This window comes from Streptomyces sp. NPDC091416 (assembly GCF_044756845.1).
In the GTDB taxonomy this organism is placed as follows: Bacteria; Actinomycetota; Actinomycetes; order Streptomycetales; family Streptomycetaceae; genus Streptomyces.
Map to the genome: position 1 here is coordinate 56975 of NZ_JBIVTU010000005.1, position 57671 is coordinate 114645.

The 57671-nt window shown below is 70.3% G+C and carries 47 protein-coding genes and 1 pseudogene (2 of these 48 running past the window's edge); 15 read left to right on the forward strand and 33 right to left on the reverse strand.

Annotation, left to right across the window (positions count from 1 at the left end; all coding sequences use genetic code 11):
• From ACIQMX_RS16565 to ACIQMX_RS16575, 3 genes are all read left to right on the forward strand, one after another.
• A protein-coding gene (locus ACIQMX_RS16565) for an alpha/beta hydrolase (RefSeq protein ID WP_402479397.1) crosses the window boundary here: on the forward strand, positions 1–836 show its 3' portion. It extends 85 nt beyond the left edge of the window; the window shows 836 of its 921 coding nt (coding positions 86–921); the start codon falls outside the window, past its left edge; its stop codon occupies positions 834–836.
• The gene (locus ACIQMX_RS16570; protein ID WP_402478593.1) at positions 833–2113 is read left to right on the forward strand and encodes an MFS transporter; all 1281 of its coding nucleotides are present in this window, start codon (positions 833–835) and stop codon (positions 2111–2113) included. The genes ACIQMX_RS16565 and ACIQMX_RS16570 overlap by 4 nt, the downstream gene beginning before the upstream one ends.
• A 288-nt stretch (positions 2114–2401) precedes the next feature.
• The gene (locus tag ACIQMX_RS16575) at positions 2402–2830 is read left to right on the forward strand and encodes a DUF6234 family protein (protein WP_363074149.1); all 429 of its coding nucleotides are present in this window, start codon (positions 2402–2404) and stop codon (positions 2828–2830) included.
• A gap of 109 nt (positions 2831–2939) precedes the next feature.
• Here the strand turns inward: ACIQMX_RS16575 and ACIQMX_RS16580 are convergent, their stop codons facing one another.
• From ACIQMX_RS16580 to ACIQMX_RS16595, 4 genes are all read right to left on the reverse strand, one after another.
• Positions 2940–3731 carry an ABC transporter permease gene (locus tag ACIQMX_RS16580; protein WP_402478597.1) on the reverse strand — a complete coding sequence of 264 codons (792 nt, stop codon included), beginning with the start codon at positions 3729–3731 and terminating at the stop codon, positions 2940–2942.
• Positions 3728–4720 (reverse strand): ATP-binding cassette domain-containing protein, encoded by a 993-nt coding sequence (locus tag ACIQMX_RS16585; RefSeq protein ID WP_402478599.1) that lies wholly within the window; start codon positions 4718–4720, stop codon positions 3728–3730. The genes ACIQMX_RS16580 and ACIQMX_RS16585 overlap by 4 nt, the downstream gene beginning before the upstream one ends.
• An 81-nt stretch (positions 4721–4801) precedes the next feature.
• On the reverse strand, positions 4802–5647 hold the full coding sequence (locus ACIQMX_RS16590; RefSeq protein WP_363074155.1) for a DUF4097 family beta strand repeat-containing protein: 846 nt from the start codon (positions 5645–5647) through the stop codon (positions 4802–4804).
• Positions 5648–5730: 83 nt separating this feature from the next.
• A complete protein-coding gene (locus tag ACIQMX_RS16595; protein WP_363074157.1) occupies positions 5731–6249 on the reverse strand; it encodes a hypothetical protein in 519 nt (172 codons plus the stop codon).
• A 408-nt stretch (positions 6250–6657) separates the two neighbouring features.
• Here ACIQMX_RS16595 and ACIQMX_RS16600 point away from each other — a divergent pair, with 408 nt between their 5' ends.
• Together ACIQMX_RS16600 and lysA are read left to right on the forward strand one after the other, a co-directional pair.
• Positions 6658–7059 carry an SAV_915 family protein gene (locus tag ACIQMX_RS16600; RefSeq protein WP_402478604.1) on the forward strand — a complete coding sequence of 134 codons (402 nt, stop codon included), beginning with the start codon at positions 6658–6660 and terminating at the stop codon, positions 7057–7059.
• Positions 7060–7112: 53 nt separating this feature from the next.
• On the forward strand, positions 7113–8444 hold the full coding sequence (lysA, locus tag ACIQMX_RS16605; protein WP_402479400.1) for a diaminopimelate decarboxylase: 1332 nt from the start codon (positions 7113–7115) through the stop codon (positions 8442–8444).
• A 93-nt stretch (positions 8445–8537) separates the two neighbouring features.
• Here the strand turns inward: lysA and ACIQMX_RS16610 are convergent, their stop codons facing one another.
• The 4 genes from ACIQMX_RS16610 to modA form a co-directional block, all read right to left on the reverse strand.
• Positions 8538–9182, reverse strand: coding sequence for a LysE family translocator (locus ACIQMX_RS16610; protein ID WP_402478606.1), 645 nt, complete (start codon positions 9180–9182; stop codon positions 8538–8540).
• A 184-nt stretch (positions 9183–9366) separates the two neighbouring features.
• Positions 9367–10455 carry an ABC transporter ATP-binding protein gene (locus ACIQMX_RS16615; protein WP_402478609.1) on the reverse strand — a complete coding sequence of 363 codons (1089 nt, stop codon included), beginning with the start codon at positions 10453–10455 and terminating at the stop codon, positions 9367–9369.
• Positions 10452–11312 carry a molybdate ABC transporter permease subunit gene (modB, locus tag ACIQMX_RS16620; RefSeq protein WP_402478612.1) on the reverse strand — a complete coding sequence of 287 codons (861 nt, stop codon included), beginning with the start codon at positions 11310–11312 and terminating at the stop codon, positions 10452–10454. The genes ACIQMX_RS16615 and modB overlap by 4 nt, the downstream gene beginning before the upstream one ends.
• A complete protein-coding gene (gene modA, locus ACIQMX_RS16625) occupies positions 11309–12124 on the reverse strand; it encodes a molybdate ABC transporter substrate-binding protein (protein ID WP_402478615.1) in 816 nt (271 codons plus the stop codon). The genes modB and modA overlap by 4 nt, the downstream gene beginning before the upstream one ends.
• Positions 12125–12494: 370 nt before the next feature.
• Here modA and ACIQMX_RS16630 point away from each other — a divergent pair, with 370 nt between their 5' ends.
• Together ACIQMX_RS16630 and ACIQMX_RS16635 are read left to right on the forward strand one after the other, a co-directional pair.
• Positions 12495–12977, forward strand: a complete 483-nt coding sequence (locus ACIQMX_RS16630) for a hypothetical protein (RefSeq protein ID WP_363074169.1) — start codon at positions 12495–12497, stop codon at positions 12975–12977.
• Positions 12978–13225: 248 nt separating this feature from the next.
• Entirely contained in the window at positions 13226–14284 is a 1059-nt protein-coding gene (locus tag ACIQMX_RS16635; RefSeq protein WP_363074171.1) for a hypothetical protein, read from the forward strand.
• A gap of 377 nt (positions 14285–14661) precedes the next feature.
• On the opposite strand, the gene ACIQMX_RS16640 is transcribed toward ACIQMX_RS16635, so the two are convergent.
• Positions 14662–15363 (reverse strand): NUDIX domain-containing protein, encoded by a 702-nt coding sequence (locus ACIQMX_RS16640; RefSeq protein WP_363074173.1) that lies wholly within the window; start codon positions 15361–15363, stop codon positions 14662–14664.
• Complete coding sequence (locus ACIQMX_RS16645) at positions 15360–15743, reverse strand: DUF4406 domain-containing protein (RefSeq protein ID WP_363074175.1); 384 nt, start codon at positions 15741–15743, stop codon at positions 15360–15362. The genes ACIQMX_RS16640 and ACIQMX_RS16645 overlap by 4 nt, the downstream gene beginning before the upstream one ends.
• Positions 15744–15791: 48 nt before the next feature.
• On the opposite strand from ACIQMX_RS16645, the gene ACIQMX_RS16650 reads away from it, so the two are divergent.
• Entirely contained in the window at positions 15792–16550 is a 759-nt protein-coding gene (locus tag ACIQMX_RS16650; protein WP_363074177.1) for a DeoR/GlpR family DNA-binding transcription regulator, read from the forward strand.
• A 186-nt stretch (positions 16551–16736) separates the two neighbouring features.
• On the opposite strand, the gene ACIQMX_RS16655 is transcribed toward ACIQMX_RS16650, so the two are convergent.
• The 4 genes and pseudogenes from ACIQMX_RS16655 to ACIQMX_RS16670 form a co-directional block, all read right to left on the reverse strand.
• Positions 16737–17060: a hypothetical protein gene (locus ACIQMX_RS16655; RefSeq protein WP_402478620.1), complete on the reverse strand. Its 324-nt coding sequence runs from the start codon at positions 17058–17060 to the stop codon at positions 16737–16739.
• A gap of 351 nt (positions 17061–17411) precedes the next feature.
• Positions 17412–17579, reverse strand: a pseudogene (locus tag ACIQMX_RS16660) (IS701 family transposase); the annotation flags it as partial.
• 3 nt (positions 17580–17582) lie between these two features.
• The gene (locus ACIQMX_RS16665) at positions 17583–18158 is read right to left on the reverse strand and encodes a hypothetical protein (RefSeq protein WP_402478623.1); all 576 of its coding nucleotides are present in this window, start codon (positions 18156–18158) and stop codon (positions 17583–17585) included.
• A 202-nt stretch (positions 18159–18360) separates the two neighbouring features.
• On the reverse strand, positions 18361–21291 hold the full coding sequence (locus tag ACIQMX_RS16670; RefSeq protein ID WP_402478626.1) for an NACHT domain-containing protein: 2931 nt from the start codon (positions 21289–21291) through the stop codon (positions 18361–18363).
• Positions 21292–22252: 961 nt separating this feature from the next.
• Between ACIQMX_RS16670 and ACIQMX_RS16675 the strand changes: the two genes are divergently transcribed.
• Positions 22253–22570 carry a hypothetical protein gene (locus tag ACIQMX_RS16675; RefSeq protein WP_402478628.1) on the forward strand — a complete coding sequence of 106 codons (318 nt, stop codon included), beginning with the start codon at positions 22253–22255 and terminating at the stop codon, positions 22568–22570.
• Positions 22571–22712: 142 nt separating this feature from the next.
• Here ACIQMX_RS16675 and ACIQMX_RS16680 read toward each other — a convergent pair whose 3' ends face one another.
• The 11 genes from ACIQMX_RS16680 to ACIQMX_RS16730 form a co-directional block, all read right to left on the reverse strand.
• Positions 22713–24242, reverse strand: a complete 1530-nt coding sequence (locus ACIQMX_RS16680; protein WP_363074178.1) for a UDP-N-acetylglucosamine 1-carboxyvinyltransferase — start codon at positions 24240–24242, stop codon at positions 22713–22715.
• 180 nt (positions 24243–24422) lie between these two features.
• Positions 24423–24932 carry a GNAT family N-acetyltransferase gene (locus ACIQMX_RS16685; RefSeq protein WP_402478631.1) on the reverse strand — a complete coding sequence of 170 codons (510 nt, stop codon included), beginning with the start codon at positions 24930–24932 and terminating at the stop codon, positions 24423–24425.
• Positions 24929–25540, reverse strand: coding sequence for a suppressor of fused domain protein (locus ACIQMX_RS16690; protein ID WP_402478634.1), 612 nt, complete (start codon positions 25538–25540; stop codon positions 24929–24931). Before ACIQMX_RS16690 ends, ACIQMX_RS16685 begins: the two co-directional genes overlap by 4 nt.
• Positions 25537–26787, reverse strand: a complete 1251-nt coding sequence (locus tag ACIQMX_RS16695; RefSeq protein ID WP_402478637.1) for a hypothetical protein — start codon at positions 26785–26787, stop codon at positions 25537–25539. Before ACIQMX_RS16695 ends, ACIQMX_RS16690 begins: the two co-directional genes overlap by 4 nt.
• Positions 26784–28010, reverse strand: a complete 1227-nt coding sequence (locus tag ACIQMX_RS16700) for a hypothetical protein (protein WP_402478640.1) — start codon at positions 28008–28010, stop codon at positions 26784–26786. Before ACIQMX_RS16700 ends, ACIQMX_RS16695 begins: the two co-directional genes overlap by 4 nt.
• A gap of 4 nt (positions 28011–28014) precedes the next feature.
• Positions 28015–29292, reverse strand: coding sequence for an MFS transporter (locus ACIQMX_RS16705; protein ID WP_402478643.1), 1278 nt, complete (start codon positions 29290–29292; stop codon positions 28015–28017).
• A 31-nt stretch (positions 29293–29323) separates the two neighbouring features.
• Entirely contained in the window at positions 29324–31054 is a 1731-nt protein-coding gene (locus tag ACIQMX_RS16710; protein ID WP_402478646.1) for a B12-binding domain-containing radical SAM protein, read from the reverse strand.
• Entirely contained in the window at positions 31054–31272 is a 219-nt protein-coding gene (locus ACIQMX_RS16715) for a hypothetical protein (RefSeq protein WP_363074192.1), read from the reverse strand. The genes ACIQMX_RS16710 and ACIQMX_RS16715 overlap by 1 nt, the downstream gene beginning before the upstream one ends.
• Positions 31273–31370: 98 nt before the next feature.
• Positions 31371–31529, reverse strand: a complete 159-nt coding sequence (locus ACIQMX_RS16720) for a hypothetical protein (RefSeq protein WP_402478649.1) — start codon at positions 31527–31529, stop codon at positions 31371–31373.
• A 5-nt stretch (positions 31530–31534) separates the two neighbouring features.
• Complete coding sequence (locus ACIQMX_RS16725; protein ID WP_363074196.1) at positions 31535–33037, reverse strand: aKG-HExxH-type peptide beta-hydroxylase; 1503 nt, start codon at positions 33035–33037, stop codon at positions 31535–31537.
• Positions 33030–33242, reverse strand: a complete 213-nt coding sequence (locus ACIQMX_RS16730; protein WP_402478652.1) for a hypothetical protein — start codon at positions 33240–33242, stop codon at positions 33030–33032. Before ACIQMX_RS16730 ends, ACIQMX_RS16725 begins: the two co-directional genes overlap by 8 nt.
• 894 nt (positions 33243–34136) lie before the next feature.
• Here ACIQMX_RS16730 and acnA point away from each other — a divergent pair.
• A complete protein-coding gene (gene acnA / locus ACIQMX_RS16735; protein ID WP_363074200.1) occupies positions 34137–36851 on the forward strand; it encodes an aconitate hydratase AcnA in 2715 nt (904 codons plus the stop codon).
• Positions 36852–36939: 88 nt separating this feature from the next.
• On the opposite strand, the gene ACIQMX_RS16740 is transcribed toward acnA, so the two are convergent.
• The 3 genes from ACIQMX_RS16740 to ACIQMX_RS16750 all read right to left on the reverse strand — a co-directional run bounded on the left by ACIQMX_RS16740 (position 36940) and on the right by ACIQMX_RS16750 (position 41078).
• Positions 36940–37851 carry a VCBS repeat-containing protein gene (locus ACIQMX_RS16740; RefSeq protein ID WP_363074202.1) on the reverse strand — a complete coding sequence of 304 codons (912 nt, stop codon included), beginning with the start codon at positions 37849–37851 and terminating at the stop codon, positions 36940–36942.
• A gap of 114 nt (positions 37852–37965) precedes the next feature.
• Positions 37966–38817, reverse strand: a complete 852-nt coding sequence (locus ACIQMX_RS16745) for a VCBS repeat-containing protein (protein WP_363074204.1) — start codon at positions 38815–38817, stop codon at positions 37966–37968.
• A 170-nt stretch (positions 38818–38987) separates the two neighbouring features.
• Positions 38988–41078 carry an FUSC family protein gene (locus tag ACIQMX_RS16750; protein WP_402478656.1) on the reverse strand — a complete coding sequence of 697 codons (2091 nt, stop codon included), beginning with the start codon at positions 41076–41078 and terminating at the stop codon, positions 38988–38990.
• Positions 41079–41522: 444 nt separating this feature from the next.
• Here ACIQMX_RS16750 and ACIQMX_RS16755 point away from each other — a divergent pair, with 444 nt between their 5' ends.
• Entirely contained in the window at positions 41523–42752 is a 1230-nt protein-coding gene (locus ACIQMX_RS16755; protein WP_363074242.1) for an ROK family transcriptional regulator, read from the forward strand.
• A 69-nt stretch (positions 42753–42821) separates the two neighbouring features.
• On the opposite strand, the gene ACIQMX_RS16760 is transcribed toward ACIQMX_RS16755, so the two are convergent.
• The 5 genes from ACIQMX_RS16760 to xylA all read right to left on the reverse strand — a co-directional run bounded on the left by ACIQMX_RS16760 (position 42822) and on the right by xylA (position 48640).
• Positions 42822–44201, reverse strand: a complete 1380-nt coding sequence (locus tag ACIQMX_RS16760) for a GH1 family beta-glucosidase (RefSeq protein ID WP_363074208.1) — start codon at positions 44199–44201, stop codon at positions 42822–42824.
• A gap of 8 nt (positions 44202–44209) precedes the next feature.
• Positions 44210–45064 carry a carbohydrate ABC transporter permease gene (locus ACIQMX_RS16765; protein WP_363074210.1) on the reverse strand — a complete coding sequence of 285 codons (855 nt, stop codon included), beginning with the start codon at positions 45062–45064 and terminating at the stop codon, positions 44210–44212.
• Between the two features lie 5 nt (positions 45065–45069).
• Positions 45070–46041 carry a sugar ABC transporter permease gene (locus ACIQMX_RS16770; protein ID WP_363074212.1) on the reverse strand — a complete coding sequence of 324 codons (972 nt, stop codon included), beginning with the start codon at positions 46039–46041 and terminating at the stop codon, positions 45070–45072.
• A gap of 11 nt (positions 46042–46052) precedes the next feature.
• Positions 46053–47291 (reverse strand): sugar ABC transporter substrate-binding protein, encoded by a 1239-nt coding sequence (locus tag ACIQMX_RS16775; RefSeq protein ID WP_363074244.1) that lies wholly within the window; start codon positions 47289–47291, stop codon positions 46053–46055.
• 179 nt (positions 47292–47470) lie between these two features.
• On the reverse strand, positions 47471–48640 hold the full coding sequence (xylA, locus tag ACIQMX_RS16780; protein ID WP_363074214.1) for a xylose isomerase: 1170 nt from the start codon (positions 48638–48640) through the stop codon (positions 47471–47473).
• Between the two features lie 267 nt (positions 48641–48907).
• On the opposite strand from xylA, the gene xylB reads away from it, so the two are divergent.
• The 4 genes from xylB to ACIQMX_RS16800 all read left to right on the forward strand — a co-directional run.
• Positions 48908–50392, forward strand: a complete 1485-nt coding sequence (xylB, locus tag ACIQMX_RS16785; protein ID WP_363074216.1) for a xylulokinase — start codon at positions 48908–48910, stop codon at positions 50390–50392.
• Positions 50393–50442: 50 nt separating this feature from the next.
• Positions 50443–52698 carry an alpha-xylosidase gene (gene yicI / locus ACIQMX_RS16790; protein ID WP_402478662.1) on the forward strand — a complete coding sequence of 752 codons (2256 nt, stop codon included), beginning with the start codon at positions 50443–50445 and terminating at the stop codon, positions 52696–52698.
• 225 nt (positions 52699–52923) lie between these two features.
• Positions 52924–55140 carry a hypothetical protein gene (locus tag ACIQMX_RS16795; protein WP_402478665.1) on the forward strand — a complete coding sequence of 739 codons (2217 nt, stop codon included), beginning with the start codon at positions 52924–52926 and terminating at the stop codon, positions 55138–55140.
• 57 nt (positions 55141–55197) lie between these two features.
• Positions 55198–57671: the 5' portion of a hypothetical protein gene (locus ACIQMX_RS16800; RefSeq protein WP_402478667.1), read on the forward strand. Its footprint extends 1501 nt past the window's final position; the window shows 2474 of its 3975 coding nt (coding positions 1–2474); it begins with the start codon at positions 55198–55200; its stop codon lies off the right edge, out of view.

The window sequence follows — 57671 nt, forward strand, 5'->3', positions numbered from 1 at the left end:
CCGCCGGCGGGATCCCCCTGTCCGCGCTGCTGAGCGAACCCGACGACGGACGCCCGCCGCGTGCCACCGTCGTCGCCCTGCACGGCGGCGGGATGAGCGCCGGGTACTTCGACGGGCAGGCACACCCGGACGTCTCGCTGCTGACGCTCGGCGCCCGCCTCGGCTACGCCGTCCTCGCGCTCGACCGGCCCGGCTACGGCGCCTCGGCCCCGCACCTGCCCGCCGGGCAGCACGTCCTGGACCAGGCGGCGACGGTACGCTCCGCCCTCGCCGACGCACAGGCCCACCACGTCCGCGGCCCCCTGTTCCTGCTCGCCCACTCCTTCGGCGGCAAACTCGCCCTCGCCCTCGCCGCCGACACCCCGCCCGACGCCTTCCTCGGCCTGGACATCTCCGGCTGCGGACACCGGCCGGCCGTCTCCGCGACCCTCCTGAACCACGGGGCTCGCACCGGACTGCGGCAGCTCAACTGGGGCCCGCTGGGGCTGTACCCGGACGGGACCTTCCGCGAGGCCGGGGCAGTCGTCGCCCCGATGCCCGACCAGGAGATCGCGTCGGTTCAGGAGTGGAGCGCACTGTCCACCCGCCTGCTGCCGCGCGTAGGCGTGCCGGTCCGCTTCACCTTCGCCGAGCACGAGGCCTGGTGGTGCCAGAGCGACGCCGATCTCACGGACCTCGCCGCACAGCTCTCGGCGGCGCCACGGGTCCTCGTCGACCGGCTCGCCGGAGCCGGGCACAACATCAGCCTGGGCCGGGCCGCCAGGGCGTACCACCTGCGGGCCCTGGCCTTCCTCGAAGAGTGCCTGGACGACGGCGCGCCCACTGCCGCACAGTGACCGCCGACGCCCGGGCCCGGCCCTTCCGAGCCCTCGGGATCCGCAACTTCCGGCAGTTCGCGGCAGGCCAGGTGGTCTCGGCGGCGGGCACGTGGATGATGGTGGTCGCCCAGGACTGGCTCGTCCTGGAACTGACCGGCAACTCGGCGAAGGCCCTCGGCACCGTCACCGCACTGCAGTTCACCCCGATGCTGCTCCTCACCCTCCACGGCGGAAGGCTGGCCGACCGGTACGACAAACGGGTCCTGCTGCTGGCCGCCAACATCCTGTCGGGCCTGCTCGCGCTTCTGCTGGCCGCGTCCGTCCTCACCGGGACGGCCGGGCCGGGGCAGGTCTACGGCTTCGCCTTCTGTCTCGGACTGGTCAACGCGGTCGAGGTCCCCACGCGGATGGCCTTCGTCGGTGAGCTGGTGCCCGTCGAACTCCTGCCCAACGCCTCCGCCCTGAGCGCCGCCTACTTCAGCGTCGCCCGTGTCGTCGGCCCCGCCGCGGCCGGCCTGCTCCTCACCGTTCTCGGCACCGGCTGGGTCATGGTCGTCAATGCGTTCAGCTACCTCGCCACCGTCGTCGCCCTGCGCCGGATCCGGCCCGACGAGCTCTACCGCACGGCGCGTGAGGCGGGTCGGGCGCGGGTCATCGACGGGCTGCGGTACGTACACGGGCGCCCCGATCTCCTGATCCCGTTCGCCATGATCGCCGTCATCGGCCTGTTCGGTCTCAACTTCCAGCTCACGCTGCCGCTGCTCGCCCGGACCGTGTTCCACACCGACGCCTCCGCCTTCGGTCTGCTCACCACGGTCTTCGCCGCGGGCTCGCTCACCGCCGCCTTTCTCACGACGGCCCGCACCTCGCGCCCCTCGGCCCGGCTGGTGACCGTCTCGGCCCTCGCTTTCGGAGGGCTGGAGGCCGCGGTCGGCTGGGCTCCGTCCTACCCGGCCGCCCTCGTCCTGCTCTTCCTCACCGGCGGCGCCTCCGTCTACTTCGCCCAGGCCGTCAACCACCGCATCCAGCTGGGCAGCGATCCGCTCTACCGGGGCCGGGTCCTCGCGCTGTACACCCTCGTCCTCCAGGGCTCCACCCCGCTCGGCGCCCTCGCCGTCGGGTACCTCGCCGAGACCCGGGGTGCCCGGAGCGCGTTCGTCGTCGGCGGGCTGGCCTCACTCGGTACGGGCCTCGCCGTCCTCTGCCTGCGCGCGGGCCGAAGCGGGCCCGGCGAACCGGGTGATCTCCCGGTGGATCGCGTGGCGCAGCGCCCAGGTCCGCGATCCGTGCCATGACAACAGGAGCCGGTGCGCCACGGTTTCGGCCGGGCGGCCGATTCCGGAGGGCAGGCCGAGCTCTGCCTCCAGGACCTCGACGTGCCGCAGGAAGAGGCGGCCGGCACCGTTGGAGGATTCCGCAGCGTGGGTCGCCCATGTCGAAGCGGATACTCATTGCCCGTCCCCGTCCCCGTCCCCCGTTCGGCCGCCGACGCCACAGGACGGAGCGCGCCTCGCGCCATGGTGACGTCGAATGAGTGTGCGTACTCATGCGCGGCCGGTGGCCGGATCAGCAGAATGAGGCCCATGACTCATGAGCTTCGCGCACGTCTGTCCCGACGCACATGGCCCTGGTCGCACACGACCTCCCGCGGCTCGGACATCGTCACGGCCCTCATGCTGCTCATCGTCGAGATCGTGGTCTTCGGGTGGACCATGTTCGGCTACGGGATGGACGGGTGGGCCGCGCAGGGAGAGCGGGAGGCGGTCGACGAGGCGACGCTGGCGAGCATCGCGTTCATGGAGCACTTCCTCATCGCCGTACTCGTCCTCTTCGCGCTCGCGGCGCTGTCGCGCTCCCCGTGGACAGCGGTCCTGCAGCTTCTCGCGGCCGGCGCCCTGGCGGCGATGATCGTCTTCAGCCAGCACGAGTACGAACAGTCGCACCCGCGCCCCGCGCCCACCCCGAGCGCCGGCTACGTGCCCTGCTACAGCGGCAGCGGACGATGCGACTGACCCGCCGAACCGCCCACGGCCGATGTCCCGCCCCGGGGCTGCGTACTCCGACGTGGTGCCGGAGTACGCAGCCCCGGGGCGGGACCTGGCCTTGATATGCCCACCGGCACTACTTCGGGTCGTTGTTGAACTTCGCGGTGGACCAGAGGTAGCCGAGGACGGTGAGGGCGAGGCACCAGGCCAGGGCGAGCCAGCCGTTGTGGCCGATCTCGGTGCCGAGGAGGAGGCCGCGCAGGGTTTCGATGGCGGGGGTGAAGGGCTGGTATTCGGCGATGGGCCGGAACCAGCCGGGCATGGTGTCGACGGGGATGAAGGCGCTGGAGAGGAGGGGGAGCAGGATCATGGGGAGCGCGTTGTTGCTGGCGGCTTCGGCGTTGGGGCTGATGAGGCCCATGCCGACGGCGATCCAGGTGAACGCGGTGGCGAAGAGGACGAGGAGTCCGAAGGCGGCGAACCATTCGAGGGCGGTGGCGTCGGTGGAGCGGAAGCCGATGGCGACGGCGACGGCGCCGACGAGGACGACGCTGGCGATGCACTGCAGGACGCTGCCGATGACGTGGCCGATGAGGACGGAGCCGCGGTGGATGGCCATGGTGCGGAAGCGGGCGATGATGCCTTCGGTCATGTCGTTGGAGACGGAGACGGCGGTGCCGATGGTGGTGGAGCCGATGGTCATGAGGAGCAGGCCGGGGACGATGTAGGCGATGTAGTCGGCGCGGTCGGCGTGGGTGCCGCCGATGCCGGCGCTCATGACGTCTCCGAAGATGTAGACGAAGAGCAGGAGCAGCATGATCGGGGTGAGCAGGAGGTTGAGGGTGAGGGAGGGGTAGCGGCGGGCGTGCAGGAGGTTGCGGCGGAGCATGGTGTTCGAGTCGCGGGCGGCGAGGGCGAAGGCGCTCATCGGACTGTCTCCTTGGACTGGTGGGGCTGGGCCGGCTGGTCGTTGCCCGTCAGGGCGAAGAACACGTCGTCGAGGTCGGGGGTGTGGACGGTGAGTTCGTCCGCCTCGATGCCGGCCGAGTCCAGCCAGTCGAGGATGGAGCGCAGTTCGCGCTGGCCGCCGTCGCTGGGGATCTGCAGCGAGAGCGCGTCGTCGTCCCGGGTGACCTCGTCCAGGGCGGACGCGGCGGAGCGGTAGGCGGCAGGGTCGGTGAAGCGGAGCCGGACGTGCCCGCCGGGGACGAGGCGCTTCAGCTCGTCGGCGGTGCCTTCGGCGGCGATCTTCCCGTTGTTCAGTACGGCGATGCGGTCGGCGAGTTCGTCGGCCTCCTCCAGGTACTGGGTGGTGAGGAAGACGGTGACGCCGTCGGTGACCAGCGCGCGGATGATGCCCCACATGGTGTGGCGGGAGCGGGGGTCGAGGCCGGTGGTCGGTTCGTCGAGGAAGATGATCCGCGGGCTGCCGACGAGGGTCATGGCGATGTCGAGACGTCGTTTCATGCCGCCGGAGTAGGTGGAGGCGGGCTTCGACGCGGCGTCGGTGAGGTCGAAGCGTTCCAGGAGTTCGGCGGCCACCCGACGGCCCTCCTGCCTGGACAGATGGTGCAGGTCGGCCATGAGGAGCATGTTCTCCTCACCGGTGATCAGGCCGTCGACGGCGGAGAACTGCCCGGTGACACCGATCGCCGCGCGCACGGACTGGGGGTCGGTGGCCAGGTCGTGGCCGTCGACGTGCAGGTCGCCGGCGTCCGCGGTGACGAGCGTGGAGAGGATCTTGACCGCGGTGGTCTTGCCGGCGCCGTTCGGGCCGAGCAGCGCGAACACGGTGCCGGCGGGGATGCGCAGGTCGATCCCGTCCAGGACGGTCTTGTCCCCGTAGGACTTGCGCATACCGACGGCGGAGACGGCGTCCGGTGACGACCGGTCGCCACCCTTTCTGGATGTGGGCATGACAGATGAAGGCATGGAGCCCTCCCGTTCGAGGATGAAGGTGGCTGGGGGTTGAGCGAGTCTCGGACTGCTACCGAGGGCTCAGATCTTGGCGCGGCGGATGTCGATGTTGCCGAACCGGGTGCGGGCGCGGATGCTGACGGTTTCCTCGGTCTTCGCGGGGGTCTCGGAGGCCGTGAGGGTGTTGCGGACCTGTCCGGAGCCGGAGTTGGCGTCGAGCCAGGCGGCCGTGCCCTCGCGGATGCCGACCTCGATGGCTCCGTAGCTCGTCTCCAGCTTGACGGACCCACGGGCGACTTCGGCGACGCGCAGGGTGCCGTGGGCGGTGGTGGCCGTGACCGAGTCCTCGGCCCGGGTGATGTCGATGTCGCCGTTGGAACCGCTCACCCGCAGCTCTCCGGCAACGGCGCCGACGGTGGTGGTGCCGTGCGAGTTCTTCAGGACCGCGGGGCCGTTGACGAGGCCGACGCGCACACTGCCGGAGCTGGTGGTGATCTCGGCCTTGCCCTCGACGTGGTCCACGGTGATCGAGCCGTGGGACGCGGTCAGGTGAAGCGGGCCGGTCATGTCGAGGCGGACGTCCCCGGAGGAGGTCTTCACCCGGACCTCGCCGAGCCGGCCCTCGCCGAGTACCTGGGCCCAGGCGCCGGTCACGTCGATACGCGATCCGGCGGGCAGTTCGACCGTCACGTCGACGGTGCCGGTCCGGCCGATCAGGTAGCGCTGTTTGGGCGTCCGGATGGTCAGCGCGCCGCCCGAGTACGCGACTTCGGTCTGCTCGGCGGCCCGGATGTCCTGGTCCTTCTTCGGGTCGCGGGGCCGCGCCTCGACGACGGTGTCGGGGCGGTCGCCGGCGGTGAACTGGATGGAACCGGCCTCCACGTGAGCGGTGACCGAGATCGGTTCGGAGGTGTCGAACGTAGGCATGGCTGTCCCGTCCTCTTGGCTCTTGGCGGCGTCCCCGCTGGTGGGACGTGGTGTGGGTGAAGTGGTGCGCGTGGTCGGTGCGGCTAGCGGACCCAGCCCGTGTAGCCCTGTCCGAGCGCCTGGCTCTTCTCCGTCGTGCGCGCTGCGGTGCCGCCGTCGACCGCGGCCGACACGGCTCGCACCAGCCACGAGTTGACCGAGAGGCCCTCGCCGGCCGCGGCTCCCTCGGCACGTGCCTTCAGATGGGCCGGCAGGCGCAGGTTGACGCGGGCGGTGCCGCCGTCGTCGGTGTCGGCCGGGGCCGGGGCCTTGAGGGGCTCGGCGGGTGCGGAGGCGGGCTCCGCGGGGGCGGTGCCGGTGGCCGGCAGGTTCACGACGAAGTCGGGGTCGAGCCCGCGCAGCCGTACGTCCACCGAACCGGGGGCGAGCTCGCGGGTGATCTCGTCCATCGCGGCGGAGAGCACGTTGAGCATGGTCAGCCGGGTCGCCGACTCCAGCGGAGCGGTGAGGCGCTCCGCCAGCGCGCGGGCTTCGTCGCCGCCGGCCTCGGCGGCAACCGCGAGTTCGCGGCGGAGGGTGTCGACATACGGGGTGAGATCCATGACACCATGATGGCATCACCGTGGTGTCATGCGCAAGTCCCGCAGTGCCGCACCGGTGCATGATTCTGTCGTGACGGTCTTGACCTGCATAAACGTGGCAGTTCTTGTGTGGGTGGCCGCCGTGTCGGGTGTGCCTGTGCGCATCCGTGTGCACGGAATGGTGCCGTCTGGCACCAGGTGGTGCGTCGTGGTGCCACCCGGTGCCACCCGGTGCCGCGGTGTGCCATTGCCGGGCCCGCGCGGGCCCGGCACCGGCGGACGATGTCAATCGCGCGTCAAGGGTCGGCCGCCCGGGATCAAGAGTCCGCCAACGGGCATGTCCGGTCCGGCGGGTACGGGCATAGCGTCACTGGCATGTCCCGGCCGTTCAGGATCCCGGGGCGTCCCACCCGTCTCACGAGGAGCGTCATGAACGACAGTCAGCGCGCCGAGGACCCCGACCCCCTTCATCCGCACCGGGCCGGAGCGTTGTTCGTTCCGGTCCGGCCGGGGCCCGTGGGCCACTGCGCCCGCCTCTTCCGTACACCTCTCGGTGTCCGCACCGCGGTCGCCTTCACCGACGAGTCACGACTGACCCGCACCCTGGGGCGGCAGCAGGCCTGGATCAGGCTCTCCGAACCGGCGGTCCGTGCGCTCGTCGCACCCCTGGGCGTTGTCCACCTCACCGTCGACCCGTTGATGACGGCCCCCGGGCCCGGCGACCGTCCGGCAGACCGGCCCCGGCGCAGCCGCCGTCCCGCGCGGGACCCGCGCCCGGTCGACGTGCCACGTGTGAGCGGCGCACCGTCGCTGTCCGCATCGACCTCATGACCGGCAGGGGGAAAACCATGAACACACTGCGGGCACCGGCATCGGTGCCGACGATGCCGCACGCCGTCCCCGTGCCGCCCGGTAACAACGCCGCCCTGTCCGTCTGGCCGGCCTCCGCACGGCTCACCGCCCGCGGCGACGTCGCGGTGGGAGGCGTCTCGCTCGCCGAGGCCGCCGAGCGGTTCGGGACCCCGGTCTACCTCCTCGACGAGGGCGAGGTGCGGGAACGCTGCCGCACGTATCTGCGCGCGTTCCCGGACACCGACGTCGTCTACGCGGCGAAGGCGTTCCTCTGCCGCGCCCTGCTGCACTGGGTCCGGGAGGAGGGGCTGGGCCTGGACGTCTGCTCGGCCGGCGAGCTGGAGTTCGCCGTCACCAACGGCTTTCCGCCCGGGCGCATCGTCCTGCACGGCAACGCCAAGAGCCCGGACGACCTGAGCGCCGCACTGCGGCTGGGCGCCGGAAGGATCGTGATCGACAGCGCCTGGGAGATCGCCCGGCTGGCCGCGCTCGTCCCCGACGGGACCCGCCAGAAGGTGCTGGTCCGGGTGGTCCCCGGCGTCAGCGCGGGCGGCCACGCCGCGATCCGCACCGGCACGGACGACCAGAAGTTCGGGCTCTCCCTCACCGACGGCAGCGCCCGGCACGCCATCGCCCGGATCCTCGGTCAGCCGCGCCTGGAGCTGGTCGGACTCCACTGCCACATCGGCTCACAGATCACCACGGTCAAGCCCTATCTCACCGCGCTCCGGCGCATGGTCGGACTGCTGGCACAGGTCCACCGGCAGCACGGAGTCGTACTGCCGGAGCTGGACATGGGCGGCGGACACGCGGTCGCGTACCGGCCGGGCGAGGAACCCCTCGACATCCCGTCCCTCGGCGACCGCATCCGCCGCGAACTGGCCACGAGCTGCGCCGCCGCCGGCATCCCCGCACCCCGGCTCACCGTCGAGCCCGGCCGTGCGCTGGTCGGGCCCGCGGGAGTGGCGCTCTACCGGGTGCTCGCCGTCAAGCGGACCGGCGACCACGTCTTCGTGGCCGTGGACGGCGGAATGAGCGACAATCCGCGCCCCGCGCTCTACGGCGCCCGCTACGCGCCCCGCCTCATCGGGCGCCGCTCGACGGCCGAACCCCGCACGGCGACCGTCGTCGGCCGGCACTGCGAGGCGGGCGACGTGCTCGCCGCCGACGCCCCGCTGCCGGGCGACATCCACCCGGGTGATCTGGTGGCCATCCCGGTCGCGGGCGCCTACCACCTCTCGATGGCGTCCAGTTACAACGCGGTCGGCCGGCCGCCCGTGGCCGCCGTCCACGAAGGCCGCGCCCGCCTGCTGATACGCCGCGAGTCCCTCGCCGACATCAACGGCCGCGACATCGGGCTGTGAACGGTGACCCCGCCGGGCCGGTGGGCCGCAGCCGTGGGGACCGCGGTTCACACCCGGGACGCGGATCGGGCGGACGGCGCACGCCCATCCGCCTCAGGCGGAAACCGCGGAGCGGGACAGCGCGGTGCGCAGAGCGAAGACGCCGAGCAGGCCGCCTGCCGTCAGCCGCTGGGCCTTCATGGCACGGGGGCGGGTGGCCAGGAACCCCGCGATCCGCGCCGCGCCCAGCATGATTAGACCGTTCACCGAGATGCCCACGAGGATCTGCACACCACCGAGCTGGAGCAGCTGCCCCCACGCCGGACCTCCCTGCGGATCCAGGAACTGCGGCAACAGGGCGGCGTACAGCAGGGCGATCTTGGGGTTGAGCAGGTTGGTCAGCAGCCCCATCGAGAACAGGCGGGCGTCGGATACCGGTGGCAGGTCCCCGGCCGGGTCGAAGGGCGAGCGGCCACCCGGCTTCAGCATGCTCCAGGCGAGGTAGGCCAGGTAGGCGGCCCCGGCCAGCTTGATCACCGTGTACGCCACCGGAACGGCGGCGAACAACGCGGACAGGCCCGCAGCCGCCGCCAGCAGGTAGCACACGAAGCCCACCGCGGTCCCGCCGAGGCTGATCAGGCCCGCCCTGCGGCCTTGGGTGATCGCGCGGGAGGCGAGGTGGATCATGTTCGGCCCGGGAGTCAGCGCCATGCCCAGTTCGATCAGTGCCACCCCTCCGATCGCGGTCAGAGTGATCACCGGTCAGCCTCCAGGTCGTTCGTCGGGCGTCCGGTACGCGAGGGAGTCACCCGGTTGTGACGGACGGGCACGGCGCGTGTGCCGGACCTGTCCCGCCCGCTGCAGCATAGAGCCCGGCCGCTCGGCAACTTCGGGCGGCCCGGGCCACGTTCCCGCCGCGGCCCCGGGCGGGTACGCGGCGGTCTCAGACGGGGTAGGCGTGGGTCTGCGCCGCCTTCACCGCCGCCCAGACCACCGCGCCCGGGTGCAGGTCGAGTTCGGCGGCGGAGGCCGTGGTCAGGTCCGCCGTGAGGCGCAGCTCTCCGGTGAGGTCGGCGCGGATCTGGTCGCCGTGGGTCTCCAGGCCCGCGATCTCGCACTGCCAGAGATTGCGGGCGCTGGAGCCTGCGGGACGGTCGCGGTACAGGGTGACGGCACTCGGCGGGAAGGCCACGAAGACCGGACCGGACAGGGACTCGGTGGTGGTGGCGGGAGGGCCGTCGTCGAGGTGGACGGTGTGGCCGTCGGCTGAACCCCGGTAGAGGTTCAGGCCGACCAGACGCGCGATGTAGTCCGTACGGGGATGACGGGCGATGTGCGACGGTGCGCCCTCCTGGACGACCCGGCCGTCCTCGACCACGACCAGGCGGTCCGCCAGGACCATCGCGTCCAGCGGATCATGCGTGACCAGGACGGCGACGGCTTCGAACTCGGCCAGATGCCGCCGGAGTTGTGACCGGACCTCCAGGCGGGTGCGGGCATCCAGCGCCGCCAGCGGCTCGTCCAGGAGCAACAGGCGCGGCCGGGTCGCCAGCGCGCGGGCCAGGGCGACACGCTGGGCCTGGCCGCCGGACAGGTTGCGCGGCTTGACGTCGACACGGTCCGAGAGGCCGAGGCGGCCGAGCCACTCCGTGGCCTCGGTACGGGCCGCGGCCTTGCTCGCGCCGTGACAGCGGGGTCCGAAGGCCACGTTGTCCAGGGCGGTCAGATGGGGGAAGAGGAGGTAGTCCTGGAAGACGACGCCGACGGGCCGGGCCTCCGGCGGGGTGCGTTCCAATGCCCTTCCGTCCAGCCGCAGATGGCCGTCGGTGAGCGGCGTCAGGCCGGCGAGGGCGCGCAGGGCCGTGGTCTTGCCGGCGCCGTTGGGGCCGAGCAGCGCGACGACTTCGCCGGGTGCGACGGTCAGCGTCACATCGAGACGGAAGGTACCGCGCTCGACGACGAGGCGGGCGTCGAGGCCCTCCGGGGAGGTATCGGCGCGCGGGGTGCGGGCGGGGCCGGGGCTCTTGGTCATCCCGCTGTCATCCAACGGTCGCGCAGGCCGGCCAGCACCGCGATGGACACGGCGAGCAGGACCAGGCTGAGGGCGATGGCCGCCTCCGGGTCGCTCTGCAGGGCCAGGTACACGGCCAGCGGCATGGTCTGGGTACGGCCCGGAAAGTTGCCGGCGAAGGTGATCGTCGCGCCGAACTCGCCCAGGGCGCGGGCCCAGGCCAGGACGGCTCCGGCGGCGATGCCCGGCGCGATCAGCGGCAGCGTGACCCGGCGGAACGCGGTGAAGCGGGAGGCGCCGAGTGTGGCGGCGGCCTCCTCGAAGCGAGGATCGGCGGCGCGCAGGGTGCCCTCGACGCTGATGACGAGGAACGGCATCGCGACGAACGCCTCCGCGATCACGACTCCCGCCGTGGTGAACGGCAGGGTGATCCCGAACCAGCCGTCCAGCGTCTTCCCGACGATCCCGTTGCGGCCGAGTGCCATCAGCAGGGCCACACCGCCGACCACGGGCGGCAGGACGAGCGGCAGCGTGACAAGGGCCCGTACGAGGCCGCGCCCGCGGAACTCGACGCGGGCCAGCAGCCAGGCCAGCGGCACACCGACGACCAGACTCATCGCCGTGGCGGCCGTGGCGCAGACCAGGGACAACCGGAGCGCCTGCCATACCTCGGCGCTGGTCAGCAGCTCGGGCATGCTGGTCCACGGGGCTCGTACGAGCAGCGCGACCAGGGGCACGATCAGGAAGGCCAGGCCGATGAGCGCGGGGATCAGCAGGGGCAGCGGAACACCCCGGCCGACGCCCGTCCGGGCACGCCGGCGCCGCGTCCCACCCCGGAGAGGGCCGTTCGCGGCGCCGGACCTGCCGAGTTCCGTCACGGCTTCAGGAACCCGGCCCCGGTGAGGACCCTCTGCCCCGCGGAGGACCGCACCAGGGCGATGAAAGCCTTCGCGGCCTCGCTGTTCTGCGCGTCCTTGAGCTGGACGATCGGGTAGTCGTTGACGGCGTCGGCCGATTCGGGGAAGTCCACGCCCTCCACCTTGTCACCCGCCGCGTGGACATCCGTCCGGTACACGACGGCCGCGTCGGCCTCCTTCAGCTCGACCTTGGTCAGAGCGGACTTGACGTCCTGCTCGTAGGAGACGGGGGTGAGCTTGAGGCCCGCGGCGTCGAGGGCCTTCTGCGCCGCGGCGCCGCACGGCACCTCCTTGTCGCACAGGACCACCTTGAGGTCCGGCCCGGTGAGGTCCTTCAGGGAGGAGATCTTGTCGGGGTTGCCCGGCAGGGTGGCGATCTCCAGCTGGTTGCGGACGAAGGTGGCTGGTGCGCCGGAGGCGTCCCCGGCATCGGTGACGATCTTCATCGTCTTGGGGCTGGCCGAGGCGAAGACATCGGCAGGGGCGCCACCGGTGATGCTCGCGGCGAGGGAGTCGCTGCCCCCGAAGCTGAAGGTGACCTTCGTGCCGGGATGGGCCTCCTCGAACTCCTTCCCCAGGGCCGTGAAACTCTCCTTCAGCGAGGCCGCCGCGAACACGGTCACCGTGCCGGACAGCTTGTCCGACGAGGAGGAGTCCGACGTCGCCGACGACGAATCATCGGACGAGGAGCAGGCGCTCAGGGCCAGCAGGCCGGCGGTGACCGCACCGGCCAGCTGAAGGCTCCGGCGGGTCCGGCGCGTGGTTCGGGTCATCACGGGTCTGCTCCCTCTTGTCCTGACGGACACGTCACCTGTGGTCCTGGCGGACCGTCCACGGTCTCCCGACGACCACGTCGGTCGACTCGGTCACAGCAACCGCCGGAATGCCGGGCTCCGGCTTCGGTTCGCGTCCAGCGGTGGGTTCACCGCCGTCGACCAGGCGCCTCACGGTGTCGGCGCTGACACCGGCCAAGGCAGCAGCAGGCCCGATCCGTAGGTATGCATGCGCTGATCATACTGCCGCAGATACAAGGGAAAAGTCTCCTGTTGCTTCGCATGAGTCCGGGTAATGCTCGCTGTAGCTGGTATGTGCGTTTGTACGGTGCCTGCGTCTGGGTACTGGTCAACCGGGAGGTGGTAGCCCGTGAGTCAGCCCATCGCAGCTGCCGGTACGACCGCGGGGCGGGTGCCGGATCTCGCTCTCACCGGCGATCTGGGCCGCCCGGCGCGGCTGACGGTGCCCGACCTGCTCGCCTGGCGGCAGCACGAGGCGGACGTCAGCTTCGAGTGCGCCACGAGCGGCGTCCAGCACCACCGCTTCACCGGGCCGCTGTTGCACGACGTGCTCATGGGCGCCCTGCCCCGCTTCGATCCGGTCCGCCGTAAGGACCGCCTGCGCTTCCTGATCGCGGTCTCCGGCGCGGACGGCCACCACACCCTGCTGTCCTGGGCGGAGATCGATCCCGACTTCGGGCGGGCCCAGGTGCTGCTCGCGGTCACACTCGACGACACCTCGCTGGACCGTGCGGGGCCGCAGCTCGTGCTCCCGCAGGACCGCTGCGGCGCGCGGCACGTCAGCGGCATCACCGCCGTACGCGTGGACGGCGGCTACACCTCGTGGGAGTGAGACCGCACTCCCGGGGATGCGCGGCCGAGGTGCCGTAGCGGACGGGGAAGGCCGGTTGGCCGGGCCCTTCCCGGTACCGCCGGCCTCGGGTCAGCGCACTTTCCGCGCCCCTCAATCCACCCCCTCAATCCGCCCCGTCAGCCCGGCCGATCCCGCCGGGCCCCGGCGCCCCGGTCAACACCAGCCCCGATACGCTCAGTTGTCCGGACCCGGAATGACCGGGTCCGCAGGGTGGGGAGTGGAGTGCCATGAGCGAGACACGCGTGGACGACGTCAGCGGCCGGGGATGGAGCAGGCGGCAGCTTCTGCGGGCCGGCGGCGGCTTCGCGGCGTTCGCGGCGGGCGCCGGGGCCCCGCTGCTCGCGGCGTCCCCCGCAGCCGCCGGGGAACCCCTCGTCTCCCCGCACTTCGTCCTGGCGGGCAACGGCGGGAACCCGGTCCTCAAGGCGACTCTGCACCAGCCGTACTGGGCGATGCAGTCCTTCGCCTACGACCACGTCAACGCGCAGATGTACTTCGCCCAGCACCGGGTGGGTTCCAGCGCGGGTCACAACGGTGACCTGTGGATCTCCCGGACGGACCTGGCCGGCAACGTCCTGGGCGCCTCGACGATCCAGGGGTTCGGCCACGGCTCCTCCATGGGCGTGGAGCCGGCCGGCGCCGGCGCGCTGCCCTACCTGTGGATCGAGGGCGGCGACTCCGACGACAACGGCGCGGGCGAGACGCTCGCGCGCTTCCGGTACGCGGACGGAATGGTTCTGAAGTACACGGACCCGGTCACCCCCATCTGGAACCGGACCCCGACGATCGACAGCTTCGCCAAGCTCCCGCGGCCCGCGATCGACCCGTACGCCAACCGCCTCTTGATCCGTTATGCGACGCAGGAGCCGGCCGACCGCGTCTGGCGCATCGCGGTGTTCTCGATGGCGGACGCCGTCGCGGGACGGCTCGGCCAGGGCAATCGGATCGCCGAGCGCGCGATCCCGAACAACGACGAACTCGGCCTGACCGACGCCGACCTCTTTCAGGGCATCGCGTTGTGCGGCCGGTTCGCGTACCTCCTGTACGGAGGCCCGAACCGGACCTCGTACCTCGTGACCCTCGACCTGAACGCGACCGGCGGCACGTACTACGACAAGTTCGCGACGGGCGCCGGCGCCTCCCTCAACGGCCGCGAGGCCCAGGGTATGGCGATCTGGATGGCCTCGGGTGCTCCACGGCTGGCCTTCGGTTACTCCTCCAGGCAGACCGCCGACACCGACCACTTCGAGGCCAGCGTTTTCTACAAGAGCGACTTCGTCAACTGATCTGCGGGCAGGGGACGGTACGCGTGGCCGGGTGTTCGCGGAGCCTCGGCGTCGAAGCTCCGTTGCGGTACCACCCGGAACCCCCGCCGTCGCCCGCGCCGTCGTGCCGAGGTGTCGTGCCCCGTGCCCCCACGGGGCACGACACCCGCCGGCCGGATGTCCCGGAGGGGCGTTCTCACCGGCGCCACCGCCCCGGCGACGGCCCCGAGCGGCCCCGGCGGGCTGACCTGCAGACTCCGCCCTGCCCGCGAGGACGGCTGCGGCGACTCGACCGTAACCGGATCCAGGAACCTTTCGCCGGACGGCACGTGCCCGTCGCCCCGGTCATCCGTGCGGCCGTGGAAGCCGAGGGGCCCGGGCACGGGCCTGGCCGGACATCAGCGGGGAGGCGGGGTGATGCCGTCCGCGCTGCCGAGGTGCGGGGCGAAGGGGCCGTCCAGGGCCGCCCATTGCAGGAGCATGATGGTCTTGCCATCGGTGATCCGCCCGTCGCGGGTCATGGCGAGTGCTTCGGCGAAGGGCAGTTCCAGGACCTCGATGTCCTCGCCTTCCTCTTCGACCCCGCCGCCGGTCCCGGCGCGGTCGGCGGGAGTGTAGGGGGCGGCGAAGAAGTGGAGGCGTTCGGTGACGGAGCCCGGGCTCATGTAGGCGTCGAGGACGTGCGTGAGCGGGCCGAGGGTGACGCCGAGTTCCTCGGCTGCCTCGCGGCGGATCGCGGTGTGCGGGTCGTCCGCGTCGAGCAGTCCGGCCGCGGCTTCGACGAGCATGCCGTCGGGGTGGTCGTTGACGTAGGCCGGGTAGCGGAACTGGCGTGTCAGCAGGACGCAGCCGCGTGCGGTGTCGTAGGGCAGGACCGCGGCGCCGTTGCCGCGGTCGTACGTCTCGCGCACCTGCGACTCCCAGCGCCCGTCGCGGCGGCGGTAGTCGAAGGTGGTGCGGCGCAGGACGTGCCAGCCCTGCGAGGTCAGCTCGACATCGTGGACCCGGACGCCGGGGTTGCGGTCGAGATCCCGCCCCGCCCGGTCGAGCCCTGTCCGGCCGCGGTGGTCCGGCGTGTCCACGCCGGGGCGGGCCGTCACGCGGGCTCCTGCTGGTCGAGGGCCGGTATCTCCGCGATGTCGTAGTAGACGGGCAGGCCGCGGCGGCGAGCGATGGCGACGTCCTGGTCGGCTCCGGTGGACTCTCCGGGCAGGCGCAGAACGGCGTCGCAGCGGGCCAGCAGGCGCTCGGCGGTCGGGTACAGCACCTGGTCGGCGAGCGGGTCGGTGGGGCCCGCGCCGGCCGATGCCAGGACGGGCAGGGCGATCCACTCCCCGATGGCCGGGAGGTGACCGGCGGCGAACACGGGCCACGCCGCCGCTTCGAGGCGCGCGAGGTTGGCGGCCATGGCTTGCGGGTCGCCGTTGGTGCCGGAGCGGTAAGGGCCGGCGATGAGGATGAGCATGGCTTTGTCGGTCATGGGCGCTACGATACATGCAAAAACGTGCAAGAACAGGAGAGAACAAGGATGCTGGCTGCTGAACGACGTGATCACCTACTGGATCTGCTGGCCCGGCGGGGCAAGATCGTCGCCAAGGAGGTCGCCGCGGAGCTGCGGATCTCCGAGGACTCCGTGCGGCGTGACCTGCGCGACCTGGCGAGTGAGGGGCTGTGTCAGCGGGTCTACGGCGGGGCGCTGCCGGTCTCGCCGGCCGTGGTGGACTACGGCGCCCGGCAGACCGTGGCCCCGGACGGCAAACGAAGGGTCGCCTCGGTGGCCGCCGGGCTGGTGCGGCCGGGCGGCGTGGTGATCCTCGACGGCGGCACCACCGCCCTGGCCGTCGCCCACGCGCTCCCGCGCGACCTGGCCTGCACCGTGATCACGCACAGCCCGCCGATCGCGGTCGCTCTGCTCGATCACCCGCAGGCCGAGGTCTTCATGCTGGGAGGCCGCCTCTTCAAGCATTCGGCGGTCGCCTGCGGCGCGGCCGCGGTGGAGGCCGCGCAGAACGTGTCCGCCGACCTCTTCCTCCTCGGCGTCACCGGCGTGCACCCCGAGGCGGGACTCACCACCGGCGACGCCGAGGACGCGGCGATGAAGCGCGCCCTCGCGTCACGAGCCGCGGACACCTACGTCCTCGCCTCCTCCGAGAAGATCGGCACCGCCTCCCGGTTCCGCGTCCTGCCCTGGGAAGAGATCAGCGGACTCATCACGGACAGGCCCCCGCACGACCCGGTGATCGAGCAGCTCACGGAGAGCGGGGTCGACGTGCTGCCGGCCGGCTGACGGAGGTGGGGTCCGACTGCGGAGTGGCCGGCAGACCGGTCACCGGTCACCGCCGCGCGGGGAGGGCGACCGCGCCCGTGGCAAGAGCTGCGACGCTGCAACTGGACCGCCGGTACGGCCACTTGACCGAGGGCGTTCGCCGAGCCGGACTGCGGCTCTCCTTCGCCCCGTCGCCGGAGCCACCCCCTACCGCCAGAGCACCTCGACGCGGTCCGGGTTCCACACGTTGAAAGGCCGGGTCGCGGGGTGGATCAGGATCTCCCTGATCAGGCCCCGGTACGTCGACTGCCTCCAAGCGACGGAGTAGTTCTTCCGCGCCCTCCGAAGCTCGGCCGCGCTGGTCTCATGGAGGTTGGCCTCGACCCCGTGTTCGGCGGACTTCCGGCGGGCGTCGGCCATGCGGACGTTCAAGGTGTCGATCGCCTCCCTGATCTCCCGGGCCGGGCAGTCGCCGTCCAGGTAGTGGTAGGAACGACGCGCTGCCGACTGCGTCGGCTGGCTTCCGGGCAATTGTCGTGTAGCGCACGCGACCTTTGCGGGAAAACGAACTGGAAGCACCAGGCGCTTAGAAGAGACTGATCCAGTCCGGCCTTGTCAGGGTCGTGACCTGCGGCGAAGCGTTGGGCACCCCGGCGGGAACGACCTTTGCCACCGTGCCCCCACCGGAAGACAAAATTCCGCCACCCGTGAGGTCCGCTAGTGTCCCGCGCCGGAACTACCTAGGAACTTCCGGCGCGGGACACTAGTAGGGCTTTGTCAGGTGGTGTTGTGGGGCTGCCACAGGGTGGGTTGTCGGCAGGGGGCCGACGCCGGTCCAGGTGACCAGGAGGCGTTGGAGTAGGTCCAGGACCTGGTGGAGGGTCAGGCCCCGGCGGGGGCTTTTGGGCAGGTCCGTCGTTCGGTCAGGAACAGGTGGGCTGCTGTGATGAGGGTGACGTGGCGGTGACAGTCGGTGAATGAGCCGCCTTTGAAGTGGTCGAGTCCGAGGATGGTTTTCAGCTCGCGGTAGTCGTGACCGGTGCGCCAGCGACCTCACCCGCCCAACACTCCTTGGGCAACGGCGATGAACTGATGCACCATCTCGGTGTAGGTGTCGGCAGCCTCATCCGTCCTGTCTGAGGCGTCGAGTGACTCCTGCGACCTGTGGTCGGTGACGCGCGACTCGTCCCACATGCACCGTCTGAAGCTTTCTGCGGCGCCTATGACGCGCTCAGCTGCGCTGATGGCGTCTTCGGGGCCCATCAATTTGATGAGACTACTGATCTTGATGAGGTCCTGGACCGACGCATTGAAGGCGATGAGCTCGTCATGCTGCATTGATGTCACAGCCTTGGAGGCATCCGTGACTGCTTGTGTCGCAGTGATGAAAGATGCGTACGCATCACGCCGCTGTTCGCGCAGCCAGTGCCCGTGTTCAGCAGCGGCTTGATCTTGCACTGCCTGACGCGTGGCCTCGCCGGTCTTCTCTGCACCGATACGCGCTCCACGAACAGCAGCTACTCCGCCGGCTACTGCTCCGCCGAGAGCTCCGACCATGCCGACTATGCCAGCAACGAGAGCGGCTACACCTTGATCCATATGAAAGACATAGCACGCGTGGACGAGCATCGACTACAACTCGTTGCTGGCGGTAGGCGCGGTCGTCGCTGTAGGACCTAAGCGCCACGTGCGAATCATGACGCTGTCGTGTGGCGACGCGACGCATGACAAAGGCTGGCCTCTGTCCTGTTCGTCGCCATTCCCGTGGTTCCCCCTGAATAAAATAGTCTGGCGGTGAGCCCTTCATTGCTCCGAGCTTTGCAAAAAGGTTTCAATGAGCTCTCGATCTTGGAGACACCGTAATCACCTCAGGGGTGAAGAGGTGGGCGCCATGAATTATCGAAAAACCCTGCAGAGATATTCGCTGGAATCCTGCCAGCTTGGACAGTGGTGAAATGTCGATTTCAGCACCGGTGCCTGCAGCGACTAGACGAATGTAATGGAGGGAAGGGAAGACTCGCACTATGTCAGCAACGTCCAACGCATTATTGACAGCCAGGACCGTAACATGGTTCACCTGTCTGAATGCTGGCACTTCCGACATGTCCTCGAAAGCGTAAGGGGCGGCAGCATCGGTGAGTACTAGGCTTCGAAGTTGGCTCATATCGAGAATCTCGACAAAGTGGTGGCTAAATTGCTCTACTGACAAAGATAGGCTTTTGAGTCCAGTCCAACGAGACAGCCCTTCGATCGATTCTGCACCGAAAGCATGTGCCCCCAGTGATAGGCTATGTAGGCCATTATGGATAGGTAGTTCGCTGAGGTCCCGATAACCTAGTTCGGTTTCCAATTCGAGGCTTTTCAGGGACGTCAAAAGGCGCAGAGGAGCGATATTGAGATCCGGATGCAATCCCTCGAGAGTGAGGTGTGTGAGGGAAGTCGTCTTGATGCCATCTAGATTCGCAAGCTGCGGACAGCCGTAGAGCCTGAGTTCGGCGAGCCTCCTATAATTACCAAGCCAGTCCAAGTGGTACACGAAGTCATTCGACGAGACTGCCAAGTCGGCTATGGATCGCGCCTTCTTTTGCGTTGCTAGCTCGGTTGTTTCGAAATCGCCCGCGTAAAACATGCCTGTCACGTTGAGTGACGCAATCGCCTCGGCCTGCTGTTGTTCCTCGACCAAAACGAGCGTAAAAGGGCCACGCATCGGCGCTAGAACTTCTGCCACATATTCCTGAGCGTCGAATCGCGCCCAGTCTTGGGTTAGCGCATCTAGTACTGCCGGGTCATTGAGCCCATTGAAATACTTTAGGTAGGCAAGGGCGGCATCTCCGCCGATTCGCTGTGCAGTCGCTATGGTCGGTTCGACCTCGTCAGGCATTAGCCGGTCGGGGGGAGGGAGTAGGTCGAGCACGACCGGGCCCACTTGTACCAAAGCCTGTACCTCTTCCGCGCTGCGAGGCGGTAGTAGCGAATCGGCCTCTTCTTGCACCTTGGACCGTATGGACGCTGAAAGTTCGGTGGCGTGCTGGAGGCATGCCAGAGCGAGGAGTCGAATTCTGGTGGTGAACTCTTCCTCGCAGTCCGCGCGTCGAAGCAGTGCGGCCAGAAGCTTTGCTCGTTCGTCTGGTCGTGCGTGTGCCACGGCCATACGAACCACATCTTGCCATTGCTCATCATGAGCTTGATTAGCTATGTAAGGGAGATCATAAGACTCAACTGCGGCTTTTGCTCCTAGAAAGTCTTGGAAAGTTCGGTGCACAAAATCTACAGTGTCTTCAGTTGGGACGCGAAGCAATCCAGTGCGACTGACTAGATGTCGCAAAATCTCATTTGGCGTACCTTGGGAAGCGACGTCCGGCATTCCCGGTAGTGCTTGTTCTATGAGATCTTCTGCGGTATCTTTTGAAAGTTCTGTCTGACCGTTTCGAATCAACCAGTAGGCTAGCTTCTGTAGAAGCTGAATGCTTTCCTTTTCGTTAAGCATCACGCCTTCTGGTGCAATTACCTCCCGCTCTTGATCCCGCCTGAAGAGTAGCATTGAGAGCGCCGCAGAATAAAGTTCGACTCGATCATTAGGTAGCTGGCCTCGTCGGTCGCGATGAAGGGCGCAGACTAGAGCGCAGAGAAGTGGTGTAGTGGTTAGAAGGGCGAGATCGCGTTTGGCTCGTACTTTGTCTCGAAGCTGCGTCTCCAGCGTGTCTAGGTGGGCTCGCAATTCTTCGTTGGATGCACTTGCCTTCGCAGCTGAGTGCCACCGTGTGACGAAAACACCAACATCCGTGCGGGTCATAGGTCGAACAGTCAGTTCACGGAAGCCGAGTTGCTGAAGCCAAGAGTTAGGAACGGCATTCGGTCTGGTGGTGACGATCACCCGTGACCTACCGTAAGCAGAGAGCAGTTCCCTAAGCCAGGTGCTGGTCCTCTCGCGGAGCTTTGCGGGTACCTCGTCGAGCCCGTCTACCAAGATGAGAGCGCGACCAGAAGCGAGTACTCGATCCGCCCATCCTTGTGGCTGCGCGGATGAAATCGGGCAGCCGACTGAATTCAAGAATTGCTCGGGTTGGGGTAGATCCCCACGTCGGGAGAAGGTACGGAGGGGAAGGAAGAATGCGATGGACGAACGCAATTCCGACAACGTCGCCGGTACGTTTCCCGTGGTCGTGGCGTAGGTGAGCCACTGCAACAGCGTTGTCTTTCCACTTCCAGCAAGCCCTCTTACCAGTGCTTTCTGGTGGCCGGCGAGAGCGATCTCCGCACGCTCGACACGCTGCTGGGCGGAGTTATGGCTAGCAACCCCCCATAGATGGTCCTGCTCTGCAAGTTCCAGACTGAGGTATGCAGCATCAAGCGGCCAGTAAGCCTGGGCTGGCCCTCTCAAATCGAGTCCAACTACCGTGAGTTGTCCATGTCGTTCGGCCAAGTAGGCCTTGTACCGCGTTTCGAACTCGACATCTTCATTTCTAAGTCCTGCGTTCTGGGAGCGCACGGACCTCGCGCTGCGGGCACGCTCAGGTTCGACGTTGCCGTCAACTCTGAGGCTCCGACGATGCAGTTCAAGCAGCGGGCCGGTCTCGAGGTTGAGGGCTGCAGCCAACGCGATGATGGTCGCCTCACTCGGGACGGTCCGCCCGCTGAAGGCCTGGCTGACTGTCGTCCGCCCCAGGCCGGAACGTCGGGTGAGAGCAGTCATGTTCAGCCGGGACTTGAGCTTGGCCTTGTGCAAGTGATCACGGAGCTCTTCCAGTGCCTCGTCGCTCATCTTGCCCCCCGGCAGGCCCTGCGGCCCTTGCTCAGTGCATCCGCGCAGTCGTTGTCCTGTTCAGTTTGTTCATCTTCGTTCAACTGAACGGCGCTGAACAGCAGATCGCCCACATTGAGTCCTGCCCGGAGTAACTGGGTCTTCGACGAGAGGTCGTCGGAGCAGACGAGCGAAGGGAACGTCAGTGTCTGAGAGTGCTAAGGCGATCTTGCTTGCCCTAGCGGTCGTGGTGGCCGTGCTGGTCTCAGCCGTGGTAGCTCTCATTGCCAGCCTGCTTGCTATGCAGGAAGGGACCTGTTGGTCGAAGGTCCTTACTCGGGCAGGAGTGGCGTTCGGCGGGGCCATGGGGGTGATGACCGGCCTCCTGGCGCTTGTAGCTGGCCTCTACGGGTGAGATCAGAAGGGCCGCAGCTGCCAGCTGGTTCGTACGCTGGTTGGCAACTCGGGCATGTTTCGGGCCCGCCCGGAATGTGTACGAGTGGCTCTCTGGTCTTGCTCAACGCGGGCCCGGACCGAGGAGGTGGCTAGAGCCGCGGAGCCGACCGCCGCAACCACGACGTACCCCTTCTCTGACATCAGGCTGCTGATTGCTGTGCGCGGGGCACGGGCGCCGGCCGGGCTGGAGCGGGGCGGAGACAGGTGCGCAGGCCAGGCCGGGCGCCGTGCCGCGCACGGTGAGCGCAGCGAGCCGCCTTGATGAGGTAGCGAAATCTGTAAAGCTCACTTCGTCGTCGGGAAGGTGCAACGAAACAGACGCCGTCGAACTGCTCACTCCCGAGGTGAGCACGTCGTTGTGCGCGAAGCTAGACACTCAACTGCGGGCACAGCCACAGAAGGAGGTCGCCTCCGGCGCCTGCGACCTACCAGCGTCGGCTACGCCGACGGGCTGCAACACGTGGGGTGTTGCAGCCCGTCTGTGACCGGACACCCCGGACAGCTCTCATTTTGACTGTCCGGGCGGTTGTCGCAGGTCAGCGCCCCAACCGGACAGTCGGACAGCTGGGACAGCTTCCAGCACGGTTACAGCGGGCCCGGACAATTCGTCCGGGTCTTCGGCCGTTCAGCCCTACACCCTGTTTGCGGTGGTCACCGCTGCGATCTCTTCCACGCCCTGCGCCACTTCTTCGCCTCCGAGGAACTGGAGGCCGGCGAATCGGTCGTCTCCCTGGCACGTTGGCTGGGGCACTCAGACCCCGGGTTCACGCTGCGGAAGTACTCCCACTTCCTGCCCCGCGCCGGCGCACGGGGCAGCGCCGCCATCGACGCGATCTTCGCGTAACCGAGACCGTCCGCTGGGCCCGTGGAGCGTGGCTCGTAGCCCGCCGCAGGCCCAAAGTCCCAGAGAAGTCCCAGACATGCCGCCGCATCCCTTCTTGACCCGCTAAGTGGCAGGTCAGACGGGGTGCGGCGGCATCCTCGTATCAGATGTCCCGGAAGATCTCGATCTGCGCCCCCACCGAGTTCAGCCGCTCCGCCAGCTCCTCGTAACCGCGGTTGATCACATACACGTTGCGCAGCACGGAGGTTCCCTCGGCCGCCATCATCGCGAGCAGCACCACCACCGCCGGGCGCAGGGCCGGCGGGCACATCATCTCCGCCGCGCGCCACCGGGTCGGGCCCTCGACCAGGACCCGGTGCGGGTCCAGGAGCTGGAGGCGGCCGCCGAGGCGGTTGAGGTCGGTGAGGTAGATCGCGCGGTTGTCGTAGACCCAGTCGTGGATCAGGGTCTGGCCGTGGGCCGAGGCGGCGATGGCCGCGAAGAACGGCACGTTGTCGATGTTGAGGCCCGGGAAGGGCATCGGGTGGATCTTGTCGATCGGCGCCTCCAGTTTGGAGGGCCGGACCGTCAGGTCGACCAGGCGGGTACGCCCGTTGTCGGCGGCGTACTCCGCGGTGCGGGCGCAGTCGACGCCCATCTCCTCCAGGACCGCGAGCTCGATCTCCAGGAACTCGATCGGCACCCGTCGGATCGTCAGCTCCGACTCCGTGACGACGGCGGCGGCGAGCAGGCTCATCGCCTCGACCGGGTCCTCGGAGGGTGAGTAGTCGACGTCCACGTCGATGTTCGGCACGCCGTGCACGGTCAGCGTCGTCGTACCGACGCCGTCCACCCGTACGCCCAGCGCCTCCAGGAAGAAGCAGAGGTCCTGGACCATGTAGTTGGAGGACGCGTTGCGGATGACGGTGGTGCCGTCGTGCCGGGCGGCGGCCAGGAGAGCGTTCTCGGTCACGGTGTCGCCGCGCTCGGTCAGCACGATGGGGCGGCCGGGGGCGACGGAGTGGTCGACCTGGGCGTGGTAGATGCCCTCGGTCGCGGCGATCTCCAGGCCGAAGCGGCGCAGCGCGATCATGTGCGGCTCGATGGTGCGGGTGCCGAGGTCGCAGCCGCCCGCGTACGGCAGCTTGAACCGGTCCATGCGGTGCAGCAGCGGACCCAGGAACATGATGATCGACCGGGTCCGGCGGGCCGCGTCCGCGTCGATGGCGTCCATGTCGAGCCGGGCCGGCGGGACGATCTCCAGGTCCGTGCCGTCGTTGATCCACCGGGTGCGCACCCCGATGGAGTTCAGGACCTCCAGGAGGCGGTAGACCTCCTCGATGCGGGCCACCCGGCGCAGCACCGTACGGCCCTTGTTGAGCAGCGAGGCGCAGAGCAGTGCCACACACGCGTTCTTGCTGGTCTTGACGTCGATGGACCCGGAGAGCCGACGGCCGCCGACCACCCTCAGATGCATGGGCCCGGCGTAGCCGAGCGACACGATTTCGCTGTCGAGTGCTTCACCGATGCGGGCAATCATCTCAAGGCTGATGTTTTGATTGCCGCGCTCGATGCGGTTCACGGCGCTCTGGCTGGTGGCGAGCGCCTCGGCGAGCTGACTCTGTGTCCAGCCCCGGTGCTGACGGGCGTCACGGATGAGCTTGCCGATACGTACGAGGTAGTCATCTGACATGCCGGAAGGCTATCTCAGATATGAGATGAAGATCTTGGCGGGGTGTGGCATTCGGGTGACGGACGTGTGGGAGGGGTGCGACCGTTCGCGCTGTGGTGGACGGGGCCGTTGCTCATGCTGCGGCCGTTGCGCCCGATCGGCGCGTGGTGCGCGCCCATCGGCGTCCGTACCCGCCCGGGGTCAGCCGGCCGGGGCGAAGCCCAGACGTGTGTAGAGGCGCACGGCGGGATTGCCGTCGGTGACCACCAGAGTGAGTTCGGACGCGCCGGCGGCACGGAGAACCGTCGCGCTGTGGGTGAGGAGCGCCCGCGCCAGACCTCTGGAGGCGTGGGCGGGGTCGGTGAGGGCGAAGGCCACGAGCGGGCGGGACTTCCAGAGGGTGACGAAGGAGAGGGAGGCCGGTGTGGAGCCGCACCACGCAACGCGCGTCGCCTGCTGGTCGACCGCGCCGAACTCGCCCGCGAGCGCGGCGGTCATCTCGGCCCGGTGCCATTCCGCGGACTCGCCCTGGTCGTCGACCCCGCCCCGGTACGCGCGGTAGGACAGCGCGCCCAGCAATGCGGCGTCGGCCTGGGCGACCGGGGCGGCCCGGTAGGGGGCGGGCAGCGGATACGGGCGCGGTGGCGCGGCCAGGTCCCAGCGCATGAGGGTGCGACGGGCCGGTGCGGAGGGCGGCGGGGCGGCGTTCACACGGTCCGCCCACGGCGCGGGGCGGGAAGGGGGATCGCGGGGCGGGCGGGATCGGCGAGGGCGGGACGGGACTCGACGAGCAGGTCCTCGAACCGCTCCCAGTGGTGCGTGGCGAGGAAGCGCTCCTCCTCGGGGCGGAGCGGGAAGAGCCACCAGAGTTCGGCACGGTGGCCCGCCGCCCTGACCTGTCCGAACGACCGGTCGTGGTAGACGGCCCGGCTCACGTAGAGATGGCCGGACCCCAGGGCGTCCGCGACCTCGGGGCGGCACCGCACGGCCGAGCCCCGGTTGACGACCACCCCGGAGGCGAGACAGTCCTCGGCGACCTGGGTCAGGGCAGCGGCCAGCGCGGGCTGCCACACCTCGTCGCACGCGACGGCGAGGAATTCGACCCGTACGGTGCGGCGGCGGATCGTCGAGGCGAGGTCCGTGTCCGACACCCCGACGGTGCTCAGCGTGGTCCCCGGCACGCCCGGCTGCACGGTCGCCCACACCTCGACCGGTCCGGAGCGGCCGAGCGGCGCACCGGGGACGGGCGGGGCCGCCTTCGACAGCACGTGGTCACGGATGTGGCCGGACAGGAGCGGTTCGGTGCGGTGCGGATTCATCTGGTGGACCTCGGGTCGGCGGGGCAACGGGGAGCGGGGCGACGGCCGGCGGGCGCGGGGGACGGGGGACCGGCAGCGCAGGGGCCCCGGGGGACGGGTTCGACCGGGAGGGTGCGCAGTCCCTGGGAGAAGGAGGTGGCGTACGCGGACGCGGTGTCCGGCAGGTGCCAGCGGGTGGCCGCCGGGGCGGCGCCCTCGGCCAGTCCGGTCAGCAGGGCACGGGCCCAGGGAGCGCCGGGGCAGGCGTGGCGGCCGTGCCCGAACACGGTGTGCGGCACCCGGCCGGACGCCTGCCCGGGTACCGCGAAGACCAGCAGGACGCGCGCGCCCTGCGCGATGTCCCGGCCGGCGAGCGAGGTGTGACGGGCCGCCGTACGACGCGCCTGGAGGATCGGAGGATGGCGGCGCAGCGTCTCGTCCAGGAGAGCGGGCAGGCCTCCGGCCGCCGCCCCGTCACCGGGCAGTGCCCGCAGCAGCTGTGCCCCGGCCGAGACCGTCGCCCCGAAGCCCGCCTTGACGAGGAGCACCCAGTTGAGCGCGAACCCGGCGGTGGACGAGGTCAGCCGGGTGGCCAGCGAGGTGGCGAGGTCGTCGGCGGGATGGGCGGTACGGTGCCGGCGCAGCCGCGTACAGAGGTACAGGAAGGCGCGCAGCGCCTGCTCCTCGGCTCCGGCATCGGACGCCATCTCGCTGCTGTCCACGCACCAGGAACGGAACTCCTCCGCCAGGCCCTGCGGCACGCCGAGGAGTTCGCCCAGCGCATCCGCCACCACGGGCACGACCACGTCCCGCACGAGGTCCGCGGCGGAGGGCCGCGGCCCGGCAGCGGCGGCCGTGCGGGAGAGCGCGGCCGTTCGGGCGGCGGTGGCCTCCCTCACCCGTTCGCTCAGTCCCCGGGCCATGTCGGCGCGCAGCGGGGCGGAGAGCCCGCGCCGCATCCGGGCGTGCGGGCCGTGGGGCAGCCCGGGGAGCTGGAGGCGCAGCAGGACGCTCTCCTCGGGGGACGGGTCGCTCATCGCCGTTCCGAGCAGCTCCCCGCTGAAGTCCCGCGGCCTCAGCGCCGCCTCGCGCAGGGTGCGATGCCCGGTCACGGCCCACGCCCGCCCGCCGTCACGGGTGCGCACGGCGACACAGGGACCCCGGGTGCCGAGGTACGGGAGCAAGCCGGCCCGCAACGCCGCCGGGTAGAGGGAACTGTCGTCCCATGCGTCGAGGAGAGCGGCGACCGGCGCCGCAGCGGCGTTCACGCCGCCCCCGCCGCGGTGCGGGATGCCAGCGCGTCCAGAACGGTCCGCGCGTCGCCGTCCCCGGCCAGCACGCCCGTCACGGCCTTCCAGGCAGCGGGCGCGGCCCACCAGCGCGGGCCCCAGCCGTCCCTCAGACATCTCAGGGCCTCGTCGCGCCAGGCGAATCCGGCCAGATAGGCGCGGAGGCGGAGGCCGTCGGCGGCGTCCTGGAGCAGGGCCTGGGGCGCCCGGTCGATGCCCAGCCTGGCGTGGAGGCGGCCGGTCAGGGCGAGCGCCCCGGCCGGCGTGGCGCCGGGCGGCAGTTCGTCGTCGAGGGCCACCGCGGCGCGGAACATCCGGAGGTCGAGGAGGCCGGTGTACACGGCGTTGGTGCGTACGGCTTCGGTGAAGGAGGACGGGAGGCCGAGGGTCGCGAGCCAATCCGGTTCGGTGGCCAGGGATTCCAGGAGCAGGGCCCACCCCTCGGAGCGCACGGGGTCGAACCGCCAGCGGCTCTCCAGCGCCGCGTCCGGTGCGCGCAGGGCGTGTTCGGCCACGTGGGCCAGCTCATGGAGGAGATGGGCGAGCGCGGGCACGGCGGGGGTGGTGGACTGGACGAGGACACTGCGGCCGGGTACCCGTACCGGCACCGCCACGGCGCTCGTCCAGACCTTCCGTACGAGCGTGACCCGGTGCTCCGGGGGCAGCAGGCCGGCCCGCCGCAGCCGGGGGACCAGGATCCGCAGCAGTGCGTCGGCGGACGGCGGCACGACGGCCGGGCCGTGACGGCCCTCCCGGAGGGCCGTCCTGAACGCGGGCGTGGTCACCTCCTCGTCCCGGCCCGCCCCGGACCAGCGGCGCAGCAGCCCGTCGACGGGCTTGACCGGACCGCCGCAGCCGAGCAGCCAGGACCGGGTGCCCGCCGTCAGAGGGAACGGCCGGCCCCACTCCCACCACGGGTCGCCCGCCCTGCGCCGTTCCAGGAAGCCTGCCGCCAGCTCCGCGGCGTCCGTCGAGGCGAGGCGCCGGTCGACGGCGGCCCGGCGGACGGCCGGGTCCGCGGTGGGGCTCGTGTCCAGGGCGAGCAGCGGAGTGGCCGGTGTCCCGCGCGCTGCCGGTGCGAGCTGGGTCAGCAGTTTCCGCACGCTCCCGGAGACGGCGGCGGGTATCGGCCCGGGGTCGGCGCCGAGCCCGAGGTGCGCCAGCACCCGCGCTTCGAGGTAGTCCTCAGCCGGCTGCGGCATTCGCTCACCGCCCCCGACCGCAGAGCCAGGCCGTCAACGCCCCTCCGGCGGCAAGTCCGGCCGCGGCGACCGACCAGGTGACGGTGACCGAGTCGATGGCACCCACGAACGCTCCGACGGCGAAGAGTCCGACTCCGGTCACGGCTCCGGACACCAGGGAGACGAAGGACAGCATGGTGGCCCGGTTGGCGCCGGTGAGCCGGTCGTTGACCGCGCCCTGGACGACCGGCACGGCCACGCCCGACGCCGCGGAGAAGCAGGCGAACAGCGTCACCGCCTGCCAGGCGCCGTCGCTGAACGCCGTCCCCAGGAGCAGGACCGCGGCCGCGAACGACGCGGCCAGAACGATCGGCGGACGCGCGACACCCCGCTTGGTGCGCAGCCTGCGCACCAGGTCGAGGAGCGGGATCTGCACCAGCGGCCCCACGCAGCGCACCAGCCCGAGCAGTACCAGGGAGGTGGTGAACTCCCCGTCCAGGTAGGCCGTCCACTGCACGCCGGGCAGGCTGCTCATCAGCGCCACGAAGGCCACCGCCCCGGCCAGGAACATCAGCACCCGGTCCCCGCGCAGCGCCGCCCCCGTCCCGCCCAGGTTCTCCCGCAGGGCCGTGGACAGCGTGAGTCCGGCGGGACGCGCGGCCCGGCTGTGTTCGCGCATCACCAGCGGCAGGACGGCCGCGGTCACCGCACACACCACCGCCGACAGCAGGAAGGGCAGGGCCAGGCTCCGGGTGCCGATGACCGCTCCGGTCAGGACACCGGAGATCAGCCCGGAGTTGCAGGCGATGCGGCTGCGGGTGAACAGCGCGTCGACCGTCTCGTCCGCCCCGAAATGCTCGCTCTCGTCGACCGCCCACGCCTCCAGCGCACCCGACTCGAACGTCGTGCCGATGGACACCAGCACGTGCGCGAGCAGCAGGACGGGCAGATCGTGAGCGAAGAACAACGCCCCGAACCCCACCGCCCGGAAGACGAAGCTCGCGATGACCGAACTGCGCCGCCCGAGCAGGTCGGCGACCAGGCCTGTCGGGATCTCGAAGACCGCCTCGGCCAGCCACACCACCGCGACCGTGGCGAAGATCGCCCCCGGGCTCAGGCCGATGGAGGCGAAGTAGAGGATGGACGTGGCGGCCCAGGTGAAGTCGATGAAGTAGCCGACGTACGAAATGCCGTAGAACATCCTGGTCGTACGACGGATCGCCGCCAGGTCCTTCACAGGCGGCGGTCCGTCGTGCGCGCCGAGGGGCGCGGACGGCTCCTGGGACGGCAGATCAGTGGTCAAGGTCTTCCTTCTCCGTCATGCACGAGGACAGTCATGCGAATCGAGTGAGCAGCGAAGGGTCCCGGTCCAGGCGCTCGTCGCCGACCGACTCCCGTACCCGGGCGAGCAGTTCGGGCAGTGCGGTCCGAGGATTCCCGGCCGTGGGCAGGTGGGCACCGTACTCCTCCCCGGCAGCCGGCAGATCACTACCGGCCACCTCCACCAGGCGCTCCATGTAGAGGTAGGGGACGTGCCGCAGGGCGACCAGGTCCAGTTGGAGCTGCGCGAGGCGGTCGCCGGTGCGGCCGCCCGCACGCCACTTCTCGGCGCAGAGCTCACCGTCGGCGAGCGCCGTGTCGATGGCGGGCTGCCAGGCCCGGCGGAACCACCGCATCCCCGCGGCGACCGCGGCGACGTCGTCGTTCTCGTACAGGCCCACGATGTCCGGGAGTTCGTTGGGAGCGAAGGCGCGGCCGTGCCGGCGTTCGTAGAACTCCCGGATGGGCGTGCCCTGATAGAGCACGAGGGTGGTGTAGATCGCCTCGTGCGGGACGTAGTCGTAGAAGCCGAGCCGGCGCAGGAACGACAGGTTCAGCCGCAGGTCGGCCAGCGTGGTGGCGGGGTCGAACATGATGAAGTCGACGACGATCTCCAGCCCGAGCCGCTGCAACGTGCGCACCGCGTCGACGTTGACCTGGGGCGACACGCCCTTCGCCAGCCGTTCCAGCATCGAGGGTGAGGCGCTTTCGATGCCGAGCTCGACGAACCGCAGGCCGATCTCCTTCATCCGCGCCAGGACGTCCTCACTGCGCAGGATCTGGTTGACGCGGGTGCCGAAGCTGACCGTGATCCCGGGGTCGTACGCGTGGATCGCCTCGATGACGGCGAGGGAGCGGCGCGGGTTCACGTAGAAGTTGGCGTCGCTGAAGTAGATGTGCTGGTACGGGATCCCGTCCCGCTTCCGGAAGTAGCCGATCTCCTCGACCACCGACTCCGGCGAGCGCGTACGGTAGCGCCGCCCGATGGTGAGCACACCGCAGAAGGAGCAGTTGTACGGGCAGCTCCTGCTGGTGTTGACGGTCAGTGCGGGCTTGAGCCGGCCGCTGACGTCGTCGAAGTACGTCAGCGTCGGATATCCCGCGTCGGAGGTGAACCGGGCGTCGGGGAACGGCAGGGTGTCCAGGTCCTCGATGAACGGCGGGTCCTCCCGCGATGCCGCCGCCCCGCCCGGCTCCCGCCAGGTCGTGCCCAGCACGCCGGTCACCGGACGGCGCGCGGCGACCCGTCGCGCGATCTCCAGCATCGGCTCCTCGCCCTCGCGGCGCACCACCAGATCGACCTGCGGATGCGCGACGACCAGATGGTCGGCGACCGCGGTCGCATGGGGACCGCCCAGCACGACCAGCGCGGCCGGATTGCGCTCCTTGACCCAGGCGGCCATGCGCAGGGCGTTGTCGGCGGACTCGTTGTAGACGGAGAAGCCCACGATGTCGTACGTGTCGAGACGGTGCTCGGCGGCGAGCAGCTCCGGATCGCGGAGCGCGCCGCCGAAGTCGAAGCCCTCGCTCTCCAGACCGTGGGCGCGCAGGTAGGCCATCACATAGGCAAGCCCGATCGGCTTCGACTTGCGGCGGTCCGAGTACCCGACCGACGGGTTCACGAAGGCCATGGCCGGGCTGAACACGGCAGCCTCGGCGGGGGTGAGTGCCGGGGCGATCCGCAGGACCTCCGGCCGCTGCCGGGTTCCGGAGGTCCTCCGCGTCGCCGGAGTGGTCCGCGCCATCAGCCGCTCCGCTCGGGGAGGAGCACGCCGTCGGCGAGCAGGGAGAGGGCGAACGTCCGGTCTCCTCCCTCCAGCTGGTCCGGGGCCGCCTGCCCGGCGAGCAGGGCCCGCCAGACCGCGGAGGCGGCGGTGTTGAGCCGCACGCACTGCCCCTGCGGGCCACCCTCGGCCACGTACACGTGACCTGCCTCGTCGAGCCAGCGATGAGTCGTCCGCATCCCGTTCCTCCCTGTGGTCCGTGTTCTCGGTGTGGTGGGGCCGGGGGTGGCCCCGGCCGCTCGGTGAGCGGCCGGGACCACTGGTGCCGACCGGCACATCAGTTGGCGGTCCAGGTACGGCCGAGCATCTTCACGTAGCTCGCGCCGCCCAGGCTGACGGCCTCGGCCGCCGCCTCGTCCGCGTCCTCGAAGCCGTCCAGGGACAGCTCCTCGGCCAGCTTCGCCACGAGCTCCTGGCCGGTGGATTTGGTGGTCATGTTGTTCACCTCCCCCGTTCGTTCCGTACGTCCCCCGCGGACCGTGTCCCGGGGGGCTGCTCGATCACCATCAGGCCGGTGTCGAGCAGGTCCGTGAGCGCCCGGACGACCGCTGTCTCGGCCGAGCCGGGCGCGGCGGCCCGGAGGGAACGGACGGCGATGCCGCTGTCCACCCCGTCGCACGCGGTGAAGAAGGCCCACTGGTAGGCGTTCAGCACGTGGACGTCCCACGGCTCGAACGTGGCCACGAGGCCGAGGTCCGGCTCCGGCCGCCAGGCCCGGTGACCGGGAGCGGCGCGGCGGAGGGTGCCGGCGGGCAAGCCGGCCGCGATGACCGGCCGGACCGGCGGTCCCGGCTCCCGGTCCCGCCGGGGACCCGGCCCGGGCACGGCGGCCCCGCCCTCGTGGTCCCGCGGTGCGGCCTCCAGTACCCCGCTCAGCCACCGCGCCATCCGCATGCCGGCCGGCCCCAGGTCGCGGGAGGCGTCCCCCAGCAGCTCCGTCAGCAGGTACGCGGCACGCTCGCGGCACACCTCCAGGCCGGTCGCGCGACTCCGGCCGGGCGGGTCGTGCCGTTCGTACAGTGCGGTGAGATGGACGTAGACATGGGCGGCGGCGAGCGCCCGGTTGGCCAGCCACCGGTGGGGCGTCCCGGACGCGTCCCGGTGCCAGGGGACCGGCAGCAGCAGCGCGCTGTCGTCGGCCACGCCCGCGCGATGGACCGGGCGGGTCAGAGTGAGCGCGTTGAGCTTGAGATGGAGCGCTTCGTGCAGCAGGGCTTCGGCGACACGATCGGGGTCGTCAATGACGCGGCGCTCGAGGAAGATGATCCCCGGCTGTGAGAGAAGGGTTCCGCTGGCGAAAAGGCCACCGTCGAAGAATGCGATTCCGTCGATGAACGGAAATGTTTCCCGAGTGATCTCCGGTACGGTCGCGCAGAGCAGTTCGGCCGCCTTTTCGACGGCTTCCTGTTCGATTTCATCGGCGGGGTAGAGCGTATTGACCTCGGAATGCCCGTTCTCCGCGTCGAGGGCGCGGGAATGCGTTTCGCGTGAGGCCGGCGCGGTGCGCGCGTACCGTCCGAATGCCGCGTCGACGGCCGAGGTCAGCGGTCCGTGCACTCCTTGCCACAGCCAGACGGTCTGCTCCCGGCGCTCACCGATCCGCGCCGTGCGCACGCGCCCCGGCTCCGCGCCCGTCGGCGACAGACCCTCCCGTCGTGGTGCCCGCGGCGCGATGGCGGCCGCCAGTACGGACGACGGTTCGGTCACCGGCTCGTGCAGGCCGTCGAACATCGACTGCAACGCGGCCCATACGGCCGGGTCCTCGGCGACCTCCGGACCCGCGACGACGTCGTCGCCGTACCCGAAGCGCCGCAGGGCGGCCGTGAGGGTGAACCCGAGTACCTGCCGGGCGCGCCGCCGGATCGCGTCCGCGCGGCCGAATTCCGGGTGCGCGGCCAGGAGGCCGGCGCGTCCGGGCGCCACCTCGGTGAGCTGCTCATTCATAGGTGGGCACCGCCCCGATGTCGTACTCGTAGCCCCGGCCGGCCTCGTCGAAGGTGCGGCGGACGGCCTGACGGACGGCGGCCGGTATCTGCTGCGGATGGCGCCGGTGGAAGGCGCGCTCGTGCTGGAACATCACGAACGTCTCGGGCCGGCCGAACCCGTAGCGGGCGTGGTCCTCGCCGAAGCAGGGAGCGAAACAGAGCACGAATGCCCGGTGCGCTCCCCACCGGAACCAGTGGCTGGGGTCCGTGACGTCCTGCGGCGACACCCGCGGCGCGCCGGGGGACCGAACGGGCCCCGTACCAGTCGAAGACCGCGACGGTGGTCTCCTCCAGCCGCCCCAGCGACTCGCCGGCCCAGCCCGGCAGTTCGAGCACATAGCCGTCGGCCTCGTCGGCCAGGCACGCCGTGAAGGCGGCCCGGAAGGACGGAAAGGAACGTTCCAGATGTTCTTCGAGTGTGGCGGAGGAGTTGCTCGGCGGTGAGGTGCGGATGACCGAACGTGCCGCGTAATGGCATTCGCTCCGGTCCAGCACGTACTGAAACGTATTCTGGCTCATACCCGGCCCCCGTCGGATATCCAAGCTCACTTCGGAATGGGTCAACACTTCCGAACTTCTCGCATAACAATTGACGACCACGGCGGGGCGGTGCGTCAATTACACACCGGGAAATTGGCTGAAAGCGCGCATGGCGTGAAAGTGCGTCTTGCGTGACGGCGGAAAGGCGTCCCGGAGGCGGCCGGCGGGGCGACGTCAGGGGCGGGCGTCCGGGGCGGGTGTCCGGGGCGCGGGGTGGTGGGCGCCGTCATGCGCCGGGTGTCGCGGGCCGTACCTGACCGGGGGTTCGCCGGCGGACGCCTCGGCCGGATGGCGGCGGTTCGGGGGTGGCCGGACATGACCTGTCCACGGTGATGTACTAGAGTTATCTCGACATCGAGATATATGCCGAAGGCGCACAGCGGGCCACCGCGCGGTAAGGGTTACCTAACTAAGCCTTACCTTAGCGGATGTCCGGCTCGCCGAAGGCGGCACCACGCGGCGCCCGCCGAAGTGAGGCGCGGCGCGGAGTTACGCGCACATTGATGAAGGAGACTGTCGTGTCGGCGAACAGCTTCGACGCCCGCAGCACGCTGCGCGTGGGCGACGAGTCGTACGAGATCTTCAAGCTGGACAAGGTCGAGGGCTCCGCGCGCCTCCCTTACAGCCTGAAGGTGCTGCTGGAGAACCTGCTCCGCACGGAGGACGGCGCGAACATCACCGCCGACCACATCCGGGCGCTCGGCGGCTGGGACTCCCAGGCCCAGCCCAGCCAGGAGATCCAGTTCACGCCGGCCCGCGTGATCATGCAGGACTTCACCGGTGTGCCCTGTGTCGTGGACCTCGCCACCATGCGTGAGGCCGTCAAGGAGCTCGGCGGTGACGCGACGAAGATCAACCCGCTCGCCCCGGCCGAGCTGGTCATCGACCACTCCGTCATCGCCGACAAGTTCGGCACGAAGGACGCCTTCGGCCAGAACGTCGAGCTGGAGTACGGCCGCAACAAGGAGCGCTACCAGTTCCTGCGCTGGGGTCAGACCGCCTTCGACGAGTTCAAGGTCGTCCCCCCGGGCACCGGCATCGTCCACCAGGTCAACATCGAGCACCTGGCCCGCACGGTCATGGTCCGTAATGGCCAGGCGTACCCCGACACCCTCGTCGGCACCGACTCCCACACCACCATGGTCAACGGCCTCGGTGTGCTCGGCTGGGGCGTCGGCGGCATCGAGGCCGAGGCAGCGATGCTCGGCCAGCCGGTCTCCATGCTCATCCCGCGCGTCGTCGGCTTCAAGCTGACCGGCGAGCTCCCGGCCGGCACCACCGCCACCGACCTCGTGCTGACCATCACCGAGATGCTCCGCAAGCACGGCGTCGTCGGCAAGTTCGTCGAGTTCTACGGTGAGGGCGTCGCCGCCACCTCCCTCGCGAACCGCGCCACCATCGGCAACATGTCGCCGGAGTTCGGCTCGACCGCCGCGATCTTCCCGATCGACGACGAGACGCTGAAGTACCTCCGTCTGACCGGCCGTGACGCCCAGCAGGTCGCGCTCGTCGAGGCGTACGCCAAGGAGCAGGGCCTCTGGCTCGACCCGGCCGCCGAGCCCGACTTCTCCGAGAAGCTGGAGCTCGACCTCTCCACGGTCGTCCCCTCCATCGCCGGCCCGAAGCGCCCGCAGGACCGCATCGTCCTCGCGAACGCCAAGGCGCAGTTCGCCCAGGACGTGCGCAACTACGTCGCGGACGACGAGGAGGCGGGCAAGGAGTCCTTCCCGGCCTCCGACGCCCCGGCCGCCTCCAACGGCGTCCCGTCGAACCCGGTCACCGTGACCGCCCCCGACGGCACCACGTACGAGCTGGACCACGGCGCCGTCACCGTCGCCGCGATCACCTCCTGCACCAACACCTCGAACCCGTACGTCATGGTCGCCGCGGCGCTCGTGGCGAAGAAGGCCGTCGAGAAGGGCCTGACCCGCAAGCCGTGGGTCAAGACCACCCTCGCCCCGGGCTCGAAGGTCGTCACCGACTACTTCGACAAGGCGGGCCTGACCCCGTACCTCGACAAGGTCGGCTTCAACCTCGTCGGCTACGGCTGCACCACCTGCATCGGCAACTCCGGCCCGCTGCCGGAAGAGGTCTCCAAGGCGGTCAACGACCACGACCTGGCCGTCACCTCGGTGCTCTCCGGCAACCGTAACTTCGAGGGCCGGATCAACCCCGACGTCAAGATGAACTACCTGGCGTCCCCGCCGCTGGTCGTCGCGTACGCCATCGCCGGTTCGATGAAGGTCGACATCACCAAGGACGCCCTCGGCGTCGACCAGGACGGCAAGCCCGTCTTCCTCGCCGACATCTGGCCCTCCGAGGCCGAGGTGAACGACGTCGTCGCCAACTCCATCGGCGAGGACATGTTCAACAAGTCCTACCAGGACGTCTTCGCGGGCGACGCCCAGTGGCAGGCGCTCTCGATCCCCACCGGCAACACCTTCGAGTGGGACGCCGAGTCCACCTACGTCCGCAAGCCCCCTTACTTCGAGGGCATGACGATGGAGACCACCCCGGTCTCCGACATCACGGGCGCCCGCGTCCTCGCCAAGCTGGGCGACTCGGTCACCACCGACCACATCTCCCCGGCCGGTGCGATCAAGGCCGACACCCCGGCCGGCAAGTACCTCACGGAGCACGGCATCGAGCGCCGTGACTTCAACTCCTACGGCTCGCGCCGTGGTAACCACGAGGTCATGATCCGCGGCACGTTCGCCAACATCCGCCTGCGCAACCAGATCGCGCCGGGCACCGAGGGCGGCTTCACCCGCGACTTCACCCAGGCCGACGCGCCGGTGTCGTTCATCTACGACGCCTCGCAGAACTACCAGGCCGCCGGCACCCCGCTCGTCATCCTGGCGGGCAAGGAGTACGGCTCCGGCTCGTCCCGCGACTGGGCGGCCAAGGGCACCGCGCTCCTGGGCGTCAAGGCCGTCATCGCCGAGTCCTACGAGCGCATCCACCGCTCGAACCTCATCGGCATGGGCGTCCTCCCGCTCCAGTTCCCCGAGGGCCGGACCGCCGAGTCCCTGGGCCTGACCGGTGAGGAGACCTTCTCCTTCGCCGGCGTGACCGAGCTCAACGACGGCACCACCCCGCGCACGGTCAAGGTCACCACCGACACCGGTGTGGAGTTCGACGGCGTCGTCCGCATCGACACCCCCGGTGAGGCGGACTACTACCGCAACGGCGGCATCCTGCAGTACGTGCTCCGCAGCCTGATCCGCAAGTAGGCATCAGCGGCAGTACGGCGAGAGGGCCGCACCCCCGGCGACGGGGGTGCGGCCCTCTCTCATGCTGTGGGGCAGATGACTACCGGGATCAGTAGAGCAGCCGGTAGGTGCTCCAGCCGCCACCGATCTTCACGCGCGCCTTGTAGGGCGAGGCCGCGTTGCCGGTGCCGGAGTAGCGCCAGAGGATGCCGTCCTTGTCACGGGCGAGCAGGTCGGCCCTGCCGTCGTAGTCGAGGTCACCCGTCGAGATCAGCAGGTTGTAGGCGTTCCAACCGGGGCCGATCTTGGTGCGGGCCGCGAACGGGGCCTTGTAGTTGCCGGTGCCCTTGTAGAGCCACAGGACGCCGGACTTGTCCTGGGCGACGAGGTCGTGCTTCCCGTCGCCGGTCAGGTCGCCGTTGCCCGCGATCTGGCTGTACGTGTTCCAGCCACTGCCGACCTTGTAGCGGGTCGTCAGCTTGCCGTTGCCCGTACCCAGGTAGAGGTAGAGCACGCCCGAGCTGTCACGGGCCAGCAGGTCGCCGGCGCCGGCGCCGCCGAAGTTGCCCGCGGAGATCATCTTGTTGTAGATGTTCCAGCCGCCGCCGACCCGGAAGCCCACGGAGTCCCAGGGCATGTAGTACAGCGAGCCGGAGTAGTCCCGCGCCCACAGGCCGTCGGTCTTGGAGTCCGTGCCGTTGTTGACCTGGCCGAGCTCCTTGATGTCGGACCAGTTGTCGTCGCTGTTCGACTTGCGGGCGAGGAAGCCGCCCTTCTGGTTCTGCGTGTAGCCGTAGGAGTTGCCGGCCTTGTCGATCCCGTACAGGGCGGACGACACGGTGGCGGCGGCGGCTGCTGCCGCGGCGGGCTGCTGCGTGGAGTTGACCGCGCTCGGAGCCACCGGGCTCGGGGAGTCGGCGGCGACGGCGGAGGTGCCGGTGCCGACGAGGGCGGCGGTGATCGCCGCGGCTGCCACACGGGCGGCTATTCGTCTGTGCTTACGGCCAGAGGTTTTGGCCACGAAGTACTCCATGGTTCTCGATGAAGAGTGACCCGCCCGCCCCAGGAGGGAAGGCGGGCCACGGGTTCATCCGAATCGTGTCATGACTTCGGTCGCGAAACCTTCACTTTTTGGTCAGAAGATAAGACGGTAGGTGTTCCAGCCACCGGTACCGATCTGCGTGCGGTTCCCGTACGGGGCCGAGGCCTTGCCCGTGCCCTTGTAGAGGTACAGCGCGCCCTTGGCGTCCCGGCCGACGAGGTCGGTCGTGCCGTCCAGGTCGATGTCGCCGGGGGCGAAGACGGTGTTGTACGTGTTCCAGCCACCGCCGACCTTGGTGCGGGCGGTGAACGGGGACTTGTAGTCGCCGGTGCCCTTGTAGAGCCACAGGACGCCGGACTTGTCGACGGCGACGATGTCGTTCTTGCCGTCGCCGGTCAGGTCGCCGTTGCCCGCGATCTGCGTGTACGCGTTCCAGCCACCGCCGACCTGGTACCGCTTGGTGACGGTGCCGTCGCCGTAACCCAGGTACAGGTACAGGTATCCGGCGGAGTCGCGGCCGAGGAGGTCACCGGCCTCGCCGCCGCCGAGGTTGCCCGCGGAGACGAGCTTGTTGTAGATGCCCCAGCCGTGACCGACGTTCTTCAGGTCGGCGTTGTCGTTGGCGGCGTAGTTGAGCACGCCCGCCGCGTTGGTCTGCCAGCGGCCGTCGGCGACGCTGTCGGCGTTGCTGTCCACGAGGCCGAGGAACTTGGTGTCCTTCCAGCCCGTGTCGAACGGGACGCGGGCCTGCAGGCCGCCCTCGCCGTTCGGCGCGTAGTAGTACGAGGCGCCCGTGCTGTCCACGCCCGAGATGCCGTACATGGGCGCGTCGCCCGTGTCCGCCGCGAACGCGGAGGCGCCGGTGCCGACGAGGGCCGCGGTTATCGCGGCGGCGGCGACGCGGGTGGCTGCCCGCCCGGGCAGACGGCCGGAGATCTTGGCCACGTGTGTTCTCCATGGATGGTGGGTCGAGGCGTGACGCGCCGCGGGATACGGGGACACGCCACGGAATTGATGTGATCCTTTCACGAGTCCCTCACGGCTCCAAGGGTTTGACGGAAAGGCGCCAAAGCGACATCTGCGCCCCGCCTGCGGGGCGTTGCCCGGTCCCCAGGTCAGGGACGGGCCACGGAACCGGCTGCCGCGGGTTCGGCGGCGCCCTCCGCGGTCAGCCGGTGAATACCGTGCAGCTGCGTCATCACGTCCCGCAGCGACCGGCAGTCCCGCGGACCCGGGCCCGGCGCCGGCCGGGCGGTGCGGTGGCCGTCCTCCAGGGCGTCCGCCAGCACGGACAGCGCCGTCGTCACGCGCTCCGCCTCGCCGGACGAGGGCCGCGGCACCCCGTTCTCGACCCGCAGCGCGCACGCGGTCGCCGCGTCGACGACCAGTTCGGCGGCCACCGTCACCGCCGACCAGTCGTGGCGCCGCCCGCCGAACGGCCCCGGCAGCTCGGCCGCGACGGTCTCCGCGGCGGCCCGTGCCTCGGCCAGCGCCCGGTACGCGGCGCCGCGCAACGCCAGGCCCCGCGCGTCGTCCCGGGGCAGTCCGTCCGGTACGTCGTCCCGCTGCCGGTCCCGGGCGTCGCCCCGCCGCCGTCCGCCCGCGGCCGGGTCCGGAGTGTCCAGGACATGGCGCAGATACCGCTCCGTGCAGCGCAGCGTGACGGCGAACCGGTGGCCGACCCGTACGCGGGGGTCGGCCACCAGCGGCAGATGGCCGACGAGCAGCACGATGACACAGGCCAGGAAGGTCTCCAGCAGCCGGGACGCGGCCGCCTCGGTGTCACCCGCGGTGTGCACGAACGACAGCACGAGCACGGTGATCACCGCGGTCTGGAACGCGAAGTGCCGGGTGGACAGGGGCACCAGGGCCCCGGCGACGACGACCGCTGCCACCACGGTCACGGGCGCGCCGAGTCCACCGGGCGCGGCCATGAGGGCGACGAAGGCGAGGACTCCGGCGACGGTCCCGGCGAACCGGTTCACGACCCGGGAGAACAGCGGGCCCATGTCGGGCTTCACCAGGAAGGCGGCGGTGGCGGGCAGCCAGTACCAGTGGTCCTCGTGCAGCAGCAGCGCGACGGCCGCCGTGACCGAGACGCAGAGCGCCACTCGCAGCCCGTACTCCCGCCCGGCGGAGGTGAACAGGCCCGGGCGGAGACCGGAGCGCGGGCCCGTCGCACGGGAGGAGCCGGGGCCGGGGTCCTGCGGGGCGTCCGCGCCTGCCGTCGTCCGGTCGAAGACCACCGCGGCCTCCAGCACCGCCCGGTCGAAGGCGAGCCGTTCGACCGTGTCCGGCGGCGGGCCCGGCAGCGTACCCGCCGGTCCGCCGGAACGGACCGCCGCCGCCAGCCGCCGGGGACCCTCGGCCACGGCGTCCGGGACCGGACGGCCCTCCCACAGCAGCGCGATGCTCGCCTCGCAGAGCGCGACCCCCGAGCCGAAGCGTTCGGCGAGGGCGTGCGCGGCCCCGCCGGACCGGTGGGGCCACGGGAGCAGCCGCATCAGCCGCAACGCCTCGTCGGCCTGCTGCTGCGCGGCGACCAGGGCGCGCCGGGCGGAAGCCGCACCCGGTCCGCCGAGCGCGCCCAGCGCGTCCGCGAGCGCGTCGAACACGGCGGCGACGGCCTCGCGTTCACCGCTCCACCGCGTCGCGCCGGGCGAGCGCGGGGCGCGCAGCAGGAGGCGCAGGAGGACGAGCCAGCCCGCGCCGGAGAGGAAGCACAGGGCCTTCAGCCATGCGGGACCGGCCAGCGGCATGCCCATGCCGATCGTCGTGGCGACCAGCATCTGGAGGGCGCCCGCCGACCACACGGCGCCCCTGGCACTCAGTGCTCCGGAGACCCATCCCACCAGGAAGAGCACGGGGACCGCAGCCCACCGCCCCGTCGTGTCCGCGACCGCGGCGCCCAGGAGCAGCCCCAGCGACCCCGCCGCGGCCGGCAGCCCTATGTGGACGAGCCCCTTGCGCCGGGTGCCCGGGCGGTCGTTGACTCCGGCGAGCATCGCCCCGAGCGCGGCCAGGACCCCCGGCCCCGGCTGACCGAGGGCGATACCCGCGCCGAGCAGGGGGCCCGCGCCGAGCGCGCCGCGCACCATGGCCGTACGGGGTACCGGGGCCCGGCGCGGGCGCAGTGCGTGGGTGAGCCAGGCGGGCGCGGAGCGCCGCGGCCTCGTGCGGTCGGACCGGACGGCCGGAACGTGCACCGTGTACCTCCTCGTTCACCGGCCGGACCACGGGTGGTCCGGGGGCGGGTGGGGCGGGCAACGGCGGCCGCGTACACCGAACGTAACAGGGTGACTTGTCGGGCGGGCTGCGGTGATGTTTCGGGCGTGTGATCCCTTGGACTGCCGGACTGCCGGACTGCCGGACTGCCGGACTGCCGGGCTGTCGGACTGCCGGTTTGCCGGGCTGCCGGTTTGTCTGCCGGTCGGACCGGTCGGACCGCTCGGACCGGTCGGACCGGTCGGACCGCTCGGACCGGTCGGACCGGTCGGACCGCTCGGACCGGTCGGACCGCTCGGAGACCGCGGGTGTACGCGGGGCCCGTGATCTTCGGTCCGGCCTGCCGCGGCGGACGGAAACCGCAGGTCGTCCGCGGGTGGGCGCGTCGCGCGGGAGGCCGAGGCCCTACGCTCGAAGATCTGATGATGACGATCCAGCCCACCTCACCCGGCGCCAAGGCCGGAGCCGAGTCCGTGCGCCGCAACAACCTCGGACTCGTCCTGCGTGCCGTCCTGGAGGAGGGCGAGGTGACCCGCGCCCGGGTGGCGGCCCGCGTCGGGCTGACCAGAGCGGCGGTCTCCTCGCTCGTCGAGGAGCTGCTGTCCCTCGGCCACCTGACCGAGTCCGGCAAGACGTTCAGCGGAAGCGCGGGACGCCCCGGCACCGTGCTGAAGGTGGCGGAGACCGGCCCGGCCGGGCTGGGCGTCGAGATCAACATCGACTACGTATCGGTGTGCGCGGTCGGGCTCACCGGCACCGACCGGGTCCGCGTCACCGAGCACATCGACAACCGGAACACCCCGCCCGCCGAGGTCCTCGCCCACGCCGCCCGGCTCACCAACCGGGTCATCACCTCGACCGGCGAGCAGGGGCTGCGGGCCGTCGGTGTCGAACTGGCCCTGCCCGGCCTCGTCTCCGGCGGCATGGTCCGCCAGGCACCCAACCTGGGCTGGTACCGCGTCGCGGCCGAAGGCATCTTCGGCCAGGCACTCAGCACACTGCGGCCGGCGGGGCGGGCGCTGGCGGTCAGTTCCGACAACGAGGCCAATCTGGCGGCCCTGGCGGAGCTGTGGTTCGGCGGCCTCGGCGACACCCACAGCTTTCTCTACCTCACGGGCGAGATCGGCGTCGGCGGTGCGCTGGTGCTGCGGGGCGAACTGCTGCGGGGTGCCCACGGTTTCGCGGGGGAGGTCGGGCATGTGGTCGTCGACCCGGACGGGCCGCTGTGCGGGTGCGGCGCCCGGGGCTGTCTTGAGCAGTACGCCGGTCAGGCGGCCCTGCTGCGGGCCGCCGGCATCGACCCGGCCGCGGGGGTGCGGGGACTCGGCGAGCTGGAGAAGCGGGCGAAGTCCGACGACACGGACACGCTGGAGGTGCTGCGGGCGGCCGGGGACCGCATGGGCGTGGTGCTGGCCGGTGCCGTCAACCTCTTCGACCTGGACACCGTCGTGCTCGGCGGCATCTACCGCGACCTGATGCCGTGGCTCGCCGCCGCGGCCCAGGCGCAGCTCGCGGACCGGGTGGTGTCGGGCCGGTGGCGGGACGACGGCACCGGGCTGCGGGCCTCCTCGCTCTCCGGCGACGCGGCCCGGGGCGCGGCGGCACGGGTGGTGCGCGGGGTCCTGGCGGACCCGGCGGCGTACGCGGCGCGCTGAGGGGTCCGCACACAGCGAACGGCCCCCGTCCGCAGCAGGGCGGACGGGGGCCGGCAAGGGCGGATACGACTACTTCCGGTGGGCCGCGATCAGCTCCTGGTACCAGCGGTAGCTGTCCTTCGGCGTGCGTTCCAGGGTGTCGTAGTCGACCCGGATGATGCCGAACCGCTTCGCGTAACCCAGCGCCCACTCGAAGTTGTCGAGCAGCGACCAGACGTAGTAGCCGCGCACGTCGACGCCCGCGTCCATCGCCGCACGCAGCGCCGTCAGGTGCGTCTGCAGGTACGCGACGCGGTCCGCGTCGTGCACCGAGCCGTCGGTGTCCACGGTGTCGAACTCCGCCGAGCCGTTCTCCGTGATGTGCACGGGCGGCAGCGCGTCCCCGTACGTCTGCTTCAGTGCGGTCAGCAGGTCGGTGAAGGACTCGGGCACGACCGGCCAGTTCATCGCCGTCTTGCGGACGCCCCGGTACTCGCCCTCGCTGTACCGGTTGTCGGTGGCGACCCGCAGGGCCGGGTCGGCCTCGCGGTGCGGGGCGGCGGCGACCACGATGGGGCGGTAGTAGTTGATGCCCAGGAAGTCCATCGGCTGGGAGATCAGCTCCAGGTCGCCCTCGCGCCGGAAGTCCTGCGCGGTGATGAGCTCGCCCCAGGTCTCCTCCTCGGTGGCCGGGTAGCGGCCCGCCAGGATCGGCTCGGTCCACACGAGGTTGTGCTGGGTGTCCGCGCGGACGACCGCGGCCAGGTCGGCGTCCGACTCGGTGGCCGGGACGTTGCGGTCCAGGTTGAGCGTGATGCCCGCCTCGCGGACGCCCGCCGCGCGCAGCGCGGTCATCGCGTGACCGTGGCCGACGAGCAGGTGGTGCGCGGCGGCCAGGGCCCCGCGTCCCTCCTTCGCGCCGGGCGCGTGGCGGCCCACCGAGTAGCCGAGGAACGCGCTGCACCACGGCTCGTTCAGCGTGATCCAGCGCGGCACCCGGTCGCCCAGGTGCTCCGCCATGATCGCCGTGTACTCCCCGAAGCGCTCGGCGGTCTCGCGGACCCGCCAGCCGCCCTTGTCCTCCAAGGCCTGCGGCAGGTCCCAGTGGTAGAGGGTGGCGGCCGGCTCTATGCCCGCTTCGAGGAGCTCGTCGACCAGCCGGGAGTAGAAGTCCAGGCCCTTGGCGTTGACCGCCCCGGCGCCCTCGGGCTGGATGCGCGACCAGGCGATCGAGAAGCGGTACGAGTCCACGCCGAGGTCACGGAGCAGCGCCACGTCCTCGGGGTAGCGGTGGTAGTGGTCGCACGCCACGTCACCCGTGTCACCGCCGTCGGTCCTCCCCGGCGTGTGGCTGTAGGTGTCCCAGATGGACGGCCCGCGGCCGTCTTCATCCACGGCGCCCTCGATCTGGTACGAGGCCGTGGCCGCGCCGAAGACGAATCCGGGCGGGAAGACCGGGAAGTCACTCATGGAAACCCTTACTTGACCGAGCCGCCGGTGATCCCGGCGGCGATGTATTTCTGGGACAGGACGAGCAGGACCGCGGCGGGCACGGCCGAGAGGACCGAAGCCGCCATGACCGAGCCCCAGTCACCGACGTGGGCGCCGATGTACTGGTAGATGCCCAGTGTGATCGGCTTGACGTCGTCCGTGGTGTTCAGCGTCAGGGCGAACATGAAGTCGCTCCACGCGTACAGGAACGAGAACAGGCCCGCGGTGATCAGGGAGTTGCGGCTCATCGGGAGCACGACCTGGATGAACGTACGGATGCGGCCGGCGCCGTCGACCTCGGCCGCCTCGATGACCTCGCGCGGGATGGACACCATGAACGAGCGCATCAGCACGATGGCGAACGGGATGCCCAGCGAGGCGTCCGCCAGCATCAGGCCGAAGTAGGAGTTGACCAGGCCGAGGTCCACGTACGCGCTGTACAGGGCGTTCGCGATGACGATGCCCGGCACCATCTGGGTGATGAGGGTGCCGAAGACGATCGTCTTGCCGCCGCGCAGGTTGAACTGAGCCAGGCCGTACGCCGCCGGTGCGGAGATGGCCAGGCAGATGGCCACGGCGCCGAGCGCCACGGCCAGTGAGGTCAGCAGGTTGCCGCCCTGCTCGGTGAGGGCGGAGGTGAAGCCGGAGAAGTCCACGCCGGTCGGGACCGGGCCGACGTCGACCAGGCTCGCGTCCGGCTGCAGCGCGGTGTTGATCATCCAGTACAGCGGGAACAGCATCACCGCGAGGATGACGACGCCGAGGACGGTCGCCCCCCAGCGGCGCTTCGGCCGGTGGACGGCGGGAGCCGGGGCGGCGGGGATCTGGGTGGTGGTCGCCATGCCGGTCACTTCCCCTCGTTGCGGTTGGCCCGCAGGTAGAACACCGCGAAGACGGCGGAGATCAGGATCAGGATGTTGCCGACCACGGCACCGGCCCCGAAGTCCATCTGGACGAAGGAGTTCTGGTACGTGAGCGTGCCGAGCGTCTGGGTGGAGTCGGCGGGGCCGCCGTCGGTGAGGGCCAGGACCAGGTCGAGGATCTTCACCGTCGACATGAAGCCGAGCACCAGCACCACGGTGATGACGGGCTTGAGCATGGGCAGGGTGACCGAGCGGAACGTGCGCCAGGCGGACGCGCCGTCGAGCGAGGCGGCCTCGTTCAGCTCCTTGGGGACCTCCTGGAGGCCGCCGTAGAGGATCACCATGTTGAACGGGATGCCGATCCAGATGTTCACCAGGATCACCGAGATCAGCGCCATGCTGGTGCTCGTCAGCCACGGGGTGTCACCGGGGAGGCCGATGGTGCCCAGGAAGGAGTTGAGGACACCGGTGTCCTGGTCGAAGATGCGCCGCCACACGATGCCGGAGACGACCATCGGGACCAGCCACGGCAGCAGGATCAGCGAGCGCAGGATCCCGTTCAGCGGGAAGCGGCGGGTGAAGAAGACGGCGAGGCCCAGGCCGATGCAGAACTGGCCGACGAGCGAGCCGATCGTGAAGAGGATCGTCTGCCACAGGGCCTTGCCGAACAGCCCGTCGTTGAAGACGTTGCTCCAGTTGTCGAAGCCGTTGAACGGCGCCTCGCCGGTGAAGAACGTGGACGGCGAGTAGTCCTGGAAGCTCATCACGATGTTGCGGACGAGCGGGTAGCCGAAGAACAGCGCCATGAAGATCACGGCGGGGGCGATGAACCCCCACTGGGCGAGGGTCCGGCGCCGCTTGGCGCTCCGCGGGTTCACCGGCTTCTTGACCGCACCGGCCGCGGGGGCCTTCGGGTCGGCCGGCAGCGCGGCGGCCGAGGCTGTGGTGGATGACATGGTTCGTTACCTCAGTTCCCGCTCGTGACCTGCTGCTGGGCACGCTTGAGAGCGGCCTCGCTGGACTCGCCGGTGAGCGCGGACTGGAAGGCGCTCTGCAGGGCCAGCGACACGGACGACCACTGCGCGCCGAGCTTCGCGGTACGTGAACGGGCCGTGGCGACCTGGTCGGCGAGGGCCGACAGTTCCGGCGCCTTGGTACGCCACACGGCGGCGGCCTTCTCGTTGGCCGGGACCATCCAGCTGTTGATCGCGTAGGTGATCTGCTCCTGCTCACCCGACATGCAGCCGATGATGCGGGCGGACATCTTCTCCCGCTCCTCGTCGCCGGTGTTGGGGACGGTCAGGATTCCGCCGCCCAGCGGGCCCACCGAGTCGTCACCCGCCTTCGGAACGGGGATCTGGGCGATGCCCCAGTTCAGCCCCTTCTTGGCGTTGAGGCTCTCGACCTGCCACGGACCGTTGATCATCATGGCCGCGTTGCCGGCCATGAACTGGTCGTTCACATCGGCCTGGGTCCAGTTGACCGTCGACTTGGACAGCGAGCCGTCCTTGAGGAGGGCCTTCCAGTAGTCCAGCGCGCCTGCCACCTGCGGGCTGTCGAGCTTCGTCTCGTCGCCGCCGTTGGACCACATGAACGGGGCGAACTGGAAGACGCCGTCCTCCGCGCCGCCCGCGCTGAGCGCGATTCCGTACCGCTTGCCCTGCGTCAGCTTCTTCGCGGTCGCCTGCATCTCGGCCCAGGTGGTGGGCACCTCCAGGCCGGCCTTGTCGAGGGTGTCCTTGTTGTAGAACAGCGCCAGGGTGTTCACGGTGCGCGCCGCCCCGTAGTACTTCCCCTGGTACGAGCCGAAGTTGACGATTCCCTCGGGGATGTCCTTCGTCGTCAGACCGAGGTCCTTCAGCGGGATCAGCCCGCCCGCCTCGGCGAACGTCGGCATCTCGGAGGCGTCCAGCTGGAGCACGTCCGGCAGCGACTTCGAGGACGCCATCCGCAGGGCCTTCGTCATCACCTGCGAGGCGGGGACGCTCTGCTGCTCGATCTTCACCCCGAGCGTCTTGCTGCACCGGGCCAGCGTCTGGGCGTCCCAGCGGTGGTAGGACTCGTCGGTCGACGAGTTCATGACGGTGTACACGTCAGGGTCCCGCTGCTGCCCGCAGCCGGACAGGACGACGCCGCCGACCAGCGCGGAGACGACGGTGAGCGGGACGATGACCCGCCGGTGATGACGGCGGCGCGGCTGGCGCATGCCGTCCGGAGAAGGTGCTGTCACGATGGTGCCCTTGCGTGAGAGGGGTGCCGGGCCCGGGGGGACCACTGTGTCCCGACGAGGTGGATCCGTCCGCCCGGGCGCGGGTCCGGCAGGCCCGCGCGCGGGGAGAGCGGGGTGTCCGGCGGCGGAGGTCCGCCCCGGACACCCCGGTGGGGTCAGCTGACGCCGAGCAGGTGCTCCATGGCGAGCTGGTCGAGCGCCTCGAAGGCCATCGAGCGCTCGGCGGCGCCGTCCACGTCGAAGTCCTCGTACGCGGAACGGTCCGCGATCAGGGCCTTGACGCCGTCGGCGGCGGTGGGCTGCGCCAGCTCGTCCAGACGCGAGGCGGCCAGCGCCTGCTGGACGGCCGGGTCCGCGCGGAACGCCAGCGCGCGCTCCTTGAGGATCAGGTAGTTGCGCATGCAGTTCTTCGCGGACTCCCAGACCCCGTCGATGCCGTCGGTGCGCACCGGCTTGAAGTCGAAGTGCAGCGGGCCCGCGTAGTCCGAGCTCTCCAGCAGGTCGACGAGCCAGAAGGCCTGGCGCAGGTCGCCGGCGCCGAAGCGGAAGTCCTGGTCGTACTTGATGCCGGACTGGCCGTTGAGGTCGATGTGGAAGAGCTTGCCCGCCCACAGGGCCTGCGCGATGCCGTGCGCGAAGTTCAGCCCGGCCATCTGCTCGTGACCGACCTCGGGGTTCACGCCGTACATCTCCGGGCGCTCCAGGCGCTCGATGAACGCCAGGGCGTGGCCGACGGTGGGGAGCAGGATGTCGCCGCGCGGCTCGTTCGGCTTGGGCTCGATCGCGAACTTCAGGTCGTAGCCCTGGTCCACGACGTACTCGCCGAGCAGGTCGAACGCTTCCTTCATCCGGTCCAGCGCGACGCGCACGTCCTTGGCCCCGCCGGACTCGGCGCCCTCGCGGCCGCCCCAGGCGACATACGTCTCGGCGCCCAGCTCGACGGCGAGATCGATGTTGCGGATGACCTTGCGCAGCGCGAAGCGGCGGACGTCGCGGTCGTTGGCGGTGAAGCCGCCGTCCTTGAAGACGGGGTGCGTGAAGAGGTTGGTGGTGGCCATGGGGACCTTGAGACCGGTGCGGTCCAGTGCGCCCTTGAAACGGGACACGATCGCGGCGCGCTCGGAGTCCGAGGACCCGAACGGGATCAGGTCGTCGTCGTGGAACGTCACACCGTGTGCGCCGAGTTCCGCGAGACGCTCGACGGACTCGACCGGGTCCAGAGCGGGGCGGGTGGCGTCACCGAAGGGGTCGTTGCCTCGCCAGCCGACGGTCCAGAGCCCGAAGGTGAACCGGTCGGCGGGGGTGGGGGTGAAGCGATTCGACATTCTGCTGCCTCTTCGACATGGCCCGGGCGGCTGCTCTGCCGTCCGACCGATTTGTTTGCTGGCAGTACTAATACGGCATCTTGGCGTTTGTTTCTAGACCACTTCTGTGACACATGCGTCACATAGGGACAACATGGCAGTCCGCTGTGGGGTCTTGCGGCCCAGGCGGGGCAGGGTGTCGGCGGCTTCTGTGTGCGTCGAAGCGCTTCGAAGAATTATTTGTTTTGTGTACGATCAAAATCGGGACTCACAGGAACGAGGTACGACATGCCGTCGCGACCAGCCAGAAACCCGGCCACCGCACCGGTATCGGCCGTCATCGGCGTGGACAGCTCCACCCAGTCCACCAAGGCGGCCGTGGTCGACACCGCCACCGGCCGCCTGCTCGCCGTCGGCCGGGCCCCGCACACCGTGACCGGACAGGGCGGCGCCCGCGAGAGCGACCCCGAGCAGTGGTGGCAGGCCCTGTGCTCGGCCGTCGCCGCCGCCCTCGCCGAATCGGGCCTGGACCCGGCAGCCGTCACCGGCATCGCCGTGGCCGGCCAGCAGCACGGCCTCGTCACGCTCGACGCCGACGGCCGCCCGCTGCGCCCCGCCCTCCTGTGGAACGACACCCGCTCCGCCCCGCAGGCAGCCGCCCTCACCGCCGCACTCGGCCGGGAGACCTGGCTGGATCGCACCGGCTCGGTCCCCGTCGCCTCGATGACCGCGTCGAAGTGGCAGTGGCTGCGCGAGAACGAACCGGCCACGGCCGCCGCGACCGCCGCCGTCCGCCTCCCGCACGACTTCCTCACCGAACGGCTGACCGGCGCCGCCGTCACCGACCCCGGCGACGCCTCCGGCACCTGCTGGTACAACCCCGCCACCCAGGGTTACGACCCCGAGCTGCTCGCCCTCACCGGCATCCGCGCGGACATGCTCTCCACGGTCGCCGCCACCGGGGCCACCCGCGCCGGACACCTCACCGCCGAGGCCGCCCGCGCCCTGGGCCTGCCCGCCGGCATCCCCGTCGCCGCCGGAACCGGCGACAACATGGCCGCCGCGGTGGGCCTGGGCCTGGGCGCCGAAGGACTCCTCGACCACCCCGTCGTCAGCCTCGGCACCTCGGGCACGGTCTTCGCCGCGACCCGCAACCGCCCGCACTCCGCGCTCCTCGCCGGCTTCGCCGCCACCGACGGCACCCGCCTCCCGCTGGGCTGCACCCTGAACTGCACCCTCGCCGTGGACAAGGTCGCCGAGCTGCTCGGCCTGGACCGCGAGGAGGCCGCGCCCGGCGGCGAGGCCGTGCTGCTGCCCTTCCTGGACGGCGAGCGCACCCCGGACCTCCCGGCCGCCTCCGGGCTCCTGCACGGGCTGCGGCACGACACGACCCGGCAGCAGATCCTCGGCGCCGCCTACGAGGGCGCGGTCGTCGCCGTGCTGCGCGCCCTGGACGAGCTTCCTCTCGACGCGCCCGACGCGCCGCTGCGCCTGATCGGCGGGGGAGCGAAGGGCACGATGTGGGTGGAGACCGTGCGCCGCCTGTCCGGGCGTGCGGTGATCCTTCCGGACTCCGGCGAGCTGGTCGCCCTGGGCGCGGCCGCCCTCGCCGCGGGCGCCGCCACCGGCCGCGACCCGGTGGCCCTGGCGACCGAGTGGGGCAGCGGCGAGGGCCGGGAACTGCCCGCCGTGCCCAGGGACGCGGCCACCTGGGACCGGGTGACCTCGGTCCTGGACCGGGCGGCCCCCGCCCTCCTGACGCCGCAACCCTGACGACGTACCCCGAACACTCCCCGTACCACCGCTTAAGGAAGAACCCCCCCATGAAGTTCACCGACGGCTTCTGGCAGATGCGAGACGGTGTGAACGCCTCGTACGCCACCGAGATCCGCGACCTCCGCCTCGACGCCGACCGCCTCACCGCCCATGCCGCCGTCAAGCGCGTGACGCGGCGCGGTGACACCCTCAACGCTCCCCTGATCACGGTGGAGGCGTACGCCGCCGCCGAAGGAGTCATCGGCGTCCGCCTCACCCACCTCGCCGGCAAGCGCCGCCCCGGCCCGGACTTCGGTCTCCCCGGTGCCACCGGCGACACCGCGGCCACCACGCGCGACGACGGTCCCACCGCCGAGCTCACCAGTGGACCGCTCACCCTGCGCCTGCCCACCGAGGGCGGCTTCGGTCTGGAGTTCCTCGACGCGGACGGCCGCCCGCTGACCTCCGCCGGGCGCAAGGGCACCGCCTTCGCCACGGTCCAGGACGGCGGCCACCACATGTTCGCCCAGCTCGCCCTCGGCGTCGGCGAGACGATCCACGGCCTCGGCGAGCGGTTCACCCCGTACGTCAAGAACGGCCAGGTCGTCGACATGTGGCAGGCGGACGGCGGCACCAGCAGCGAACAGGCGTACAAGAACGTCCCGTTCTACCTCTCCTCGCGCGGCTACGGCGTCTTCGTCAACCACCCCGGCAAGGTCTCCTTCGAGGTCGGTTCCGAAGCCGTCGGCCAGGTGCAGTTCAGCGTCGAGGACCAGGTCCTGGAGTACTTCGTCGTCGCCGGCCCCACGCCCAAGGACGTCCTCACCCGCTACACCGCGCTCACCGGCCGCCCGGCACTGCCGCCGGCCTGGTCGTTCGGCCTCTGGCTGACCACCTCGTTCACCACCAACTACGACGAGGCGACCGTCACCTCGTTCGTGGACGGCATGGCCGAGCGCGGCATCCCGCTCTCCGTCTTCCACTTCGACTGCTTCTGGATGCGCGAGTACCAGTGGTGCGACTTCGAATGGGACCCGGACACCTTCCCCGACCCGGAGGGCATGCTCGCCCGGCTCAAGGACAAGGGCCTGAAGATCTGCGTCTGGATCAACCCGTACATCGCGCAGAAGAGCGCCCTGTACGCGGAGGGTGCGGAGAAGGGCTACTTCGTCCTCACGCCCGAGGGCGACGTCTGGCAGTGGGACAAGTGGCAGGCCGGCATGGCGCTGGTCGACTTCACCAACCCCGAGGCCACCGCCTGGTTCCAGGCCAAGCTGAAGACCCTCCTCGACCAGGGCGTCGACGGCTTCAAGACGGACTTCGGCGAGCGCATCCCGACCGACGTCGTCTGGCACGACGGCTCCGACCCGGAGCGGATGCACAACTACTACACGCACCTGTACAACAAGGCCGTCTTCGAGCTCCTGGAGAAGGAGCGCGGAGCGGGCGAGGCCGTCCTCTTCGCGCGCTCCGCCACCGCCGGCGGCCAGCAGTTCCCGGTCCACTGGGGCGGCGACTGCTGGTCCTCGTTCGAGGCGATGGCCGAGTCCCTGCGAGGCGGCCTCTCCCTGTCCCTGTCCGGCTTCGGCTTCTGGAGCCATGACATCGGCGGCTTCGAGGGCACGCCCGACCCGGCGGTCTTCAAGCGCTGGCTCGCCTTCGGCCTGCTCTCCTCGCACAGCCGCCTGCACGGCTCCTCCTCGTACCGCGTGCCGTGGGAGTTCGGTGACGAGGCGGTCGCGGTCGCCAAGCAGTTCACCGAACTCAAGCACCGCCTCATGCCGTACCTGTACGGAGCCGCCGTCGAGGCCCACCGCACCGGCGTCCCCACCATGCGCCCGATGCTGCTGGAGTTCCCCGACGACCCGGCCACCCGCACGGTGGACCGCCAGTACCTGCTGGGCGCCGACCTCCTCGTGGCCCCGGTCTTCAGCGAGGACGGCCAGGTCGAGTACTACGTCCCCGAGGGCACCTGGACCCACTTCCTGACCGGCGAGACCGTCACCGGCCCCGCCTGGCACCACGGCACCCACGGCTTCGACAGCCTCCCGCTGCTGGTCCGCCCCGGCGCGGTCCTGCCGCTGGGCGCGGACACCTCGCGCCCGGACGCCGACTGGACGCAGGACCTCCAGCTGCGCGTGTACGCCCCCGAGGGCCTCGGCGACTTCACCCGCACGGTGACGGTCCCCGACCTCACGGGCGCCCCGGCCGCCACGTACGAACTGGTCCGCGAGGGCGGCACGCTGCGCGTCACCTCGGACACGGACCGGCCGTACGAGGTCGTGGTCGTCGGTGACGCGGCGCTGGCCGTCGTCAAGGGCTGAGGACGGGCGCGGCCCCTTCGCGTCCCGGCGCCGGGTGCGTCGGAGCGGAGGGGCCGCGAGGCCAGTCGAGCGGAACTGACGTAGCGTCACGTTGTAATGGCCGTCCCGGGCGCGTCGCTCGGACGCAGGCTGATGGCGTTATGTCAGACAAAGCCTGTGAACACTTCGATGACGGCTTCGCCGGTCAGTGTCGGGTCCCCTTCGCAAGGAGGCGGGTTCTCGCCGGTGGCGGCGTTCCGGAACCCGTCCACGGTGGCCTGCGGCGCTCCTGCGGGATCGGGGGCGGTCGAAGCGGTGTTCGTGGACGCGTCCGGGGTGCTGCGGTACCTGACCTCGAACGGCGGCGTCTGCTGGGGAGTGGCCGACCTGCCGGGCGGCCCGTACACGCTCGGCGACGGACAGGCAGGCGGGATCGTCGCCGTCACCGGGTGCTCCGGGGACCCGGCCACGGTCAACGTGTTCTGGACGGATGACTCGGGGTCGCTCGGACAGCTGGAGCTGACCGGGGGAGGCTGGAGCGACTCGCCGCGGTGCCCGGTGGGGCGGGTGCCGATCGTCAACGGACTGAGGGTCGCCTATTCCCCGCCGGTCGGAGACGACCCGCCGCGCCCGGTCCTGTACGGCGCACAGGACTCCTCCTCCCTGATCGTCACCGCGTTCGACGGCGAGGCGTGGACCCCGTACCAGCTCTTCTGCGAAACGGACTTCGCGCCCGAGTGCAACGGAACGGTGCTGACGCCGACCGAGGCGGCGACTGCGACGGGCGGCCTTCCGCACTTCAACGTGGTCTTCAACCGGAGCGGCTCGCCCGGCGTCACACAGCTGTCCGGTTCGGGGGAGGACGCCTTCCTGACACCGTGGCACACCCTCGGGTCTCCCGGGCTCAGCGGCAGGGCGGGTGTGGCCGGCGGCGTCTTCCCGGGAGGGCTCGTGGCGCTGACCCAGGCGTACTCCGCGGGGCAGCCCCTCAGTCCTGCCTGCGTCTACCTGGACGAGCAGCCGGACGGCGAGCGGAACCTGATGGTCTGGCCCGCCGGGTTCACCGGGGCCATGGCGCTGCCGGTGCCGAATCTGGGGTGCCGGCTGGCCGTCGCCGGACAGTCCGTGGCCGGCCTCAACACGACCGTGTACCTGATCGGCGCCGACAGCAGCGTCTACGCCGTCCCGCAGATCAGCACCTGCTTCGACGCCCAGACGCCGATGATGGGCCCGGCCTCGCAGATCTACGCCGGTGGATCCGGTACCGACCCCGTGCAGATCGCCCCGGACCAGGTGCCGGGTGACGCCCCCGCCCTGTTCGTCGTCGGTGACGACCGGAGCCTCTGGCTCTACGAACCCTCGGGCCGACCCGGCAGCTACAGCACCACACTGCCCGGCAGCACCGGCCAGTGGGCCGGCTTCCAGGTGCGGCAGAACGACCCGCTGCCGCCCGTCGAGCCGGTCAGCCCCGTCCCGGCCGGCACGGCGCTGCCCACGGGTTCGAGCGTCAGCACGCCCTTGAACACCAGGCTGACCGTCCAGTCGACCGGACTGCTGCTCACCGCCGGCGACAGTCCGGTGTGGTCCGTGGCCCTCGACGGCGTCGGCGGTGCCACGCTGACCCGGAGCGGCGACCTGACCGTCATCGACGTGTCCGGCGACACGGCCTGGGCATCGGGTACCGGCACCACCTCCGGTACGGCGAGCCTCAGGATCGTCGACGCTCCGCCCAGCGTGCAGATCGTCGATGGCAACGGCTACCCGTTCTGGTACTCGAACCGTACGCAGGCCCCGTGTTCACCCGGCACCCCGATCGCCCCCGGCGCCCAGATCGCCGCCGGCGGAGTGGTACTGGTCATGCAGCCCGACGGCAGCCTGGTCCTGCTCGACCGGTCCGGTCAGCCGGTCTGGAGCACCGGCACGGACGGGACTGACGGCAACACCCCCGGGCACTCCGCCGCGTTCACCGAGGCGGGCGTACTGGAGGTCTACGACAGCACCGGGGCGAACACGGTGTGGAGCTCCGCCGGCTTCGGGGGCAGCCCCGGCGACACCCTCACCCTGTCCAGCAGCCCCGAGCCCTGCCTGGAGATCACGTCCGCGGGCGCTCTCGTCTTCCGGGCCGGCCCGCCCCCGGCCGGCAGCGACGGCACCACCGGCTGCCCTCCCGGCTGGTGGTTCACCCCCGGCACCGGCATGACCGGACGGTACGGAACTCAACTGCTGATGCGGGAGCAGCAGTTGCTGTTGTGGAACCAGGCCGGAACGGACTACTGGTCGCAGCCCGGATCGGGCGCCGTGTTCACCACCGACGGCGATCTGTACGTGCTCGACGCTCAAGGCACAGCCATCTGGAAGGCGGGCGTGAACGGCGCCCAGCTCATCGTGGACAAGTCCCCCGGCACGCTCTGCGTCGTCGACGACCACGGCAACGACCTCTGGACCGTCCCGCCGTCCGGCTGACCGCGCGACGACCGCCGCTCCGCCCCCGAAGCCGCCGCCAACTTCCGGAGACCGCCCGTGAGCACGCCCTGTCCCACGATGCCGTTCAGCGCGCAGGTCAGCAGCGTCCTGATCCAGGACGCCGTCAACACCAACAGCGTCATCGTCAGCCTCGACCAGGACCTTCCGCAGAGCGCGGCCCCCTGGGTCGGCACGTTCTGCAACCCCTTCAAGAACGGGCTGGCCGAGGCCTTCGTCATCACGGACACCGCTTCGGACGGGACATCGAACAACGGCAGCTACGCACTGAACCACCTCGCCCAGGACCCCTCCGCAGTGCACGGCTGGACCCTGACGCCGATCTCCGGCATCCCGGACGGCTGCACGCCGGTCTCGGTCGTGGCGTGCATGGCCGGCGGGCTCCCCCACTTCTTCTGCACCCTGCAGGACCGCGGCGAGGCGTCCGGTGCCATCTGGCACGGCTGGCTCGACGGAGACGGCGACGTCTCCTCGGAGACACTCGAGTTCCCGTTCCCGGAGCCGGCGGCGACGCTCAAGGTGGCCTACTACGATCCGGCCGTCCAGGGACCGGACAACGGCCCTGTCCCGACCACCGGCGCAGGCCCGTTCCCGATCGTCTACACCGTGAGCCGCGACTACTACCTGGTCTACGGGATGCTGAGCTTTGACGGAGACAGCTGGAACGGCGCCAGCGAGATCTGGGACGGGCCCGGCTGGGACGCCCCCTACTCCGACTGGACCCTGCTGCCGACCCCCGGGGAGTTCGGCAACTGGGTCATGGTCTTTGCCGACGGGTCGTCACCTGCCGGCACGTCGCTGACCTCGTTCCAGCGGCGGAACAGCCCGGACCTGATCTACCAGGACCCGTACTCCAGTACCGGCACACCGGTCTCACCCCCACCGGTCACGGCGGCCCGGTCGTTCGCCGGCGTCTGCTGGGAAGGGACCGAATACGGCTCCCGGCCGCTTTACGTCGACGTCAACGGTGTGCCGTTCCTCTACGACGCCGAGTACGGCAGCATCGTGCTGCCCGTGAACACGAGCGGCACGATCACCGAGGCCCAGGCCGTCACCAACAGTGCGGGCATGACCTCGGTGTTCTTCGCCGACTCGGACGAGAACCTGTTCTTCCTGGCGCAGACGGGCTACTTCACCAGCAGCTCCGCGCCCGACAGGTACACGATCCAGTGGGCACCCAGCGTCCCGATCGCCGGCAGCTCCACCGACAGCGGCGGGGTCAACGAGGGCTGCTCCGCGCTGTATCCGTCGCTCTTCCCGGGCGACCCGCCCACCCTGTTCACCGCCAACGCCGCAGGCGAACTGAGGCTGCGCCAGCTCAACCCGGCCACCGATGCCGGTCCGGGCGGCTGGATGAGCCACACTCCTGCGCTCGCCCAGGTCAGCACCTACGAACTCGCCACGTACCGAACCCAGTTCACCCTCACTGACGTCAACGGCCTGCCGGTGGGCAACCGGCAGATCGAGGTCACCGCCTCGACGGTGACCGGCGCGGTCCTCAACGGCACCGTCCAGGTGATCGGACCGGGCGACGGCCAGTCCGCCACCGTCACCACGACAGCGGCCGGCACCGCCACCGTCGCCCTCGTCGCGAACGACTTCGCCCCGGCCACCCTCACCTTCGCCGACGTGCCGGGCCAGGCCGGTGCCGCCGCCGACGACGATCCCGCGTTCGAGACGCGGGCCGTGGCCCCGGCCGCCCCGGTGCAGGCCTACCTCGCAGGCAGTTCCGACGGCGTCAGCAACGGATGCCTCGGCACCACCGGCTCGCTCCCGTACCTGGGCAGCGCCAACACGACCTTCACCCCCGACACGATCGCGGGCGCGCAGAACCCCAACCCGCAACGAGCCGGCAGTCTCTTCCCCGGCGTGCAGGGCGACAGCCCGGTCATGACCGCGGACCAGGCGCACACCGCCGTCCAGAGCCTCATGGCCAAGGGAACCGGTCAGCAGAATCAGGCCCCTTCGTCCGCGGAGGGCGGGGACGGCGCCCTGGCGGGATTCATCATCAACCGCGACCTCGTCACGGGCCGGCCCCGCTACCAGGAGTTCTACGATCCCGACGCCTACCGGCGTGAACTGGCCCACCACAACACCGTCATCGGCGAGAGCCTGTGGGGTGACATCAAGAGCATCGCGGACAGCATCTGGCAGGGCATCAAGTCGGCAGCGATGGAGGTGTACCACCTCGGCGCGAACCTCGTCGACGGGATCGTGCAGCTCGCGGTCAGGATCGGTGACGCGATCGTCAACATCGGCAGCATCATCATCGAGGGCATCGAGGACGCGGTCAACGTCGTCATGGCCGTCTTCTCGGCCATCGAGGCGTACATCAAGGACGTCATCGACTTCCTCAAGGCCCTGTTCGACGGCAAGGCGGTCTTCGCCTGCCAGAAGGCCCTGGCCGCCGCGCTGGACGACACCATCGACGCCGTGGCCGCGGCCCTGACCAACGCCCAGCGGAACCTCGGTCCGAGCGGCACGTTCTTCTCCGATCTCACGGGCGACATCCA

Coding starts and splice junctions, on each gene's coding strand:
- ACIQMX_RS16575 (WP_363074149.1), top strand. CDS start 2,402: ATGACTCATGAGCTTCGCGCACGTCTGTCCCGACGCACATGGCCCTGG.
- ACIQMX_RS16580 (WP_402478597.1), bottom strand. CDS start 3,731: ATGAGCGCCTTCGCCCTCGCCGCCCGCGACTCGAACACCATGCTCCGC.
- ACIQMX_RS16585 (WP_402478599.1), bottom strand. CDS start 4,720: ATGCCCACATCCAGAAAGGGTGGCGACCGGTCGTCACCGGACGCCGTC.
- ACIQMX_RS16590 (WP_363074155.1), bottom strand. CDS start 5,647: ATGCCTACGTTCGACACCTCCGAACCGATCTCGGTCACCGCTCACGTG.
- ACIQMX_RS16595 (WP_363074157.1), bottom strand. CDS start 6,249: ATGGATCTCACCCCGTATGTCGACACCCTCCGCCGCGAACTCGCGGTT.
- ACIQMX_RS16600 (WP_402478604.1), top strand. CDS start 6,658: ATGAACGACAGTCAGCGCGCCGAGGACCCCGACCCCCTTCATCCGCAC.
- lysA (WP_402479400.1), top strand. CDS start 7,113: ATGCCGCACGCCGTCCCCGTGCCGCCCGGTAACAACGCCGCCCTGTCC.
- ACIQMX_RS16615 (WP_402478609.1), bottom strand. CDS start 10,455: ATGACCAAGAGCCCCGGCCCCGCCCGCACCCCGCGCGCCGATACCTCC.
- modA (WP_402478615.1), bottom strand. CDS start 12,124: ATGACCCGAACCACGCGCCGGACCCGCCGGAGCCTTCAGCTGGCCGGT.
- ACIQMX_RS16635 (WP_363074171.1), top strand. CDS start 13,226: ATGAGCGAGACACGCGTGGACGACGTCAGCGGCCGGGGATGGAGCAGG.
- ACIQMX_RS16645 (WP_363074175.1), bottom strand. CDS start 15,743: ATGACCGACAAAGCCATGCTCATCCTCATCGCCGGCCCTTACCGCTCC.
- ACIQMX_RS16650 (WP_363074177.1), top strand. CDS start 15,792: ATGCTGGCTGCTGAACGACGTGATCACCTACTGGATCTGCTGGCCCGG.
- ACIQMX_RS16665 (WP_402478623.1), bottom strand. CDS start 18,158: ATGCTCGTCCACGCGTGCTATGTCTTTCATATGGATCAAGGTGTAGCC.
- ACIQMX_RS16670 (WP_402478626.1), bottom strand. CDS start 21,291: ATGAGCGACGAGGCACTGGAAGAGCTCCGTGATCACTTGCACAAGGCC.
- ACIQMX_RS16680 (WP_363074178.1), bottom strand. CDS start 24,242: ATGTCAGATGACTACCTCGTACGTATCGGCAAGCTCATCCGTGACGCC.
- ACIQMX_RS16690 (WP_402478634.1), bottom strand. CDS start 25,540: ATGAATCCGCACCGCACCGAACCGCTCCTGTCCGGCCACATCCGTGAC.
- ACIQMX_RS16700 (WP_402478640.1), bottom strand. CDS start 28,010: ATGCCGCAGCCGGCTGAGGACTACCTCGAAGCGCGGGTGCTGGCGCAC.
- ACIQMX_RS16710 (WP_402478646.1), bottom strand. CDS start 31,054: ATGGCGCGGACCACTCCGGCGACGCGGAGGACCTCCGGAACCCGGCAG.
- ACIQMX_RS16715 (WP_363074192.1), bottom strand. CDS start 31,272: ATGCGGACGACTCATCGCTGGCTCGACGAGGCAGGTCACGTGTACGTG.
- ACIQMX_RS16720 (WP_402478649.1), bottom strand. CDS start 31,529: ATGACCACCAAATCCACCGGCCAGGAGCTCGTGGCGAAGCTGGCCGAG.
- ACIQMX_RS16725 (WP_363074196.1), bottom strand. CDS start 33,037: ATGAATGAGCAGCTCACCGAGGTGGCGCCCGGACGCGCCGGCCTCCTG.
- ACIQMX_RS16755 (WP_363074242.1), top strand. CDS start 41,523: ATGACGATCCAGCCCACCTCACCCGGCGCCAAGGCCGGAGCCGAGTCC.
- ACIQMX_RS16760 (WP_363074208.1), bottom strand. CDS start 44,201: ATGAGTGACTTCCCGGTCTTCCCGCCCGGATTCGTCTTCGGCGCGGCC.
- ACIQMX_RS16765 (WP_363074210.1), bottom strand. CDS start 45,064: ATGGCGACCACCACCCAGATCCCCGCCGCCCCGGCTCCCGCCGTCCAC.
- ACIQMX_RS16770 (WP_363074212.1), bottom strand. CDS start 46,041: ATGTCATCCACCACAGCCTCGGCCGCCGCGCTGCCGGCCGACCCGAAG.
- ACIQMX_RS16775 (WP_363074244.1), bottom strand. CDS start 47,291: ATGCGCCAGCCGCGCCGCCGTCATCACCGGCGGGTCATCGTCCCGCTC.
- xylA (WP_363074214.1), bottom strand. CDS start 48,640: ATGTCGAATCGCTTCACCCCCACCCCCGCCGACCGGTTCACCTTCGGG.
- xylB (WP_363074216.1), top strand. CDS start 48,908: ATGCCGTCGCGACCAGCCAGAAACCCGGCCACCGCACCGGTATCGGCC.
- yicI (WP_402478662.1), top strand. CDS start 50,443: ATGAAGTTCACCGACGGCTTCTGGCAGATGCGAGACGGTGTGAACGCC.